This window comes from Streptococcus sp. 17.1, assembly GCF_016648655.1.
Classification (GTDB): domain Bacteria; phylum Bacillota; class Bacilli; order Lactobacillales; family Streptococcaceae; genus Streptococcus; species Streptococcus salivarius_E.
The window spans coordinates 114,756-171,616 of record NZ_JACLQM010000002.1; the positions used below are offsets into that span (position 1 = coordinate 114,756).

General features: G+C 39.9%; 62 protein-coding genes and 1 riboswitch (2 of these 63 cut by a window edge). Of the genes, 45 read left to right on the forward strand and 17 right to left on the reverse strand.

The features are described from left to right. Both H7T99_RS02300 and trkA read right to left on the reverse strand, forming a co-directional pair. Nucleotides 1-445: the 5' portion of a TrkH family potassium uptake protein gene (locus tag H7T99_RS02300; protein ID WP_002886535.1), read on the reverse strand. It extends 995 nt beyond the left edge of the window; only the first 445 of its 1,440 coding nucleotides appear in the window; it begins with the start codon at nt 443-445; its stop codon lies beyond the left edge, outside the window. Nucleotides 446-451: 6 nt separating this feature from the next. Next, complete coding sequence (trkA, locus tag H7T99_RS02305; protein ID WP_037598979.1) at nt 452-1,801, reverse strand: Trk system potassium transporter TrkA; 1,350 nt, start codon at nt 1,799-1,801, stop codon at nt 452-454. A gap of 277 nt (nt 1,802-2,078) precedes the next feature. Between trkA and H7T99_RS02310 the strand changes: the two genes are divergently transcribed. The 6 genes from H7T99_RS02310 (at nt 2,079) to H7T99_RS02335 (ending at nt 7,903) form a co-directional block, all read left to right on the forward strand. Next, nucleotides 2,079-2,588 (forward strand): tRNA (cytidine(34)-2'-O)-methyltransferase, encoded by a 510-nt coding sequence (locus tag H7T99_RS02310; protein ID WP_002886541.1) that lies wholly within the window; start codon nt 2,079-2,081, stop codon nt 2,586-2,588. Nucleotides 2,589-2,694: 106 nt separating this feature from the next. Further along, a riboswitch (FMN riboswitch) is annotated at nt 2,695-2,817 on the forward strand. Nucleotides 2,818-2,898: 81 nt separating this feature from the next. Further along, nucleotides 2,899-3,456 carry an ECF transporter S component gene (locus H7T99_RS02315; RefSeq protein WP_037598980.1) on the forward strand — a complete coding sequence of 186 codons (558 nt, stop codon included), beginning with the start codon at nt 2,899-2,901 and terminating at the stop codon, nt 3,454-3,456. Nucleotides 3,457-3,458: 2 nt separating this feature from the next. Continuing rightward, the gene (locus tag H7T99_RS02320) at nt 3,459-4,109 is read left to right on the forward strand and encodes a phosphatase PAP2 family protein (RefSeq protein ID WP_037598982.1); all 651 of its coding nucleotides are present in this window, start codon (nt 3,459-3,461) and stop codon (nt 4,107-4,109) included. A gap of 178 nt (nt 4,110-4,287) precedes the next feature. After that, the gene (locus tag H7T99_RS02325) at nt 4,288-5,187 is read left to right on the forward strand and encodes a helix-turn-helix transcriptional regulator (protein ID WP_037600269.1); all 900 of its coding nucleotides are present in this window, start codon (nt 4,288-4,290) and stop codon (nt 5,185-5,187) included. A 174-nt stretch (nt 5,188-5,361) separates the two neighbouring features. Further along, complete coding sequence (locus H7T99_RS02330; RefSeq protein ID WP_037600272.1) at nt 5,362-7,458, forward strand: peptide cleavage/export ABC transporter; 2,097 nt, start codon at nt 5,362-5,364, stop codon at nt 7,456-7,458. Nucleotides 7,459-7,570: 112 nt separating this feature from the next. Beyond that, nucleotides 7,571-7,903: a DUF805 domain-containing protein gene (locus tag H7T99_RS02335; protein WP_002886546.1), complete on the forward strand. Its 333-nt coding sequence runs from the start codon at nt 7,571-7,573 to the stop codon at nt 7,901-7,903. A 50-nt stretch (nt 7,904-7,953) separates the two neighbouring features. On the opposite strand, the gene H7T99_RS10545 is transcribed toward H7T99_RS02335, so the two are convergent. Both H7T99_RS10545 and H7T99_RS10550 read right to left on the reverse strand, forming a co-directional pair. Next, nucleotides 7,954-8,685 (reverse strand): DUF4153 domain-containing protein, encoded by a 732-nt coding sequence (locus tag H7T99_RS10545; RefSeq protein ID WP_229103931.1) that lies wholly within the window; start codon nt 8,683-8,685, stop codon nt 7,954-7,956. Nucleotides 8,686-8,688: 3 nt separating this feature from the next. Beyond that, on the reverse strand, nt 8,689-9,348 hold the full coding sequence (locus tag H7T99_RS10550) for an urease cluster protein (protein ID WP_229103932.1): 660 nt from the start codon (nt 9,346-9,348) through the stop codon (nt 8,689-8,691). 404 nt (nt 9,349-9,752) lie between these two features. Here H7T99_RS10550 and H7T99_RS02345 point away from each other — a divergent pair, with 404 nt between their 5' ends. The 21 genes from H7T99_RS02345 (at nt 9,753) to H7T99_RS02445 (ending at nt 28,621) form a co-directional block, all read left to right on the forward strand. Continuing rightward, nucleotides 9,753-10,268, forward strand: coding sequence for an AmiS/UreI family transporter (locus H7T99_RS02345; RefSeq protein WP_002886548.1), 516 nt, complete (start codon nt 9,753-9,755; stop codon nt 10,266-10,268). A 24-nt stretch (nt 10,269-10,292) separates the two neighbouring features. Beyond that, a complete protein-coding gene (locus H7T99_RS02350) occupies nt 10,293-10,595 on the forward strand; it encodes an urease subunit gamma (RefSeq protein WP_002886558.1) in 303 nt (100 codons plus the stop codon). Nucleotides 10,596-10,606: 11 nt separating this feature from the next. After that, nucleotides 10,607-10,918 carry an urease subunit beta gene (locus H7T99_RS02355; protein ID WP_002886559.1) on the forward strand — a complete coding sequence of 104 codons (312 nt, stop codon included), beginning with the start codon at nt 10,607-10,609 and terminating at the stop codon, nt 10,916-10,918. A 15-nt stretch (nt 10,919-10,933) separates the two neighbouring features. Then, complete coding sequence (gene ureC / locus H7T99_RS02360) at nt 10,934-12,652, forward strand: urease subunit alpha (RefSeq protein ID WP_037600274.1); 1,719 nt, start codon at nt 10,934-10,936, stop codon at nt 12,650-12,652. A 140-nt stretch (nt 12,653-12,792) separates the two neighbouring features. Continuing rightward, nucleotides 12,793-13,245: an urease accessory protein UreE gene (gene ureE / locus H7T99_RS02365; RefSeq protein ID WP_002949549.1), complete on the forward strand. Its 453-nt coding sequence runs from the start codon at nt 12,793-12,795 to the stop codon at nt 13,243-13,245. Then, on the forward strand, nt 13,235-13,948 hold the full coding sequence (locus H7T99_RS02370; protein WP_002889927.1) for an urease accessory protein UreF: 714 nt from the start codon (nt 13,235-13,237) through the stop codon (nt 13,946-13,948). The genes ureE and H7T99_RS02370 overlap by 11 nt, the downstream gene beginning before the upstream one ends. A gap of 29 nt (nt 13,949-13,977) precedes the next feature. Next, the gene (ureG, locus tag H7T99_RS02375; protein ID WP_002889928.1) at nt 13,978-14,592 is read left to right on the forward strand and encodes an urease accessory protein UreG; all 615 of its coding nucleotides are present in this window, start codon (nt 13,978-13,980) and stop codon (nt 14,590-14,592) included. A gap of 1 nt (nt 14,593) precedes the next feature. After that, nucleotides 14,594-15,433, forward strand: coding sequence for an urease accessory protein UreD (locus H7T99_RS02380; RefSeq protein WP_037600277.1), 840 nt, complete (start codon nt 14,594-14,596; stop codon nt 15,431-15,433). A 3-nt stretch (nt 15,434-15,436) separates the two neighbouring features. Next, complete coding sequence (cbiM, locus tag H7T99_RS02385; protein ID WP_013990045.1) at nt 15,437-16,414, forward strand: cobalt transporter CbiM; 978 nt, start codon at nt 15,437-15,439, stop codon at nt 16,412-16,414. Continuing rightward, nucleotides 16,411-17,190 carry an energy-coupling factor transporter transmembrane component T gene (locus tag H7T99_RS02390; RefSeq protein WP_013990046.1) on the forward strand — a complete coding sequence of 260 codons (780 nt, stop codon included), beginning with the start codon at nt 16,411-16,413 and terminating at the stop codon, nt 17,188-17,190. The genes cbiM and H7T99_RS02390 overlap by 4 nt, the downstream gene beginning before the upstream one ends. A 1-nt stretch (nt 17,191) precedes the next feature. Beyond that, nucleotides 17,192-17,908, forward strand: coding sequence for an energy-coupling factor ABC transporter ATP-binding protein (locus H7T99_RS02395; RefSeq protein WP_037600280.1), 717 nt, complete (start codon nt 17,192-17,194; stop codon nt 17,906-17,908). Between the two features lie 166 nt (nt 17,909-18,074). Beyond that, nucleotides 18,075-18,923, forward strand: a complete 849-nt coding sequence (locus H7T99_RS02400; protein ID WP_002889937.1) for an amino acid ABC transporter substrate-binding protein — start codon at nt 18,075-18,077, stop codon at nt 18,921-18,923. 159 nt (nt 18,924-19,082) lie between these two features. Further along, the gene (locus H7T99_RS02405; protein ID WP_013990049.1) at nt 19,083-19,985 is read left to right on the forward strand and encodes a MetQ/NlpA family ABC transporter substrate-binding protein; all 903 of its coding nucleotides are present in this window, start codon (nt 19,083-19,085) and stop codon (nt 19,983-19,985) included. A 60-nt stretch (nt 19,986-20,045) separates the two neighbouring features. Beyond that, nucleotides 20,046-21,419 carry a M20/M25/M40 family metallo-hydrolase gene (locus tag H7T99_RS02410; RefSeq protein ID WP_037600284.1) on the forward strand — a complete coding sequence of 458 codons (1,374 nt, stop codon included), beginning with the start codon at nt 20,046-20,048 and terminating at the stop codon, nt 21,417-21,419. Next, the gene (locus tag H7T99_RS02415; protein ID WP_037600287.1) at nt 21,412-22,479 is read left to right on the forward strand and encodes a methionine ABC transporter ATP-binding protein; all 1,068 of its coding nucleotides are present in this window, start codon (nt 21,412-21,414) and stop codon (nt 22,477-22,479) included. Before H7T99_RS02410 ends, H7T99_RS02415 begins: the two co-directional genes overlap by 8 nt. Beyond that, a complete protein-coding gene (locus tag H7T99_RS02420) occupies nt 22,479-23,171 on the forward strand; it encodes a methionine ABC transporter permease (RefSeq protein ID WP_002883771.1) in 693 nt (230 codons plus the stop codon). The genes H7T99_RS02415 and H7T99_RS02420 overlap by 1 nt, the downstream gene beginning before the upstream one ends. Nucleotides 23,172-23,293: 122 nt before the next feature. Beyond that, entirely contained in the window at nt 23,294-24,502 is a 1,209-nt protein-coding gene (gene sstT, locus H7T99_RS02425; RefSeq protein ID WP_037600290.1) for a serine/threonine transporter SstT, read from the forward strand. Nucleotides 24,503-24,652: 150 nt separating this feature from the next. Next, nucleotides 24,653-25,501, forward strand: a complete 849-nt coding sequence (locus tag H7T99_RS02430) for an S-adenosyl-l-methionine hydroxide adenosyltransferase family protein (protein WP_037600294.1) — start codon at nt 24,653-24,655, stop codon at nt 25,499-25,501. Between the two features lie 9 nt (nt 25,502-25,510). Then, complete coding sequence (locus H7T99_RS02435; protein WP_002889953.1) at nt 25,511-26,056, forward strand: ECF-type riboflavin transporter substrate-binding protein; 546 nt, start codon at nt 25,511-25,513, stop codon at nt 26,054-26,056. A gap of 65 nt (nt 26,057-26,121) precedes the next feature. After that, the gene (locus tag H7T99_RS02440; protein WP_037600297.1) at nt 26,122-27,798 is read left to right on the forward strand and encodes an ABC transporter ATP-binding protein; all 1,677 of its coding nucleotides are present in this window, start codon (nt 26,122-26,124) and stop codon (nt 27,796-27,798) included. After that, a complete protein-coding gene (locus tag H7T99_RS02445) occupies nt 27,791-28,621 on the forward strand; it encodes an energy-coupling factor transporter transmembrane component T family protein (RefSeq protein ID WP_037600301.1) in 831 nt (276 codons plus the stop codon). Before H7T99_RS02440 ends, H7T99_RS02445 begins: the two co-directional genes overlap by 8 nt. A gap of 89 nt (nt 28,622-28,710) precedes the next feature. Here H7T99_RS02445 and H7T99_RS02450 read toward each other — a convergent pair whose 3' ends face one another. The 3 genes from H7T99_RS02450 to rsmG form a co-directional block, all read right to left on the reverse strand. Continuing rightward, nucleotides 28,711-29,382 carry a potassium channel family protein gene (locus H7T99_RS02450; protein WP_022496217.1) on the reverse strand — a complete coding sequence of 224 codons (672 nt, stop codon included), beginning with the start codon at nt 29,380-29,382 and terminating at the stop codon, nt 28,711-28,713. A gap of 39 nt (nt 29,383-29,421) precedes the next feature. Further along, the gene (locus H7T99_RS02455) at nt 29,422-30,786 is read right to left on the reverse strand and encodes a TrkH family potassium uptake protein (RefSeq protein WP_080702550.1); all 1,365 of its coding nucleotides are present in this window, start codon (nt 30,784-30,786) and stop codon (nt 29,422-29,424) included. A 68-nt stretch (nt 30,787-30,854) separates the two neighbouring features. Continuing rightward, nucleotides 30,855-31,568 (reverse strand): 16S rRNA (guanine(527)-N(7))-methyltransferase RsmG, encoded by a 714-nt coding sequence (rsmG, locus tag H7T99_RS02460; RefSeq protein WP_037600311.1) that lies wholly within the window; start codon nt 31,566-31,568, stop codon nt 30,855-30,857. A gap of 298 nt (nt 31,569-31,866) precedes the next feature. On the opposite strand from rsmG, the gene H7T99_RS02465 reads away from it, so the two are divergent. The 8 genes from H7T99_RS02465 (at nt 31,867) to H7T99_RS02500 (ending at nt 39,561) form a co-directional block, all read left to right on the forward strand. Then, a complete protein-coding gene (locus tag H7T99_RS02465) occupies nt 31,867-32,403 on the forward strand; it encodes a DUF177 domain-containing protein (RefSeq protein ID WP_037600313.1) in 537 nt (178 codons plus the stop codon). Nucleotides 32,404-32,558: 155 nt separating this feature from the next. Next, nucleotides 32,559-33,248 carry a response regulator transcription factor gene (locus H7T99_RS02470; RefSeq protein WP_002883757.1) on the forward strand — a complete coding sequence of 230 codons (690 nt, stop codon included), beginning with the start codon at nt 32,559-32,561 and terminating at the stop codon, nt 33,246-33,248. Further along, nucleotides 33,245-34,774 carry a HAMP domain-containing histidine kinase gene (locus tag H7T99_RS02475; RefSeq protein WP_037600314.1) on the forward strand — a complete coding sequence of 510 codons (1,530 nt, stop codon included), beginning with the start codon at nt 33,245-33,247 and terminating at the stop codon, nt 34,772-34,774. The genes H7T99_RS02470 and H7T99_RS02475 overlap by 4 nt, the downstream gene beginning before the upstream one ends. Nucleotides 34,775-34,895: 121 nt before the next feature. Next, nucleotides 34,896-35,375: a transcriptional regulator NrdR gene (gene nrdR, locus H7T99_RS02480; protein ID WP_002883820.1), complete on the forward strand. Its 480-nt coding sequence runs from the start codon at nt 34,896-34,898 to the stop codon at nt 35,373-35,375. After that, complete coding sequence (locus H7T99_RS02485) at nt 35,372-36,547, forward strand: DnaD domain protein (protein WP_037600315.1); 1,176 nt, start codon at nt 35,372-35,374, stop codon at nt 36,545-36,547. The genes nrdR and H7T99_RS02485 overlap by 4 nt, the downstream gene beginning before the upstream one ends. A gap of 3 nt (nt 36,548-36,550) precedes the next feature. Beyond that, nucleotides 36,551-37,453 (forward strand): primosomal protein DnaI, encoded by a 903-nt coding sequence (gene dnaI / locus H7T99_RS02490; protein ID WP_002883792.1) that lies wholly within the window; start codon nt 36,551-36,553, stop codon nt 37,451-37,453. Between the two features lie 104 nt (nt 37,454-37,557). Beyond that, nucleotides 37,558-38,868 (forward strand): ribosome biogenesis GTPase Der, encoded by a 1,311-nt coding sequence (gene der / locus H7T99_RS02495; RefSeq protein ID WP_037600316.1) that lies wholly within the window; start codon nt 37,558-37,560, stop codon nt 38,866-38,868. 63 nt (nt 38,869-38,931) lie between these two features. After that, complete coding sequence (locus tag H7T99_RS02500) at nt 38,932-39,561, forward strand: hypothetical protein (protein ID WP_037600318.1); 630 nt, start codon at nt 38,932-38,934, stop codon at nt 39,559-39,561. A 34-nt stretch (nt 39,562-39,595) separates the two neighbouring features. Here the strand turns inward: H7T99_RS02500 and serS are convergent, their stop codons facing one another. The 9 genes from serS to H7T99_RS02545 all read right to left on the reverse strand — a co-directional run bounded on the left by serS (nt 39,596) and on the right by H7T99_RS02545 (nt 47,713). Then, complete coding sequence (gene serS, locus H7T99_RS02505; protein ID WP_037597435.1) at nt 39,596-40,873, reverse strand: serine--tRNA ligase; 1,278 nt, start codon at nt 40,871-40,873, stop codon at nt 39,596-39,598. Between the two features lie 209 nt (nt 40,874-41,082). Beyond that, a complete protein-coding gene (locus tag H7T99_RS02510) occupies nt 41,083-41,457 on the reverse strand; it encodes a DUF956 family protein (RefSeq protein ID WP_037600321.1) in 375 nt (124 codons plus the stop codon). A 79-nt stretch (nt 41,458-41,536) separates the two neighbouring features. Next, nucleotides 41,537-42,448, reverse strand: coding sequence for a PTS system mannose/fructose/sorbose family transporter subunit IID (locus H7T99_RS02515; RefSeq protein WP_037600324.1), 912 nt, complete (start codon nt 42,446-42,448; stop codon nt 41,537-41,539). A gap of 18 nt (nt 42,449-42,466) precedes the next feature. Next, on the reverse strand, nt 42,467-43,273 hold the full coding sequence (locus tag H7T99_RS02520) for a PTS mannose/fructose/sorbose transporter subunit IIC (RefSeq protein WP_037600328.1): 807 nt from the start codon (nt 43,271-43,273) through the stop codon (nt 42,467-42,469). A 27-nt stretch (nt 43,274-43,300) separates the two neighbouring features. Further along, complete coding sequence (locus H7T99_RS02525; RefSeq protein ID WP_037600330.1) at nt 43,301-44,293, reverse strand: PTS sugar transporter subunit IIB; 993 nt, start codon at nt 44,291-44,293, stop codon at nt 43,301-43,303. Nucleotides 44,294-44,558: 265 nt separating this feature from the next. Next, complete coding sequence (locus H7T99_RS02530; RefSeq protein ID WP_014633902.1) at nt 44,559-44,945, reverse strand: DUF956 family protein; 387 nt, start codon at nt 44,943-44,945, stop codon at nt 44,559-44,561. 12 nt (nt 44,946-44,957) lie between these two features. Beyond that, nucleotides 44,958-45,872 (reverse strand): PTS system mannose/fructose/sorbose family transporter subunit IID, encoded by a 915-nt coding sequence (locus H7T99_RS02535; RefSeq protein ID WP_002889984.1) that lies wholly within the window; start codon nt 45,870-45,872, stop codon nt 44,958-44,960. A 15-nt stretch (nt 45,873-45,887) separates the two neighbouring features. After that, complete coding sequence (locus H7T99_RS02540) at nt 45,888-46,688, reverse strand: PTS mannose/fructose/sorbose transporter subunit IIC (protein WP_002886606.1); 801 nt, start codon at nt 46,686-46,688, stop codon at nt 45,888-45,890. Between the two features lie 17 nt (nt 46,689-46,705). Further along, on the reverse strand, nt 46,706-47,713 hold the full coding sequence (locus tag H7T99_RS02545) for a PTS sugar transporter subunit IIB (RefSeq protein WP_021143568.1): 1,008 nt from the start codon (nt 47,711-47,713) through the stop codon (nt 46,706-46,708). Nucleotides 47,714-48,090: 377 nt separating this feature from the next. On the opposite strand from H7T99_RS02545, the gene H7T99_RS02550 reads away from it, so the two are divergent. Beyond that, entirely contained in the window at nt 48,091-48,822 is a 732-nt protein-coding gene (locus tag H7T99_RS02550; protein ID WP_002889986.1) for a cyclase family protein, read from the forward strand. Between the two features lie 44 nt (nt 48,823-48,866). Here H7T99_RS02550 and H7T99_RS02555 read toward each other — a convergent pair whose 3' ends face one another. Further along, nucleotides 48,867-49,679 (reverse strand): Cof-type HAD-IIB family hydrolase, encoded by an 813-nt coding sequence (locus tag H7T99_RS02555; protein WP_037600339.1) that lies wholly within the window; start codon nt 49,677-49,679, stop codon nt 48,867-48,869. Nucleotides 49,680-49,887: 208 nt separating this feature from the next. Between H7T99_RS02555 and H7T99_RS02560 the strand changes: the two genes are divergently transcribed. From H7T99_RS02560 to infB, 9 genes are all read left to right on the forward strand, one after another. Continuing rightward, complete coding sequence (locus H7T99_RS02560) at nt 49,888-51,309, forward strand: NCS2 family permease (protein ID WP_002883789.1); 1,422 nt, start codon at nt 49,888-49,890, stop codon at nt 51,307-51,309. Nucleotides 51,310-51,590: 281 nt separating this feature from the next. Next, entirely contained in the window at nt 51,591-52,034 is a 444-nt protein-coding gene (gene tsaE / locus H7T99_RS02565) for a tRNA (adenosine(37)-N6)-threonylcarbamoyltransferase complex ATPase subunit type 1 TsaE (protein WP_037600343.1), read from the forward strand. Beyond that, nucleotides 52,027-52,548, forward strand: coding sequence for a GNAT family N-acetyltransferase (locus H7T99_RS02570; RefSeq protein ID WP_037600346.1), 522 nt, complete (start codon nt 52,027-52,029; stop codon nt 52,546-52,548). The genes tsaE and H7T99_RS02570 overlap by 8 nt, the downstream gene beginning before the upstream one ends. Before the next feature lie 8 nt (nt 52,549-52,556). Next, nucleotides 52,557-53,810: a biofilm formation/cell division transcriptional regulator BrpA gene (gene brpA, locus H7T99_RS02575; RefSeq protein ID WP_037600348.1), complete on the forward strand. Its 1,254-nt coding sequence runs from the start codon at nt 52,557-52,559 to the stop codon at nt 53,808-53,810. A 152-nt stretch (nt 53,811-53,962) separates the two neighbouring features. Beyond that, nucleotides 53,963-54,436, forward strand: a complete 474-nt coding sequence (rimP, locus tag H7T99_RS02580; protein WP_002883745.1) for a ribosome maturation factor RimP — start codon at nt 53,963-53,965, stop codon at nt 54,434-54,436. Nucleotides 54,437-54,501: 65 nt separating this feature from the next. Beyond that, the gene (gene nusA / locus H7T99_RS02585; protein ID WP_002883755.1) at nt 54,502-55,701 is read left to right on the forward strand and encodes a transcription termination factor NusA; all 1,200 of its coding nucleotides are present in this window, start codon (nt 54,502-54,504) and stop codon (nt 55,699-55,701) included. A 20-nt stretch (nt 55,702-55,721) separates the two neighbouring features. Continuing rightward, on the forward strand, nt 55,722-56,018 hold the full coding sequence (gene rnpM / locus H7T99_RS02590; protein ID WP_014633911.1) for an RNase P modulator RnpM: 297 nt from the start codon (nt 55,722-55,724) through the stop codon (nt 56,016-56,018). Continuing rightward, nucleotides 56,011-56,313, forward strand: coding sequence for a YlxQ-related RNA-binding protein (locus tag H7T99_RS02595; RefSeq protein ID WP_002947460.1), 303 nt, complete (start codon nt 56,011-56,013; stop codon nt 56,311-56,313). Before rnpM ends, H7T99_RS02595 begins: the two co-directional genes overlap by 8 nt. 18 nt (nt 56,314-56,331) lie before the next feature. Further along, nucleotides 56,332-56,861, forward strand: the start of a protein-coding gene (gene infB, locus H7T99_RS02600) for a translation initiation factor IF-2 (protein ID WP_037600353.1). Its footprint extends 2,305 nt past the window's final position; 530 of the gene's 2,835 nt are visible here — the first part of the coding sequence; it begins with the start codon at nt 56,332-56,334; the stop codon falls past the right edge of the window.

A 56,861-nucleotide genomic window follows, 5' to 3' on the forward strand; every position in this document is an offset into this window, starting at 1 on the left:
TGGCTAGGGCAAAGACCAATACCCCCATCCCTCCAATCAAGTGGGCGAAGCTTCGCCAGAAAAGTAGGGAGTGGGTAAGTACTCCAGTATCTGTGAGAATAGTAGCCCCCGAGGTTGTGAAACCAGAGCTCATCTCGAAAAAGGCATCAATGACACTTGGGATCTGACCAGCAAAGACGAAGGGCAATCCTCCAAAGAAGGACCAGAGCACCCAACAGAGGGCTACAATAAGCATTCCTTCTTTGGTGTAAATATGGTAGTTCTTTGGTTTAAAGAGAGTACCAAGCATCCCGAGAAAGAGGAGAATCCCCATCGTACCCAAGATGCTGGCAAATACTTTAGCATCTTCTTGATAAATAAGAGCGACGATAAGTGGTACAACCAAGAGAGCAGCCTCAATCAGTAGGAGCTTGGCAATAAGAAAACGGACAATAGATCGATTCATGGCAACTTACCTCTTCAACAAGTCGTAAATGTGAGTTACATTTTGTAAGAGTGTAACGACCACGATTTTATCCCCAATAGCGAGTCTGTCTTCTCCCGTTGGGAAAATAGATTTTCCATTGCGGATAATAGCAGCGATAAGGACACCGTTAGCAAATTCAAGCTCAGAAAGTTTCTTTCCGGCGATTTTGTTATTTTCCTTAATTTGGAATTGCAAGGTTTCGATACGACCATTAGCCACATGGTGAAGGGCATCAAGACTAGAGTCTTTGGCATTAAAACGCCCACGTACAAAGTGCATTACAGTGTCAACAGCGATACTCTTAGGAGTGACAATTGTTGTTGTCTCACGTGGATCGATAATCTCTAAGAGACTAGTACGGTTAACCTTAGTAATATTCTTGTGAATACCAAGGCTTTCGAGGAACATAGAGGTAATGATATTTTCCTCATCTACTCCGGTTAGGGTAGCTACGGCATCATAACTGGCTGCACTTTCCTCGAGAAGAAGGTCTTTAGCAGTACCGTCACCTAAGATAACAGAAACTTCAGGGAAGACCTGACTAAAGGTTTGCGCACGGTCCATTTTTTGCTCAATCAATTTGACCTTAATACGATTGTTTTTCAAGATATTGAGCAAGTAGTAGGAGATGCGCCCAGCACCAATCAACAAAAGTTTTTTGATGCTTTTTGGCTTGATGTAACTGTGGAAAAGTGCCATATCAACACGTTTACCAGTGACATAAATCTTATCCCCAATTTGCATGGTAGCATTTCCATCTGGAATGATGAGTTCACCCTGACGGTGAATCGTACAAACTAGAATATTGCCGAATTTCCTACGGAATTGTTCCATTGTCATACCAGATAATTGGCTATTTTCAGTAACTTTAAATGCCATAAGAATAACGCGTCCATTAGCAAAAGTTTCAACTGATAGGGCGTTTGGAAATTCAACTGTATTGGCAATATAGCGAGCTGTTAAAAGTTCAGGGTTAACTACTAATGAGAATCCAAGAAAGTTCTTGTCTTTGAAATAAGCATTAGAGTATTCTGGGTTACGTACGCGAACAACAGTTTCTTTGGCACCCATTTGTTTAGCCAGAACTGCTGAAATCATGTTCACTTCATCTTTATCAGTCATCGCGATAAAGACGTCACAGTTGCTAACTTCGGCTTGTTCCAAAATTTTAAAATTAGCTCCATTTCCAGCAAAGCCCATAACATCATAGCGTTTGCTGAGGCGTTTGAGGACCTCTTCCTTTTCTTCAATTAAAATAACATCGTGCTTCTCTTCAACAAGAGAACGACAGAGTGCGGTACCGACTTTACCGGCACCTACGACAATAATACGCATGAGTTACCTCCAAATAATCATTACTATGATACTCTATTTTAGCGGAAAAATCATCCTTTTCAGCTAGCTTTATCAACTATTCCTATTTAAGTAAATAAAGGTGAAATTTTTCTTTAAATTGTCTTGACTTTTAGACCAGAAGTGCTAAAATATATTCAAAGATTCGTTATTTTAAATCTAACCTGTCATGATTTAAGCTAATGAACGTCCACAACCATGTCGTCTGCTGAGCTTGACTCCGGGCGACATGGTATTTTTTATGTCTAGGAGAATTGAGATGTCACGTAATCATATTGTCTTGTTTGAACCTCGTATTCCACAAAACACCGGAAATATTGCACGTACCTGTGCAGCGACTAATAGCCCTCTTCATATCATCCGTCCTATGGGCTTTCCAATTGATGACAAGAAAATGAAACGTGCAGGTTTAGACTACTGGGATAAGCTTGACATCACTTATTATGACAATTTGGCAGATTTCATGTCTAAAAATCGAGAGGGGCGTTTGCATTTAGTCACGAAATTTGCGGATAAGACTTATTCAGAAGAGGCCTATGCCGATGGTGAGGACCACTATTTTATGTTTGGTCGTGAGGATACAGGCCTACCTGAAGATTTTATGCGTGAGCATCCTGAAAAAGCTATTCGTATTCCGATGAATGATGAACATGTGCGTAGTCTAAATGTGTCCAATACTGTTTGTATGATTGTTTACGAAGCGCTTCGTCAGCAACAATTTGAGGGGCTAGAGCTGAGTCACCGTTATCAGCATGATAAGTTAAAATAGATACTTTATTTTGTCTTAAAAGAATAATTATAGTCATTGACTATCAACAGATTAGAAATCCATAATTTGAAAACCTTGTCACCAAGGTTTTTTTATGTTATCCTTAAAAGGTCTTCAGGGCAGGGTGAAACTCCCGACCGGCGGTGATTCTTTGGATAAGTCCGCGAGCGCAAGCTGATGAGGTGTGATTCCTCAACCGACAGTATAGTCTGGATGGAAGAAGACCAGTCTTTTTGCGTAGGCTTTTTTTGGCATGGGCAAATCCATTGGGAACTTCTTTCAAATTGTTAAAATTTGGAGGAATTTTTTTATGACAAACACACGTAAATTGGCTTACATTGCCATTTTATCCGCAGTTTCATTCTTGTTGCTTTATTTTTCATTTCCATTGATTCCAGCAGCAGATTTTTTGAAGGTTGATTTTTCAATCCTTCCTGTTCTTATTGCCTTGGTTATCTTTGATTTTAAGAGTGCCATTGGTGTTCTCTTGCTTCGTTCATTGTTGAAGCTCTTGCTAAACAATGGTGGACCAGGATCAATGATTGGACTTCCTATGAATTTTGTTGCTCTAGGCGTCTTTGTTTGGGGCCTAAGCTATTTTTGGAAGAAAAATCAAACAAGCAAGAATTATATTCTTGGTTCTGTTGTAGGAACTGTCTTGCTTACAGTTGTTATGGTTATTCTTAACTATATTTATGCAGTACCACTCTATGCTAAATTTGCCAACTTTGATATTGCGCAATTTATAGGTCTCTATAAATACCTTTTCGCTATGGTAGTACCTTTCAATTTACTTGAAGGTTTGATTTTTGCGCTAGCCTTTGCTTTGATTTATGCTCCACTTAAGTCTATTCTAGTAAAATTATAAATATGAAACACAAACACACACATTATACTTATGCTTCTTTTGCCTTATTGTTATTTGTTGCTCTCGGTTATATGGTTAAGTTCTATCCTGAAGCCTTGACAGGATTTGATAGCAACATTCAAACTTGGGTTCGAGGAGGATTACCAGCAGGATTGACACGCTTTTTTAAAACTATTACCATGCTTGGGAATACGCCTGTACAGGCTATTATTGCAATCGTAGCAGTCATCTGGCTTTATCTACGTCAGTATAAATCAGAAGCTATCTTTGTGGGAGCTAGTGGGCTTCTCGCTAGTATCTTGATTGTAAGTTTGAAGTATATTTATCAGCGTCAGCGTCCATCAATTACGCATTTAGTGCATGCTAGTGGTTATTCTTTCCCTAGTGGTCATTCTTTGGGAACTTTTATGATTCTTGGAGCAATTGCCATTGTCCTTGCTCAGCGTTTGGAGAAAAAAGAATCTAAAATAGTAGTTTATGCTATTACTGGGCTTCTGATTTTCCTTGTTGGACTTTCGCGTATTTATGTAGGTGTTCATTATCCAACAGATGTTTTAGCTGGCTTTACCTTAGCCTTTGGGTTGCTTAATGCGATTTATCCAACTTATGATCGTATTCGCTTTGAATGGCGATTCCAAAGTAAACAGAAATAAAAAAACATGTAGTTTTGAACTGCATGTTTTTTTGATACAAAGGAAGGTCTTTCCTATATAAAATGTATAAAAATAGCTTATTTTGACTATTGTTCTGTTAAAAATGCATTAACTGTATATTAATTATATTATAATTATGATATAATGTTTTTAAAATTTCGAAATAAAGGAGTGTCTCTTGAACATAAAAGACAGCATTGGACTAAGAATCAAAACTGAGCGTGAACGCCAGCAGATGTCACGTGAAGTGCTATGTTTAGATGGTGCGGAATTGACTGTTCGTCAGTTAATTCGCATTGAAAAAGGGGAGTCGCTCCCGTCTTTGGATAAATTATCTTATATTGCAAAACGTCTAGGAAAAAATATGACCGATTTATTGGATCATGATAATATTACTATCCCTGACGAATACTACGAGATGAAGAATCGTCTGATTAAGTTTCCAACGTATAGAAATCCAGAAAGAATAAAGGCTAAACTTGCCTTAATTGAGGAGGTCTATGAGAAATTCTTTGAACTTCTCCCAGAAGAAGAATTGTTAACTCTAGATATTTTGGAAAATATTTTGAGTTTTACTAGTTGGGAAGAGAGTCCTAAAGTTGAGGAAATATATGAAGACTTGTTTGAACAAGTCAAAAGGAAGAAGAAATTCTCAACTAACGATTTATTAGTTATTGACTATTATTTCTTCCATCTTTATGGAAGAAAGCAGTATGATAAAAAACTTTTTGAAAGAATCGTAAAGAGAGTATTAAATCAGGAAATTTGGACAGATGATGTCTATAATATTGTTTTATTTAACGATTTGATGGCTATCGCTGCTTTGAAGATTTTTCACAATTCCTTCTCAGACTTCTTAACAGTTGTGGATAAAGCCTTAGCTGTTATAGAAAAATCACAATTCTATAGCTATAAACCTAATGTTTTTGTTCTCAAAGCCAAATATGAACTTCTGCATAAAGGAAACAAGAAAGAGGCTGCAGAAAATTACGATAAGGCCATAATGTTTGCTTCCGTTTTAGAAGACTCGGTGCTAGAAGAAAGTATAAAGGCAGGTAAAGCGGCAGATGGTTTATAGAAATGGTGGTGACATAAATGTCACTACTTTTTTAATGGTTAAATGTTTACTATAGAAACATAAATAACAGTTAAAAGGAGTTTTATTTTGAAAAAACTAAAATTATTTACACTATTCTCACTACTTATTACTATCTTGCCTTATTTTGCAGGTTGTCTTTAATAAGGAGTCACCATGTCAAAATATCCATATATTTCACAGGTTGATCAGCGTGATTGTGGAGTCGCTGCCTTGGCTATGATTCTTAAACACTATGGTTCATCTTATAGTTTAGCTTATTTGCGAGAGTTGGCTCAGACTTCTCGTGAAGGTACTTCTGCGCTTGGTTTGGTGGAAGCGGCCAAGCAGTTGGGTCTTGAAACTCAGGCTATTCGTGCGGATTTAGACTTGTTTAAACAAGAAAACCTATCTTATCCTTTTATTGTACATGTGGTTAAAGAAGGTGGGCTGCAACATTATTATACGGTGTTTGGTCAAATCAAGGGGCAGCTTGTTATTGGTGATCCAGATCCTAGCAAGAAGGTCATTAAAATGCCCTTAGAGGAATTTGCCAAAGAGTGGACGGGAGTTACTCTCTTTTTTGTTCCAGGAGAAACCTACACTAAATACAAAGAAGATGTACCTGGACTTCTTTCATTTTTACCAATTTTGTTTCGTCGTAAGGGTTTGATTGCAGTTATTGTCTTATTAAGTTTTCTAGTGACCCTTGTTAATATTATTGGTTCTTATTATTTGCAAGCTATTATCGACCGTTTGATTCCTCAGGGGGCCTATAATCTTCTGACCATGATTTCGCTAGGCTTATGCATCTCTTATCTTGCTCAACAAGTTTTTACTTTTTTCAAAGATTATCTTCTACATCGATTGGGTAATTACCTGTCCATTGCTGTCATTCTTCCTTATATCAAGCATGTCCTTTCCTTGCCTATTAGTTTCTTTAGTTCACGTCGTACTGGTGAAATCACGTCACGTTTTGGAGATGCTAACACTATTATCGAAGCTCTAGCTTCAACGATTTTATCGATTTTCCTAGATGTGACCATTGTGATGACTCTAGCTGTGGCTCTTATTGTACAAAATCAGTCACTTTTTGTGATGACTCTCACGGTAGTTCCTCTTTATGTTTTAATCATTGTGGTATTCTATAAGCTTTTTGAAAAGGAAAATTATCAATTGATGGAGGCAAATAGTCAGGTCAATACCGCTGTTATTGATGATTTGCGAGGTATTGAAACCTTAAAATCCTTGAGAGTTGAGGATAGACGTTATCGGGAAATTGAGGTGAAATTCCATGACTATTTGAAGAAGTCCTTGTCTAAGGCCAAGTGGCAATTAACGCAGGATGGGTTAAAGACAGGGGTTCAGTTAGTTTCTAATGTCTTTATCCTCTGGTATGGGGCACAATTGGTTATGGAAGGGCAACTATCTGCAGGTCAGTTGATTACCTATAATATGTTGTTGAATTATTTTACAACTCCTTTAATTAATATCATCAATCTCCAATCTAAAATTCAGCAAGCCAAAGTCGCCAATAATCGTCTTCAAGAAGTATATGTTGTGGACAAGGAAGAAAAAGGAAAACTTAAAGAGTTATCTTTTAAACAACTTGCTTTTAAAGGAGTTAGTCACCGTTTTAGTTATCAGCAAGAGACTCTTAGTAAGATTGATTTAACGATTCATAAGGGTGAGAAAATCGCCCTCATGGGTCAGAGTGGTTCTGGAAAAACGACCTTAGCTAAAATGTTGTCAGGTTATTATACGAAATCTAGTGGTCATGTAACCCTAGATAAAGATGCTATTAGCCATGCGGAGTTGCGTCAAATGGTGACTTACGTTCCCCAGCAGACCTATGTGTTTACGGGAACCATTTTAGAAAATCTGCTATTAGGATTTGAAGGAGAAGTTGACGAGAAAAAGCTTATTAAAGTTTGCCAACAAGCTGATATCTTAGAGGATATTCAAAAAATGCCACTAGGCTTTCAGACCCAAGTATCTGAAGACGGTGGTTTGTCTGGCGGTCAAAAACAAAGATTAGCTATAGCAAGGGCTCTATTGTCCAAACAACCTATCTTGATTTTTGACGAAGCTACTAGTGGTCTCGATAGTGATACTGAAAGCAGGGTCATGGCTAATCTTGCTAAGATTAAACGAACAATGATTTTTATTGCTCATCGCAATAGTGTACGTCAACATGTCAGTCGTGTAGTGACCATGGTGAGTGGCCAGATTGAGTCAGACAGTGCTAATTTCAATCCATTCCAGTTTATTTAAAAAAGAATCTTCCTATTATATATGTAGAAAACTTAAGAAGTCTAAATTTTCACATCTTGCACCTATCTTATTAATATAGTATACTGGTAGCATACTATTAAGAGGTGTAAACATGTTAGAGGCATATAAAAATTTTTGGTTAGGCTATCTCGATTTTTATGGTCGTACAAAACGATCAGACTATTGGTGGGTTGTCTTGATTAATGGAATTATCGGTAGTTTGATTTTCCTACTGATGGACTTACTTGGGGAAACAAGAGCTGCTGGCTTTACATTGACAGCTTTCATTCTATTTATAGCAGCAACGGCGCTTCCTACCATTTCTATGCAGATTCGTCGTCTACGTGATGCCAATTTCAATGTTGCTTGGATTGTATTAAAAGCGACACCACTACTAGTAGTACTTTGGGTGATGTATGCCTTTCCTACAAGAGATTCAAAATAACTCCAATATAAAAAGGGTGAAACTAGTTAATCTAGTTCCACTCTTTTTTCTTATAAAATAAAGCTACCTAAGAGGCTAATCAAGGTGAAGCTGATAGTTGCATAAAATACAGCGAGACGGGTTGCCTGGATAGGCTTATAAAGTCTAATAAGTGTTAGGACACACCAAATAAAGAGTACTGTGACAAACCAACCTGATAGTAAGCGGCGTGGCGTTACACCATAGAGTGCGATATAAACGCCAAAGAGTTTCCAGCCGGCGATAAGGGCAAAGAGGCTAGCGAAAGTAAAGAGTAGGGTACTCAACAAACGAAGCCCCTTGTGGGTGAAGAAGTTTTCTTTAGAAAAAATGTAAAGTCCAGCTAGGATTCCCAAGTTAAGGGTAGAGACTCGAACCAATTGCCAGAAGCCCTGAACAGCAATATGTGAGGCTTGATGAGCTGGAATGTTGACTTGGTTGAGAGAAAGGAGTTCTCCCATTTGACTAGTGGCAGTTAATATGAATAGGGCATAAGTAAGGCAGAGGCTTCCGAGTACGATATAAGCTGCTACTTTTGGAAACTGACGGGTTGTTTTAAGACGGCCTTCAAATCGTTTTCGACTAAGTGGCTTTTCTTTTGCCAAATAGGTTGCAACGAGTTGAGCAAAAAGTCCTAGAGCCAGAGGGATACTGGTTATTAAACGAGAGAACAATAATCCGTTATCCTTGAAGGAGATAGTGAAATCAAGTAGAGAAGCAAGTGTCTGGAAGAACTGTTGCCAAAGTTGTCCGAAAGCAGGCAAGACCTAACTAAGCTGACTAGCAGCGAATACAGTCAGTAGCAAGGCAATCACGATACTAATGAGAATCATCCATTTGTGGTTCTGAACTGCGTGTTTTTCTTCTTCAGAGAGCTCTTGTTTAGGTGCTGTTTTATAGAGTAGTGTCCAGGCTCCGATAAAGAAATATTTCAGTGGGAAGATGCAGCTAGTGTATATGAGGTCTAGCCAAACCATAATTCCCAAACGGTCTTGACTACTTTGTCCAGTACGTGCCATTAAGTAAAGGAGGATACTCGCATGAAGGCAAAGAATTTGAGCGCTCCCCCAGTTGTCGTGCAGACCCCAAAGACTAATTTGTAAACCTTGTAGTAGGCTAGTGCCCATAAATATTGCCGATTCAAGTCGCATTCCCTTTGCTTTTCCACCTAATAGACGACAGCCCAGTTCAATCGTACTTATCAAGACAAGGGTTGCTGGAAAGGCAAAGGAAAAATGGGTCAAGTAAGTGACATATAGGAAGCAGGCCACGAGACAGGCGACAATCAGTCCCTTAATTTTCCAAATGTCTTTTGGTGAAAAATATTCCAAGAGTTTCTTGGTTTTGGTTTGAAGACTAGTCTTTTCGTCGGAATATTCCTGGGAGACTAGCTGTAAATTAGTAGTATAGTTATTTGTTTCCATCATAATTCTCCTTTTGGATGTTAGTCCAAAAAAGACTTTATCATAAAAAATGTTCGATTTTGTCACCCAACTGTAAAATTACTAAAAATAGGTCTATGGACTTAGGTCTGAAGAATGAGTTGGAAAAATAGGTGAGTAAAAAATATTATGCTCACATTGAATGATAGATTGTACGGGCTATATTGTTAGAAACTGTCAAATGCTAAAGATAGTTTTTTAGAGATTAACTGTTTGTTTATCTGGGATTGAGCAAAGGACTTCTATCGAGGATCACTAAAGGTGATGTCATTTTTTAACACTATATGTTAGATTGACTACCATCTAAATGTTGCAAAATTTCTGAAAATTCGTTGACATGTGTTTTCAAAGTAGTATGATAATAACATAAAAAAACTTAGGAGGTTCTTATGTTAGGTGTCATCCTACTCTATGTTGGTATGGTTTTGATGAGTAATGGACTCCATCGTTTAGAGGGGATTCCTGATAAATCCAATGTTGTCATGAATATCTTTACGGGTGGTTTGGGTTTGATTCTCAACATTATTGTCATTGCTTACGGAGCTTGTACGGGGCAAGGCGCTGAATGGTTTTATGGTAGCGCCACTGGTCTTTTATTTGCCTTCACCTACCTTTACTCAGCGATCAATACGATTTTCGATTTTGATCAACGTTTGTATGGGTGGTTTAGCTTATTTGTGGCAATTAATACGCTACCAGCAGGGATTCTTTGCTTAACATCTGGATACGGTGGTAATGCTTGGTATGGTATTATTTGGTTCTTGTGGGGTATCCTATGGCTAACTGCCTTTATTGAAATTAATCTTAAGAAGAATCTAGGAAAATTTGTCCCTTACCTAGCTATTTTTGAAGGAATTGTAACAGCTTGGATTCCAGGGCTTTTGATGCTTTGGGGCAAGTGGTAAGCATTGATTTAAGGAGGAAAAACGATGCAATTGACAATGCGCGAGCAGGAAAAAATGATGATTAGCCTTGCGGCTATGATTGCTCAACGACGTAAAGACAAAGGAATCAAATTGAATCATCCAGAAGCAGTTGCTTTAATCACTGACTATGTGCTTGAAGGTGCAAGAGAAGGTAAAACTGTTGCCCAACTGATGGATGAAGCTCGCAATCTCTTAACACGTGAAGATGTTATGGAAGGTATTGCAGAAATGATTCCAATGATTCAAGTTGAAGCTACTTTTACGGACAGTACAAAACTGGTTACTGTTCATGATCCTATTCAGTAAGGAGAAGTGTAATGATTCCAGGTGAATACCATGTGGCGAGTGAGCCAATTGATTATAACGGTGGTTACGAAGCCATTAGTCTTGAAGTGAAAAATGTGGGTGACCGTGCTGCTCAAGTGGGTTCTCACTACCATTTTTATGAAGCAAACGAAGCTGGTCTTCAATTTGATCGTGAAAAGGCGCGAGGCAAACGTCTAGATATTCCAGCAGGTACAGCCATTCGTTTTGAGCCAGGTGAAACGAAAACAGTACAACTTATTGACTTTGGAGGGAAACGTCGTATTTTTGGTTTCAATAACAAGGTCAATGGTTTCTTAGACTAGAAAGAGGACAAATCGATGAGTTTTAAAATGGATCGTGAAGAGTATGCTCAACACTATGGACCAACTGTAGGGGATAGCGTACGTCTTGGAGATACCAATCTTTTTGCAGCCATTGAAAAAGACTTTACTGTTTATGGACAGGAATCTAAGTTCGGTGGCGGTAAAGTTTTGCGTGATGGTATGGGTGTTAGTGCTACGGAAACACGTGACAATCCATCAGTTGTTGATACCATTATTACAGGTGCAACCATTATTGACTATACAGGTATTATTAAAGCAGATATCGGTATTCGTGATGGTAAGATTGTTGCTATTGGTCGCGGTGGTAACCCAGATACAATGGACAATGTGGACTTTGTTGTGGGTGCTAGTACAGAAGCCATTGCTGCAGAAGGTTTGATTGTGACTGCTGGTGGTATTGACCTCCACGTACATTATATTTCTGCTGACCTTCCTGAATTTGGTTTGGATAATGGAATTACGACCCTCTTTGGTGGTGGTACTGGTCCCGCCGACGGTAGTAATGCAACAACATGTACACCAGGTAAATTTCATATTACTCGTATGTTGCAAGCTGTTGATGATATGCCTGCTAACTTTGGTTTCCTTGCCAAAGGTGTTGGTTCTGAGACTGAAGTGGTTGAAGAGCAAATTAAAGCTGGTGCAGCAGGAATTAAGACACACGAGGACTGGGGTGCGACTTACGCAGGAATTGATAATTCCCTTAAAGTTGCGGATAAATACGATGTTTCTTTTGCGGTCCACACCGACTCTTTGAATGAGGGTGGATTTATGGAAAATACTTTGGAATCTTTCCAAGGTCGTACCGTTCATACCTTCCATACCGAAGGTTCTGGTGGTGGGCACGCTCCAGATATTATGGTTTTTGCAGGTAAGGAAAATATTTTGCCATCATCAACTAACCCAACTAACCCATATACTACAAATGCTATTGGTGAGTTGTTAGATATGGTTATGGTTTGTCACCACTTGGATCCAAAAATCCCAGAAGACGTATCTTTTGCCGAATCACGTGTTCGTAAACAAACTGTGGCTGCAGAAGATGTTCTTCACGATATGGGAGCCCTTAGTATCATGACTTCAGATGCCATGGCAATGGGACGTGTCGGTGAAGTAGCAATGCGTTGTTGGCAACTAGCTGATAAGATGAAGGCTCAGCGTGGTCCACTTGAAGGGGATTCAGAGTTTAACGATAATAACCGTATTAAACGTTACGTGGCTAAATATACAATTAACCCTGCCATCACCAATGGTATTGCAGACTATATCGGTTCTGTAGAAGTTGGTAAATTTGCAGATTTGGTTATCTGGGAACCAGCACAATTTGGTGCAAAACCTAAGTTGGTGCTTAAGGGTGGTATGTTAACTTATGGTGTTATGGGTGACGCTGGTTCAAGTCTTCCAACACCTCAACCACGTATCATGCGTAAATTATATGGTGCTTACGGTCAAGCGGTTCATGAAACAAATCTTACATTTGTCTCTCAATATGCTTATGATCACGGTATCAAAGAAGAAAATGGTTTGAATAAGATTGTTCTTCCTGTTAAGAATACGCGTAACTTGACTAAGCGTGATATGAAGCTTAATGACTACGCTCCAAAAACAATCCGTATCGATCCACAGACCTTTGATGTCTTTATTGATGATGAGTTGGTTACTTGTGAGCCAATCCATACGACATCATTGTCTCAACGTTATTTCTTGTTCTAAGGAAAACGCTATATACATGAGGCTGGAATTTTTCCTCCAACCTCTTTTGTATTTTACAGCCATAACGTTTTTAGCACTTTATTAGGTTGCTATATGAGTCTGATGCTAGACTTTTAAAATGTAATAGAAAAGGAAAAAGTATGATTTTTACAAAAGTAGATGCTCTTGTTAAGGATATCGATGTGGACAAATACCATATTGAAACAGTCATTCTTTCGAGTGACGATCTTAACAAAAAAATTATTCGTGTGAAGAGTGATCATGGGAATGAATTTGGTATTCGTCTTGATAAGGGACAAAAATTGCAAAATGGCTCTGCCTTTTTTATCGATGATCACCATGTTCTAGCTATTGGTGTTGAGTCACAGGATTTGATTGTCATCTCACCTAAAGATATGGATGAAATGGGAATCACAGCTCACATTCTTGGGAATACTCATAAACCAATTGAGGTGAAAGATGCCAAGATTTATTTAGAGGTTGACCCAGTAGTAGAGCAAGTCTTGACTCAAAAAGAGATTGCCTACACGATTGAAGAAGTGGTCCTTGATAAACCCCTACGCCATGTGAATTTAACTGCCCATGAACATTAATCCCTTTGCTAATGTGTCTTTGCAAGATTATCTTGAAATTGTGCAAATTGTCGATTCCACCTTTCCAATTGGATCATTTAACCACTCATTTGGGATGGAAAATTATCTGCGTGAAGACACTGTAACAGATGATAAAGGTTACGAAGAGTGGCAAGAAGCCTATTTAGCTAGTCAGTTTAAATATGGTGAAGGTCTTGTAATCAAACTGGTTTATGATGCTATGGTTACAGATAACATAGAGCAGGTTTGGCATTATGATAAGGTCTTGACAGTTTCGACGCAAGCGCGTGAAACAAGACAGGGAACTAAGATGATTGCTAAGCAAATGCTTCGACTCATTCAAAGGCTTCATGCTATTCCGGTATTGGATGACTATCAGTCTAAAATACGTAAGGGTGTGGTCTTCGGCAATCCAGCTATTGTCTTTGCGCTCTATGTGTTTAACAAGGGCTTGGGATGTAATGAAGCCATAGCACTTTATGGCTATAGCGTGATTTCGACGATGGTTCAAAATGCTGTGCGTGCCATTCCCCTTGGACAGTTTGCTGGACAGGAGATTGTTTTACGTAGCTTTTCACAATTAGAAAAAATGACACAAGAAATTCAAGAATTGGATGCGTCCTACCTTGGGGCCAATACGCCTGGTCTTGAATTAGCTCAGATGAAACATGAAACACAGGTATTCCGCCTATTCATGTCCTAAAATATCAACAAGGTTGAGAGGAAAAAACAATGACAAAACGTACTGTAATTATTGGAGTTGGTGGACCTGTTGGTTCAGGTAAAACCCTTTTGCTTGAGCGTCTTACACGACGTATGTCCGACTTAAATTTAGCAGTTATTACTAACGATATCTATACAAAAGAAGATGCCCTTTTCTTGGCTAAAAATTCAAGCTTAGACGAAGACCGTATCATTGGTGTAGAAACTGGTGGATGTCCTCATACTGCGATTCGTGAGGATGCCTCTATGAACTTTGAAGCGATTGAAACTCTTCAAGAGCGCTTTAACCATGATTTGGATGTTATTTTCCTTGAAAGTGGTGGAGACAACTTGGCTGCGACCTTCAGCCCTGATTTGGTTGATTTTACCATTTATATTATTGACGTTGCTCAGGGTGAAAAAATCCCACGTAAAGCTGGTCAAGGGATGATTAAGAGTGATTTGTTCTTGATTAATAAGACTGATCTTGCACCTTATGTTGGAGCCAACCTAGACCGTATGCGTGAAGATACCCTTCATTTCCGTAACGAAGATTCTTTCATTTTCACAAATTTGAATAATGATGACAATGTTAAGGAAGTGGAAGAATGGATTCGTAAGAATTTCCTACTAGAGGACTTGTAAGATGACACAAGCATATGATGGTTTTGTCCATCTTGGATTTTCAAACAGAAATGGTCGTACAATTTCCCACAAGAAATACCAAGAAGGCAACTCTCGAGTGTCGGCAGATAATTCAGATGCCAATGGCGTTCCTTACTATTTCCTAATTAATATGGGTGGGGGCTTTGTCGAGGGTGAGCAGTATCAAGTAACCATTGATGTTAATAAAGATGCTCATGCCTTGGTGACAACTCAGACACCTACCTATGTTTACAAGTGTGAGAAAGGACAGTTGACACAACAGAATACGTCTATCACACTTGAAGAAAATAGTTATTTGGAGTACATGGCTGATGAAGTTATTCCCTATTTAAAATCACGCTATTTTCAAACAAGTCGTATTGATATGGATAAGTCTGCCCACTTGATTTATTCAGATGGTGTAACGGCAGGTTGGTCTCATGAGGATTTACCGTTTCAATACCATTATTTTCGTAATTTGACACAAATCTACCAAGATAATGAGCTTGTTTATAGCGATCAGACCCTCTTAGAGCCTCAGAAACAAGATATGTTTAAACTTGGTTATTTTGAAGGCTGGCGTAATTATAATAGTTTGGTAATGGTGTCACCAAATATTGACGAGGCTTTTGTTAAGGCTTTGCAGAAGCACTTAGAAGATCTGAATTTAGAGTCTGATTTTGCTATTTCATCCATAGATATCCCGGGTCTGGTGTTACGTATCTTAGGAAAAACTGCTGAGGATAATCGTCGCGTCATTTATTCTTGTGCAGACTATTTTAGACAAGAAATACATGGATTAACCCCTTTGAATTTGAGAAAAAATGATATGAGGAGATAAGAAATGCATATTCCTGAAAATTACTTAAGCCCTATGACTTGTGCGGCAATGGGGGCAGTTATGTTGCCTATTTGGTATAAGGCTGTCAAGGAAGTGAAGGTAAAGGTTGACACTGATAAAAAAACGATTCCTATGTTGGGAATCGGGACTTCCTTGTCCTTCCTTATCATGATGTTTAATCTTCCAGCCCCAGGTGGAACGAGTGCCCATGCTGTTGGGGCAGTGCTAATTGCCATATTGTTAGGACCTTGGGCCTCCTGTTTAGCAGTTAGTGTGGCTCTAGCTATGCAGGCTTTGCTATTTGGTGATGGTGGGATTTTGGCCTTTGGTGCGAATGCCTTTTGTATGGCTGTTGTCATGCCATTTGTGGGTTATGCTGTTTATAAACTCTTGAATAAGTGGACAAAGAACAGGATAATTGCTAGCTTTTTTGGAGGTTATATTGGAATTGTAGTTGCGGCCCTGACTGTTGCGGTTTTACTAGGAATTCAACCGATTCTCTTTAAAGATAGCAGTGGTAATCCGCTTTATAATCCATACCCTTTGAGAGTGACACTTCCAGTAATGGGCTTGACTCACCTGCTTATAGGCTTGGTAGAAGGATTTTTCACAGCCGGTGTTCAAGAATTCATTGAACGTTTGAATATTGATAATACTCAGGAAATAACGACTAAAAAACTACGTCCTTTATTGCTCTTTATCCTAGCCTTAATTATCCTAACGCCACTTGGTTTATTGGCGACGGGAACAGCTTTTGCAGAATGGGATGTCAAAGAGTTGGTAGAAAAATTGTCTCATTACCATGTGGAAGCCCAAGCGCCAAAAGGAATGTTGAATGGTTTTTCATTCAATGCCCTCTTCCCAGATTATAGTATCGCAGGCATCCCAGAAGTTTTGGGTTATATCCTGAGCGCTGCCTCTGCTGTTTTGATTTTCTTCATCCTCTATCGCTTGATTTTCGGTAGAAAGGTTGAAAAATGATTCTTCCAGATTGGATGTCGGAAGAGCGCCCAGTAGTCACTAAAGTCGGTAGAAATAACTTTCTTATCCGGAATCGTCACCATCTGGAAGCTCTTCTTCAAAAGTTTGAAACGCATCCTTTAAAAGTAGCATCAGTCTTTCATCCAACAGCTAAGGTTTTACTTCTCTTTTTCTTACTTGTTTCAGTGGGAATTAGCCGAAATCTCACAGTTTTGTGGATTGTAGCCTTGTTTTTAGGAGCTGGCGTGGCTTTTTTACCGCATTCTGTTTTAGTAAGAACTTTGAAAAAAACTGTAGTGTTGTTGATCTTCCCTTTAGTTCTTTATCTACCGCATCTCTTACTTAGCGGAGGTCAATCGCTCTTTCTTTTTAGACTTCCTTTGATTGCCGTAGCCATTGCTTATTATTCAGAGACAAGTACAATAAGTGAGATGCTAGTGGCATTAAAAGGGTTGCATTTTCCTGATCTTGTTCTGCTCCAGTTAGATATCACCATAAAATATATCGATGTCTTTGGAAAACAATTAATGGATTTGCTCAAAGGGATTGAAGCACGAAGCTTTGGCGGCAACCATCGTTTCCGGATTGGAAGTAATATCTGGGGAATTTTATACCTTAAAGCTATACGCTATGGTGAGGAACTAACTCAAGCCATGGAAGCACGTTGCTTTGTCGGTGAGTATGTCAAGTCATCACAGTCATTCACATGGAAGGACTGGCTGGCCTTGATAGGTCTAGTAGCAGTGATTTTAGGACAGATTCTGTTAGGAGGATGAGATGTTTCAATTGAAACAAGTGGCCTGTGCCTATGAACAAAAAAAGGTCTTTACTGGTCTTGATTTGGAGATTAGACAAGGACAATATGTGATGTTGATGGGGGAAAATGGGACTGGGAAATCAAGTCTTATCAGTTTATTAACTGGCTTCAAGCAGGAAGAATCTGGTCGCATTCTTTTCTTAGGGAAGGACCTCAAAGAATGCCTGAAGGACAAACGTCAAAAACGAGATTTTTATAGTCGCCTCGGAATCCTCTTCCAGGATGTGGATAGTCAGTTATTTAATAGTACTGTCTATGATGAGATTGCTTTTGGTCCTCGCCAGCTAGGTCTAACCGAAGAAAAAGTCTCACAGCGCGTTCAAGACACGCTATCCCTGCTTAAAATTGAAGATTTAAGAGATCGCGTTCCCTATCAACTGTCTGGTGGAGAAAAGAAGAAAGTGGCTTTTGCCAGTATCATGGTAACGAATCCAGATGTGTATATTCTTGATGAACCCTTCAATAATCTTTCTAAAGAATATGAAGAATTTTTTAGGGAACTTCTACATGAGCTTCATTCAGCTGGGAAAACCATTATCATGTCTGCTCATCACTTTAAGCATCTTCATCATGAAAAGGCTGATGTTCTTCTTTTCGAAGATGGTAAGGCTGATTTCTTTCCTGCCCAGGAAGTGCTCAATAACCAGCAAGTAATTGAGCGTTTGTCGCATTATTAATTAGGAATAAGGTAGAAAATCGTTATTGGTTTTCTGCTTTTTTCTTGTCAAACAATTGATATTTTTAGGTGATAGTATTTTCTTATCACCTTGATTATGTTTAAGTATTAGTTAAGCTTAGTGAATTCTGTTACAATAAAAACAATCAATCTCAAAGGAGAATATTATGAAACTTAAAAAAATTCTTGGAATCACGGGTGTAGCCATTGCTTCAGTAGCTTTGCTTGCTGCATGTTCATCTAAATCATCAAAAGAAGCCTCTAAATCTTCAGGTGCTAAAGAAACAATTAACTTTGCCACTGTTGGGACAACAGCACCATTCTCATATGAAGAAAACGGTGAATTGACTGGTTACGATGTGGAAGTGGCTAAAGCAGTCTTCAAAGACTCTGACAAATATGAAGTGAAATTCCAAAAAACAGAATGGTCTTCAGTCTTCACAGGTCTTGACTCAGCTAAATACCAAATGGCAGGGAACAATATCTCTTATTCAGAAGAACGTGACCAAAAATATCTCTTCTCATATCCAATTGGTACCACACCAGCTGTTTTGACTGTTCCAAAAGATAGTAATATTAAGAAATATGATGATATTGCTGGACACTCAACGCAGGTTGTTCAAGGAACATCGACAGCTACTCAATTGACAGAGTTTAATGAGAAACATTCAGACAAGCCAGTTGAACTTAACTACACAAATGAAAATATTACACAAATGTTGACAAGTTTGAATGAAGGTAAGTACGACTTCAAGATTTTTGATGCACCAACTGTTAATTCAATTATCAAAAATAATAAGTTGAGCAACTTGAAGACGATTGAACTTAAATCTGATCAACAACCATATATCTACTTCTTGTTCGCAGATAACCAAAAAGATCTTCAAAAATTTGTAAACAAACGTTTGGAAGAACTCCAAAAAGATGGTACTTTGGCTAAGTTGGCTGAAAAATTCCTTGGAAACAAAGATTATATTCCAACTAAAGACGCTTTGAAAGTTCCAAGCAAAAAATAAGAAAGGAGCTGGGAATGATTCTCAGCTTTTTCATATAATTAAAATCTAGGGCAGGATATAGTTAAAAACTATAGAGATATACAATTATAAACAATTTGCTACAATTCTTATCCTATGGGATAATAATTTTACACTTAAAACAATTAAAGGGAGTTCGTTATGAAACTTAAAAAAATTCTTGGAATTACAGGATTGGCAGTCGCTTCAACAGTAGCTTTGGCTGCTTGTGGTGCTGGCGGTAACAAATCAGCTAAGGATGATAAAACGTTGACAGTTGGTGTCATGACTTTGGATGACACTACTGAGCCGTTGTGGGATAAAGTCAAAGAATTGGCTAAAGACAAGGGTGTTACTATCGAGTTGAAAGAGTTCACAGACTACAACCAACCAAATGAAGCCCTTAAAAACGGCGAAATCGATGTTAATGCTTTTCAACACATTTATTTCTTGAACAACTGGAACAAAGAAAATAAGGGTGATGTTGTTGCGGCAGCTGACACACTTCTTAGCCCAATCCACCTTTTCTCAGGTACTGAAAACGGAAAAGCTAAGTATAAAGATGTTAAAGAGCTTCCAGATGGAGCTACTATCTCAGTACCTAACGATGGTACAAACGAAAGCCGTGCGTTGACACTTCTTCAAACAGCTGGTTTGATTAAGTTGGATGTTAAAGATGGTGAATTGGCAACTATCAAGAACATTTCTGAAAATCCAAAGAAATTGGATATCAAAGAAATCGCAGCTGAACAAGCTGCCCAAACTCTTTCATCTGTAGATGCAGCAGTTGTTAACAACTCATACGCACAACAACAAAACGTTGACTATGACACAACCCTCTTCCAAGAAGATCCAAGCCAAGATTTAAAAGATTGGGTCAATATCATTGCAGCTAATAAAGATTGGGAAAAATCAAATAAAGCTGATGCTATCAAGACTTTGATTAAAGCCTACCAAAATGATGAAGTAGCGCAAATCATCTATGATGCATCTAACAAGGTTGACCTTCCAGCATGGAAAGGTGCCCCAACACAAGATCAATTGAAAGCTAATTCAAAGAAATAAGCTAAGGACAGAGGGCGTGTGAGAGCACGCCGTTTTGTCGTGTATGAAGGAGACGATTTGATGGCATTTTCAAGTGAAGAAGAGCAGTTACGAAAATTTCGTAACGATGAAATTGCTCAGCACTATTTTGAAGTTTTGCGGACTTTGATTTCTAAAAAATCTATTTTTGCTCAAAATATTGGTCTCTATGATGTAGCTGCTTACCTTGGTGAGATTTTCTCTGGTGTTGGCGCAGAGGTGACAATTGACGAGACCCATACGGCACCTTTTGTCTTGGCGAAATTCAAGAGTCCAAATCCAGATGCGAAAACAATTATTTTCTATCAACACTATGACACTGTTCCTGCGGACAATGATCAGCCATGGACCGATGAACCTTTCCGTCTGACTGTTCGAAAGGGATATATGTATGGTCGTGGTGTCGACGATGATAAGGGCCATATCACAGCTCGGTTGACAGCTCTTCGTAAGTACATTCGTGAGGTCGGAGATCTTCCTGTAAATATTACGTTTATGATGGAAGGTGCTGAAGAATCAGCATCAACAGACCTTGAAAAATATTTAGAAAAATACCGAGATGATCTTCTTCCAGCAGACCTATTGGTTTGGGAGCAAGGGAACCGAAATAGTAAAGGTCAATTGGAAATCACAGGTGGCAACAAGGGGATTATTACCTTTGACTTGTCTGTCGAGAGTGCTGATGTTGATATCCACTCTAAATTTGGTGCAGTGATTGAATCGGCGTCATGGTACTTGCTTAATGCTATCTCAAGCATGAGAGATGATCAGGGACGTATCCTTATCGACGGCATCTATGAAAAGATTGTCCAACCAAACGAACGAGAGATGAATCTTATCGAAACTTATGCCATTGAAAATGCAGACAGTCTTCGTAGGATTTACGGCTTAAAACTACCCATTTTAGAAAGTGACCGCCGAGCGTTCTTAAAAACTTACTATTTTGAGCCTGCTCTTTCTATTGAGGGAATTTCAACAGGTTATCAGGGGCAAGGGGTTAAGACCATCTTACCAGCTCAAGCCAGAGCTAAGATGGAGATACGTTTGGTCCCTGGCTTGACACCTGAGTACGTTTTGGAGTGTATTAAGGCTCACCTCAAAAAAGAAGGATTTGACCGTATCAAGGTAACCTTCACTCTTGGTGAAGAAAGTTATCGAAGTGATATGTCTGATCCAGCTATTGTCAATGTTATTGAGTTAGCAAAAGGTTTTTATGAAGAAGGTGTCGCTGTCCTTCCAACAGCAGCAGGTACGGGGCCTATGCATATGATTTATCAGGCTTTGGGTGTTCCTATGGCAGCCTTTGGTATAGGGAATGCTAACAGTCGTGACCATGGTGGGGATGAAAATGTTAGTCTAGCAGATTACTACACCCACATTGAACTAATTAAGGAGTTAATTGCAAGTTATGAGTAATGTCATTATTGATTTGAAAAATATTGATATCACCTTTACGCAGAAACGCCGCACTATTCAAGCGGTTAAGGATGTGTCTATCCAGATTGAGAAAGGTGATATTTACGGAATTGTTGGTTATTCAGGGGCTGGTAAATCTACCCTTGTGCGTGCGATCAATCTTTTGCAAGTGCCTACAGCTGGTAAAATCACTATCGGTAAAGATGTGACTTTTGCAGATGGTAAGGTCCAATTGTCGACAAAAGAATTGCGCCAGAAACGTCAAACGATTGGGATGATTTTCCAACACTTTAACCTTATGGCTCAAAAGACGGCTTATGAAAATGTAGCTTTTGCTCTTCGTCATTCTAAACTAAGCAATGAAGAGAAAGACAAAAAAATTCGTGGTCTTTTGGAATTGGTTGATTTGGCTGATCGTGCCGAAAACTATCCTGCACAGTTGTCCGGTGGTCAAAAACAACGTGTAGCGATTGCCCGTGCCTTGGCTAATGATCCTGAAATCTTGATTTCAGATGAGTCTACCTCAGCTCTTGACCCAAAAACAACTAAGCAGATCCTTTCACTTTTGCAGGATTTGAATAAAAAGCTTGGTTTGACAGTGGTTATGATCACCCACGAAATGCAAATTGTTAAAGACATTTGTAACCGTGTGGCTGTTATGCAAAATGGTCAACTTTTGGAAGAGGGCAGTGTTCTTGACATCTTCTCAAATCCACAAGAAGATTTGACACAAGAATTTATTGAAACTGCTGCAGGGATTGAAGATGCCTTGGCTAAGATTAATGCACAACCCGTAGTGAAAAACTTACCAGGCTCAGCCCTTCTTGTTCAACTTAAATATGCTGGTTCTTCAACAGATGAGCCACTCTTGACTGAAATTTTCAAAGATTACGGAGTTTCAAGTAACATCCTTTACGGGAACCTTGAGATTCTAGGTGATACTCCTGTTGGTGAATTGGTCGTTGTCTTGAATGGTGAGGCAGATAAGGTTCTTGCTGCTCAAAAAGCGATTGAAAATGCAGGTGTCAGCTTGCAAGTACTTAAGAAAGGAGCCCAATAATGGCAGATTGGATTCAACAAAACTTTCCAGATATTTATCGTATTGGTATGCAGGGGGTTAACTCTTGGCCAGACGCCATCTATGCGACTCTCTATATGACGGTTATTTCCTTCATCATTGGGGGGCTTCTTGGTCTTGTTATGGGGCTCTTCTTGGTATTGACAGGTCCTCGTGGAGTCATTGAAAATAAATTTGTTTTCCAAATCTTGGATAAAATCACTTCAATCTTCCGTGCCATTCCTTTCATCATCCTCTTGGCAATTTTGAAAGGCTTCACTTACTTTATCGTGGGGACTAACCTTGGAATGACAGCGGCCTTGGTTCCATTGTCAGCTGCGACTTTCCCATTCTTTGCACGTCAAGTACAGGTGGTACTTGCAGATCTTGACCGTGGCGTTATTGAAGCAGCACAAGCTAGTGGCGCAACACTTTGGGATACGATTAAGGTTTACCTTGGTGAAGGGCTCCCAGAATTGGTTCGTGTATCAACCGTAACTCTGATTTCCCTTGTGGGTGAAACTGCCATGGCTGGTGCTATCGGTGCCGGTGGTCTTGGTTACATCGCTATCTACTATGGATATAACCGTTCTAGTACCTCAGTTACCATTTTGGCAACTTTCTTGATTTTGATTTTGATTTTCCTTATCCAATTCTTGGGTGATTTCTTGACCCGTAAATTGAGTCATAAATAGGATTTGAGAGCCTGTTTGCCACAGGCTTTTTTCATGTCTTGACGATTTCAGATATTTATCATAGTATGGAAATTATCGAATACTTTATGGTTGAGCTAACCATAAAAAGGAGTTAATGAGTTATGAAACGATTTATTTCAACTTGGAATAGGACCAGTCTAATCAAGCGTATTGCCATTGGTGTGGTAATTGGTGCTGTACTTGGTTTGCTTGTTCCTAAGTTTACGGTTATTGGTCTCTTAGGGGATATGTTTGTTGGTGGCTTGAAGGCAATTGCTCCACTCTTGGTCTTTGCCTTGGTTGCCAATGCCCTTTCTCAAACGCGAGAAGGGCAACAAAGCAACATGAAGACAGTTATTATTCTTTATCTCTTTGGGACCTTTGCGGCAGCATTGACGGCTGTTATTTCTCACTATATTTTTCCAATTTCTCTGAAGTTGGGAGCAGCGGCAGCGACTAAATCGACGGCACCTCAAGGTGTGGGAGAAGTCTTTAAAGATTTGTTGCTTAAGATGGTGGATAACCCTGTCAATGCCTTGGCTCAAGCCAACTACATTGGTGTTTTAGTATGGGCGGTTGTCTTTGGTTTCGCCATGCGAACAGCTAGCACTCACACGAAAGATTTGCTACATACCTTGGCAGAAGTGACTTCACAAATCGTTCGTTGGATTATTAACTTGGCACCATTTGGTATCCTTGGTCTTGTCTTTAATACTATTTCTGAGAATGGTGTTGGTGTTTTGGCGGATTATGGTGTCCTAATCCTTGTTTTAGTGGGAACAATGGCCTTTGTTGCCTTGGTTGTTAATCCTATTATTGCCTTTGTGATGATGGGCAAAAATCCTTTCCCACTGGTTTTCCGTTGTTTGAAAGACTCTGGGATTACAGCCTTCTTTACTCGCTCGTCAGCAGCTAATATTCCTGTTAACCTTCAGCTTTGTAAAGATCTTGGTTTAAATCCTGATACCTATTCAGTTTCTATTCCTTTGGGGTCAACTATTAATATGGCTGGGGCAGCCGTGACAATCAATGTCTTAACTCTTGCTGCAGTAACGACTTTGGGAATTCAGGTCGATTTTGCGACAGCACTCATTCTTAGTGTGGTTGCAGCTATTTCTGCCTGTGGTGCCTCAGGTATTGCTGGAGGATCCCTTCTATTAGTGCCAGTAGCATGTAGCCTCTTTGGTATCTCAAATGATTTGGCCATGCAAGTTGTTGGTGTTGGCTTTATCGTAGGTGTCATCCAAGACTCTTGTGAAACAGCCCTTAACTCTTCAACAGACGTGCTTTTTACAGCAGTAGCAGAAAAGAGCCGTTGGAAGAAAGTATAGATAATTGTATAAGGTCGGCCTATTTGGCTGGCTTTTTGATTTTGGAGAAAACATAGTCAAAGACTATAGCTAGCTCAAGAATCTATCATCTTTAAAAAGCCCATAAAATATGGTAAAATAAACCGTTCAAAGAGAAAAGGTGAAACATTTATGACTAATAATTTATTGGTGCTTCAATCAGACTTTGGTTTGGTTGACGGTGCTGTTTCGGCCATGATTGGTGTAGCTCTTCAAGAAGAACCAAGTTTGGGAGTTCATCACCTTACACATGATATTACTCCCTACAACACTTTTGAAGCTTCCTATCGTCTGTTTCAGACTGTCGAGTACTGGCCAAAGGGAACAACCTTTGTTTCCGTAGTTGATCCGGGTGTCGGCTCATCACGTAAAAGTGTGGTTGCCTTAACAAAGACGGGGCAATATATCGTCACACCAGATAACGGAACACTTTCTTATATCAAGAAGGATGTCGGTATCGTTGCTGTCCGTGAAATTTCAGAAGTTGAGAATCGTCGTAGTAATACGGAGCTGTCTTATACCTTCCATGGTCGTGATGTTTATGCCTATACAGGTGCCAAATTAGCTTCTGGTCATATCAGTTTTGATGAAGTAGGTCCTGAGTTACCTGTGGACAAAATTCTAGAGCTTCCAGTGGTTGAAACCATCATAGAGGATAATTTGGTTCGTGGTGCAATTGATATTTTGGACGTCCGTTTCGGCTCTCTTTGGACCTCTATCACACGTGATGACTTTTATGCCTTGGAACCAAACTTTGGTGATCGATTCGAGGTGACCATCTTTAACAATGATATGTTGGTCTACCAAAATCAAGTTACCTATGGGAAATCTTTTGCGGATGTTCGTATCGGTCAGCCAATTATTTATATCAATTCCCTCTATCGTGTTGGCTTAGCCATAAACCAGGGGTCTTTTGCCAAGGCCTATAATGTTGGTGTGGGGTCTAACTGGCACATTGAAATCAAACATTTAGGAGATTAAAGTAAGATTATGAAAAATAATTCAATTCGTACAGTAGTTGCGACAGGTATTGGTGCAGCACTCTTTATTATCATTGGTATGTTTGTTAATATTCCTATTTTTGGGAATACCAGCATCCAACTTCAGTATGCTGTTCAAGCACTATTTTCAGTGATTTTTGGGCCTATTACAGGTTTCTTTATGGGCTTTATTGGGCATGCGCTTAAAGATGGTATTCAATACGGAAATATCTCATGGGCTTGGGTGTTTGCAAGTGCCATTACAGGTCTTGTAATTGGTCTATTCAACAAAAAATATGATGTGACAACTGGCAAGTTTTCTTTGATGAGTATGATTTGGTTTAACTTAGCACAAGCATTGGCCCTCCTTATTGCCTATGGTATCGTTACTCCTATTGGTGATAGACTCCAATTCGCACAAGCCTGGTCATATCTTTATGCACAAAGTTTTGTAGCTGGCGTAGCTAACTTTATTACAATTGCAATCGGAGGAACCCTCCTTCTTGCAATCTATGCTGGCTCACGTACACAATCTGGTAGTCTTACCAAAGACTAGCATGAATCATAGGAGAGTGGGACTGTCAGTTTGCTTTGATACCTCCTCTCTTTTTTAGTAGAAACATGGATAAATACATTAGTTTTAATCAGTTTACATTTCAATATGATGCGCAAGCAGAAGCGACGCTTAAAGATATCAGCTTTGATATTGTCAAAGGCGAGAAAGTGCTCATTTTAGGCCCTTCTGGTAGCGGAAAGTCGACCCTGGCTCAGTGTCTCAATGGTATCATACCTAATATTCATAAAGGTCAGGCAAAAGGCCAGGTAAGGATAGATGGTCAGGATATTTTCAAGCAATCTATCTATGATAAGTCACAGTTGGTATCTACGGTATTGCAGGATCCAGATGGTCAGTTTATTGGCCTAACAGTAGCCGAGGATTTGGCTTTTGCCTTGGAGAATGATTGTGCTGATCAAAGTGAGATGAAGGATAAGGTAGCTCTCTGGGCTGAACGTCTAGACTTGACTTCTCTTTTGAATCACCGCCCTCAAGACTTATCAGGTGGCCAAAAACAACGAGTTAGTTTGGCTGGAGTCTTGATTGATGAGAGTCCTATTCTTTTATTTGATGAGCCTCTAGCAAATTTAGATCCTAAATCAGGACAGGAAACCATTGACCTCATTGATAAAATCCACAAAGAGGTGGGAGCTACAACAATTATTATTGAGCATCGTCTAGAAGATGTTCTTTATCGTCCTGTTGACCGGATTTTACTGGTCAATGATGGTACCCTCCTCTTTAACGGTAGCCCAGATGAGCTTTTATCAAGTACTCTCTTACTGGAAAATGGGATTCGCGAACCTCTATATGTGACGGTTTTACGTCAGTTGGGATTTGACACAAGAGATGCACAAAATCTTAGTCAATTGGATGCTTTAGACTTATCTGACCTTGTTCTGCCAGATAGAGTTTTGAAAGATAAAAGAGACAGTTCAAGTGATTCTATTTTGAAGGTTGAGGGGCTTAGCGTTTCCTATGGGGATAATCCAGCGATTATAGAGGATATGTCTTTTAGCTTGAAAAAAGGTGAGCGACTAGCGATTGTCGGTAAAAATGGAGCTGGAAAGTCGACGCTTGCCAAAGCTCTATGCGGTTTTGTCCCTAGTCAAGGGAAATTAACTTACAAGGGTCAGAATATCAGTCAGGATAGCATCGCCGAGCGTTCAGAACGTATAGGCTTTGTTTTGCAAAACCCAAATCAGATGATTAGCCAAACTATGATTTTTGATGAGGTCGCTCTTGGTTTGCGTTTGCGAGGTATTGAAGAGGCTGAGGTTGAAGCGCGTGTTCATGAGGTCTTGAAGACTTGTGGTCTCTATAGTTTTCGTAAATGGCCCATTTCTGCGCTTTCCTTTGGTCAGAAAAAGCGCGTGACCATTGCGTCTATCTTAGTTTTGAAACCTGAAATCATTATCTTGGATGAGCCAACGGCTGGTCAAGATTACAAGACTTACACAGATATCATGAATTTCTTGGACAGTCTTCAGAAGCAAGGTCATACGATTGTGATGATTACCCATGACATGCAGCTCATGTTGGAATATAGCGATCGTTGTCTCGTTGTGGTTGAGGGTAAAATCATTGCAGACGACAACCCTGTTACAATTCTTAATCAGAAGGATTTACTAGAGTCAGCCAATCTCAAGCAGACCTCTCTTTATACTTTGGGTCAGAAATTGTCAAGTGATCCAGTAGAAGTAACCCAGTATTATATTGAAAAAGGAGGCCCTAATGTCTAATCGTTTAATTGGTTATCAGTCCGGTCAAGGTTTCCTCTATGATTTGTCTGGGGCAAGTAAGATGCTTTTCTTTATCTTGGTTTCAGTTGCCTGTATGGCAACCTATGATCCACGCTTTATCCTAGCAGTAGGCTTACTTTCCATTTATCTCTTTTATTTGGCTAAGATTCGTTGGCGAGATATTTCTTTTGTTGTTAAGATTATTGGATCCATTGCCCTCTTTAATTTACTTATGGTCTACCTTTTCGCACCTGGTTATGGTGAAGAAATTTACGGAGCAAAGACAGTTCTTATTGAAGGCTGGGGGCGTTTCTATCTAACCAGTCAGGAGCTTTTTTACCTTGCAAATCTATTGCTTAAGTATTTTTCAACGGTCCCTCTTGCCATTCTTTTTCTTATGACCACTCATCCGAGTCAGTTTGCGGCTAGTCTTAATCAGATTGGAATTCCTTATAAATTTGCCTATTCCGTTAGTTTAACCTTGCGTTATATTCCAGATGTCCAAGAAGAATTCTTTACGATTCGTAAGGCTCAAGGGGCTCGTGGTTTGGATTTGTCGCAAAAGTCGGGATTGGTCAAACGTATTCGCGGGAATCTCCAAATTGTTCTTCCACTAATTTTTTCATCTCTCGAACGAATTGATACCATATCGACAGCTATGGAGCTACGTCGATTTGGTCGCTATAAAAAACGTACCTGGTATGTGCATAAATCTTTGATGAAACAAGATTACCTTGTCATCGTGTCAGCTATTCTTTTATTGGGGATTAGTATAGGCTTAATCTTCCTCAATCATGGTCGTTTTTACAATCCATGGGGATGATATTCTTGGCTTTTAGTAAAAGTATGCTATTAAGCACAACTAAAAACGTTCCAGTCTTGTCTAGATGAACGAGATTGGAACGTTTTTTGTTATTTTAAATATCCTAAATAATCAAATTTTTCTAGTGTTCGATTGTCAGCGACAACTAGTATGATCCCTTCATCAGGTAGTTTCTTACTTGGGTCAAAGTGGGTGTTTAACTTGCCACTTTTCTCATCTCTAAAACCAATAACATTGACGTTATAATTTTGTCTTAGATTTAAAGTATGCAAGGACTTTCCAGCCCATTCACTAGGAATTTTAAGTTCAATTAAAGCTACGTCATCCTCTAAATGAAAAACATTTGATATGTTATAGCGGAGGATATTTGAAGCCAATTCTTTTGCTGTGCTACGTTCAGGAGTGATGACCCAGTTAGCACCCATTCCGTAAAGGACTTCCTCATAATTGTTATTCATAGCTTTGGCAATAATATTCTTAATACCAAGTTTTTTGCACTGCAAGAGCGCTAGCGCAGACGATTCTAGGTGTTCTCCAGTTGCAATAATGACCGTATCGCAAGTATCAATACCAGCAGAACGTAGAAAGTCAATGTCAGTAATGTCACCAACAGCGGCCTTAGTCACCTGATCAGCAAGGGAATCAATTGTTGTAGAGTTATTATCTAAGGCGATAACGTCTTGTCCAAAAGAGGAGAGTTCGGTTGCAATGGTTTGTCCAAAGATTCCCAAACCGAGGACCCCAATAATTTGTGTTTTCATATAAAATCCTTTCAGAATATTGTCAATGAATAAAATTGTTTAGCCAACTGAAATATCAGTTGGGGCATAAGAGACATGCTTTTCTTTTTTGGTCATCAAGCTCAAGAGAACAGTGATAGGTCCAACACGGCCAATGAACATCAGAGACATGATAACGAGTCGTCCTAGAGTATTTAGATTAGGGGTCAAATCCATTGAAACACCAACGGTAGCAATGGCTGACACACTCTCAAAAAGTAGGCCAAGGGGCGATAGTGTAGGATTAGTCTCCAGCAAAATAACATAGCCGACAAAGAGCATTGTTAGGAAAAAGAGTATAACTGTGAATGCTTGCAAAACAGTCTTATTAGATATAATACGATTTCGAAAAACAACGCTCGAGTTAACAGATAGTTCTGACTTAAAAAGCAGGAACATGATAGAGGCAGTTGTCACCTTGATACCACCCGCAGTTCCTCCAGGACCACCCCCAATAATCATTTGAATCATAAAAAGAAGATTTGTGGAGAAATCGGCATTGGTATAGGAAATAGTCGCAAAACCAGCGGTACGCATGGTTACAGTCTGAAAGAAACTTACCAGAAGTTGTTGCCAGACATTGAGAGTACCGATTGTCTTAGAGTTATCCATTTCCAGTAACCAAGCAAGTAGTGTTCCTCCTAAGAGGAGACAGCCTGTACTTATAAGAACAAGACGACTTTGATTGCTGAGAGGTCTACAAGCTAATTTCCAATTCCTTGGACGATCTTTAATATAACGTCGCAATAGTTGAATCAAATCAATCCAAACTGCAAATCCCAAACTTCCAGACATAATGAGAAAAGCTACAGCAAGGTTAATGGTTGGATTGGTTGCATAATCCTGTAAACTGTTAGAACCTAAGTTGTCAAATCCAGCATTACAAAAGGCAGAGACAGCTAGAAAGAGACTATTAAAAATGCCGTGACCAAGTCCAAAACGAGGAACGAAATCAGTCATGATCACAAGTGCTGCCAAAGCTTCAATAGAAAAAGTAATTTTATAGACCTTAAAAAAATAAGCTTTCAAATCTTTTTGGTTATCCCTGCTAAGTGCGGATTGAAGGAGATCTTGATCACTCAGTCCTAATTTATTTTTCAGGGTATAGGTGCTAAAGGCTATAAGAGAGACGAGCCCAAGTCCTCCCGTCTGCATGAGAAGCATAGAGAAAATTTGACCGAGACCATTGTAAGCCTTACTGACCGGGACAACAGAAAGTCCAGTTACACAGACCATTGACACAGTATTGAAGAGATGATCCAGGTAGCTTGTTTCTGGACTATTTGCATAGTGGCTTATGGGAAGGCTAAGTAAAATACTCCCCACTATAATGACAAAGACAAAGCTGAGCACAAGCTTTTGCGTGACAGAAAGACGATTGATCAATGAAAACCTCCGAGTTATCATAAGAGTAAATAATAATCCAAGGAGTAAGACACCTCCTTGGATAAACGTTATAGCGGCTTCTTGTTAGGAATTCCAGCACGACGTGGGTACTTATTTGGGGTTTCTTTTTTCTTATCGACAATAGTGACATTACGTCCATCCCCATTTGGCAGTCTGTAGTTCTCGTTGAGAATAGGCTTTGCAAAAAGCGAGTTCAAGGCATTTTTAGCATCGGCTAACTCTTCATCAGCTGCTGCAGCTTTAAGTGCAATAAGTTGTCCACCAACCTTTAAGAAAGGAATGGTCAATTCTGAGAGAACCTGCATGCGTGCGACGGCACGGGCAGTAACAATATCAAACTGAGCACGGAAGGCCTTGTCTTGTCCAAAATCCTCTGCACGTCCGTGATAGAAGTGAACACCGCTGAGCTCAAGTTCATCAGCCAAGAGATTGAGGAAATTGATGCGTTTATTAAGTGAGTCGATGATAGTCACATCAAGCTCAGGGCAAAGGATTTTCATAGGGAGACTTGGAAATCCAGCTCCAGCTCCGATATCCAGAAGTCGAATACTTTGATTTTTAATATGCCCTTGAAGAACAGGAGCCAAAGAATCAAAGAAATGTTTGAGGTAGACCTCGTCTCTTTCTGTGATTGCAGTAAGGTTGATCTTTTCGTTCCATTCTACCAAAAGCTCAAAGTAGCGTTGGAATTGGTCTTTTTGTTTTTGGCTGAGATCGAACCCCAGTTCTTTCAAAGCCTTGTAAAAATCTTCAGGTGTCATTATATATTCCTTTTATCTAGTTTCAATGCTCTTATTTTACCATAATTAAGAGCTTTCATCTAACTCTATAGGACAGATGGAAACTGGGTCTGAGTAAGTTTCTCATTAGCTGTGAAAAAAGTTCTAAGTTTAAGAAATATGTAATATTAAAGGTGTTATTTTTTCTTAAAAATTTGATATAATACTAATTAAGTCTAAAATCATAATCATGCTCTCTAATGAAAAGTGAATGTAGGGGATTATGGTCTTGTGGATTGAAAATAGATCCCTATGGGGAAATTTAATTTGAGGATTAAGAATGATTTATCTTTCAGAAGTTAGAAAGTCTCCAGAGGGGCTCGCCTTTACCGAAGCACCTTCTTTGTTGGAGTCTATTAAAGAACGCTATGATCAAGTTTTAAATCTTGAACAGATTCAAGCAAGTGGTCAGGTAGCCTATGATAATGGCTTGTACCTTTTGGACTATCAACTTAGCTATGATATTACCTTGCCATCTAGCCGTTCACTTGAACCTGTGACACTTAGCTTTAACTATCCGGTTTCAGAAACCTTTATACAAGAGGCAGATGCAGCTCTTCAAAAGGAATTAGTCGAAGAAAATCTAGTTCTTATCTTGGATGGGGATACCATTAATCTTGATGAGAGTATTTTAGATAATATTCTTCTTAATATTCCTTTGAGAGTATTAACACCTGAGGAAGAATCAGGACAAATTTCGCTCTCAGGTAATGACTGGGAAGTCTTGTCAGAAGAGGATTTTGCCGCACTTCAACAGGAGAAAAAAGAGGCAAGTAATCCCTTTGCCCAATTGAACGGTCTATTTGACGAAAATTAATTCAAAAAAATAAACTAAAAATGTTTGACAATTTTAAAAATCTGTATTATTATATCATTAGAAGTTAATTTTCGGATTTATTTATAGGGTAAATCTACAGACTTTTTAAGGGAAATAGAAGTCAAAAAATTTTAAGAAAGTGGTAAATACTTATTATGAGCAAACGCATTTTGATTGTTGAAGATGAGAAAAACCTTGCTCGTTTTGTCTCTCTTGAACTTCAACACGAAGGATACGACGTTGTGACAGCAGACAACGGACGTGAAGGACTTGAAATGGCACTCGAGAAAGATTTCGATCTTATTCTCTTGGACCTTATGTTGCCTGAGATGGACGGTTTTGAAGTAACACGTCGTCTCCAACAAGAAAAAGATACTTATATTATGATGATGACAGCCCGCGATTCAATCATGGACATTGTTGCTGGTTTGGACCGTGGTGCTGATGACTATATTGTAAAACCTTTTGCGATTGAAGAACTATTGGCACGTATTCGTGCAACCTTCCGTCGTCAAGATATCGAAGCTGCTAAGAATGCACCAGCTAAAGCGTCAACTTATCGTGATTTGAAATTGGATGTTCAAAACCGTACAGTTGTTCGTGGTGATGAAGCAATTCCATTGACAAAACGTGAGTTTGATTTGTTGAACACACTTTTGAGCAATATGAACCAAGTGATGACCCGTGAGGAACTCTTGCTTCAAGTTTGGAAATATGATGATGCAATCGAAACAAACGTTGTAGATGTTTATATTCGTTACTTGCGTGGAAAAATCGATGTTCCAGGTAAGGAATCATACATTCAAACAGTGCGAGGAATGGGTTACGTTATCCGTGAAAAATGAGTAAATTACAAGATAGATTATTTGGTAAAGTAACCATTAGAAAAAAGTTGACCATGACAACTGCTGTGGTCTTCTTTCTTGTATTGTCGATGTTCACTCTGGTTGTTGTTTTCTCGGCCAATACGCTTCTTTTGCAACGTGAACGTCAAAATGTAAATAATACAATTTCGAAAGTTGTTACTTATATCGAAAAGGACTGGGATTCTGATGAAGAGTTGAGTCCAGAACCGCTTTTAGCGGCCCTTTATTCGCCTAAAAATATCTATGCATCAATCATTAATGGTGTGCTTTCTGAAAAGCACTCTTTGGATGGTCAAGTTGCAATTTCTAATAAATTATTTTCTAACCAATCTGTTTTTGTTTATGACAAAAAGGGAACGTTTATCTTTACTTCTGAGGAAAACACAGACTCTCCTCCAGGCATGTCTGAAGTAAACAAACTGAAGTCAGTGTCCTATAAAGGAAAGCGTGGTTTCTTACTACAAGTTCCAATTTACGGTAAGGATAAAAAGACCATCGTTGGTTATGCCCAGATTTTCCATGATTTGGAATTCTACTATGCTCTGAAAGAGCGTTTGATTTTCTTATTGATTTTCCTAGAAGTGGGGATGACGGTCCTAGTTATCGCAGCAACTGTGGTTGTCTTGACATCTATTCTTCGTCCGATGAGACAGTTGCACGAAACGATGGGAGTTATCACCGATTCGCCAAGTGATTTGGAACTTCGTTCTAAGATTGAAAGTCACGATGAAATTGGTGATTTGGCGGTTAACTTTAACCGTATGATGGATAAAATCCAAGAAAATAATCAGATGCAGATGCGTTTCTTGAGTGACGTCAGTCATGAATTACGTACGCCGATTGCGGTTATCAAGGGCCATATGGACCTCTTGCAACGTTGGGGTAAAAATGACCCTGAGATTCTTGAGGAGAGTCTTGAGGCTGCAAGTCACGAGGCCAACCGTATGACGATTATGATTAATGATATGTTGGACTCTATCCGTGTCAAAGGATCATTTGAAAATCATAGAAATGATACGTGTGATTTGAATTCTTCAATCCGTACGGTTATTGGTAACTTCCGTGTCTTGCATGAAGATTACCAATTCTATCTCAATGATTTTGAGAGCTCAGAGCGTCTAGCACAGATTTACAGCCAACACTTTGAACAGGCGATTACTATTTTGATTGATAATGCGGTCAAGTATTCTCCTGTTAACAAGGAAATCCAGGTTACAATTAAGGCTCTGGAAGATGAAATGTTGGTACAAGTACAAGATAATGGTGAAGGGATATCTGATGAAGATATTGAGCATATCTTTGAACGCTTCTATCGTTCAGATAAGGCACGTAACCGTACATCCACTCAATCTGGTGTAGGTATTGGTTTATCAATTCTTTACCAGATTGTGGAGGCCTACCGATGTCGTATTGAGGTTAGTTCAGAGCTTGGTGTAGGGACATGTTTCGATTTTTACATTCCATTTGCGGATGGAGAAACGACGACACCTCAACTTGAGCTTTAAATCAATTTATAAGAGTCTTAGAGTGATTCTTGGTCGTGAGCACGCCTCGTTTAGAGCGTGCTTTTTATGTGTTTTTATGGTAAAATAGAGTACCGAATTTCAAAGATTGGTGGTGAAGTGCATGCGTTGTCCAAAATGTCAACATAATAAATCTAGTGTTATCGATAGCCGTCAGGCAGAGGATGGGAATACCATTCGTCGTCGTCGTGAGTGTGATTCTTGTCATGCTCGTTTTACAACTTTTGAGCGTGTGGAAGAAGTTCCACTTTTGGTTGTCAAAAAAGACGGTACTCGTGAACAATTCTCTCGCGATAAGATTTTCAATGGTATCTTGATGAGTGCTCAGAAGCGTCCGGTTTCTAGTGAGGATATCGAAAATGCCATCACCCGTATTGAGCAAAATATTCGCCGTAACCATGATGGAGAGGTTGATAGTGATGTCATTGGGAATTTAGTGATGAAAGAACTCGCTGATCTTGATGAAATTACTTATGTACGTTTTGCCAGTGTCTACCGTTCTTTCAAAGATGTTGATGAGATTGAAGAGTTGCTTCAAGAAATCACCAAAACTGTACGTGCGAAAAAAGAGTCTAAAAAATGAGACCTATTGAAGAATTTGTCTATGTTGGCAATCAGGTTATCGTTCCCGATCAGGCAAGTTTGATGCGTTGCTATTATCCCATTATTGGGGGTGAGGGCTACGCTCTCTACCAGTATTTCGTGGCTTTTTATGACAATGGTAATCACCGCCATAAGTTTGCGGCTATTCTGAACCATCTTAACTTTGGAATGCAGCCCCTTCAGGAAGCACTGGCGGTTCTGACAGCAGTAGATCTCTTGGCCTTTTACCACTCACCTCAAGGGTTTTATGTTATAGAGCTTAAGTCTCCCTTATCAATTGAGCAGTTTCTAAAACATGCTGTTTATAGTTCACTTCTCGAGCAAAAGATTAGTGAACCAGCAGTAGATGCTTTGAAACCGGCAGGTCTACAAGGCTTGCAAGATTTATCTAAACGTTTTTCGGATGTCTTTACCGATGAGCGTTTGGCTCAAAAATCTGTGTCTGAAATCAAGCCCAAAAATTCGTTTGATTTAAGCAGTTTCAGGAATCGTATGCAGGCTGACGGACTTGTATTTACAGATGAAAAGACAGATGTGCCAGAAATCTATAAATTGTCTGAAACTCATGGCATGAATTGGTATGATACCTATCTCTTAGCGAAAAAGACAGCCGTGAACCACCAGATTATTGTCAAGCGTATGCAGGTGCAATTAGAACAGGCTCAAGCTCAAACATTGGGTGGTGATTCTGCTTTGACGGAGACGGAGAAAAAGATTCTTAAAGCGGTTAGGTCCGAAAAGCCTATATATTACTTGCAAAGTGCTAAAGGCCCAAGCGGGACTGTGACTAATTCTGAGAAGCAGATTCTCACGGATTTGGCACAAAGAGGCTTTATGGATGAGGTAATTAACCTCATGGTTGCCTACAGTTTGGGACGGACACGTTCAACGAATGTAAATCGAGAGTATATCTCTAAACTTGCCAACGATTTTGCCTTTAAGAATATCGTCACTGCTGAACAGGGGCTTTTAGCTTTGCGTAGTGGTTACGATAAGAAATCACAGCAAGCAAAAGCTGATTCTAAGAAGAAAACAAATGTGCCGAGCTGGAGTAATCCAGATTATGATAATCAAACCAGTCAGGCTGATCAGGCCAAGTTGGATGAAATTAGACGTCGAGCTTTGGCAAAACTAGAAAAAGGAAAGGAGTAGCCTATGGAAAGAGTTGGACAAACCCTAAACCGAACAGGGCATCATGGGTCTGGCAATGCAACAGATTTAACGAAGCAAATTTTAGCGGATCCAAGAGTGGCTAGCTTTATTCAAGAGCATAGCCTAAGCCAGGATGAAATCAAGCGTAGTCTTCCTAAGTTTAATCAATTCCTGGTGGAATGCCGTAAGGTAAAGGAAGGTGATGCCTCGTATATTGCCAAAGGGTATGAACCGATTCTGACCATGAATGAAGGCTACGCTGATGTCACCTATAAGGAGACGCGTCAGCTCAAAGAGCAACAAGAACAACAGGCTATCGCTAAACGGATTAATTTGGTGAGTCTGCCACAGTCTTATCGTAAGATTACCTTTGCGGATATTGCTCTAGATGATGTGGCACGTGTGGATACCTTTGAGAGTCTCGTGGATTTTGTGGCGAATTACCCTAGTCCAGACCAGAAAGGCCTATACATCTACGGAGACATGGGGGTTGGAAAATCCTTCATGTTGGCTGCTATGGCTCATGAACTTTCCGAAACCAAGAAGGTTGCGACGACCATTATTCATTACCCATCTTTTACCATTGATGTTAAAAATGGAATTAAGGACGGTTCTGTCAAGGAACAAATAGACGCTGTCAAACAAGCAGAAGTTTTGGTTCTAGATGATATTGGTGCAGAGCAATTCTCTTCTTGGATTAGGGATGATGTTTTGCAAGTCATCCTCCAGCATCGTATGATTGAAGAGCTGCCTACTTTCTTTACGTCTAACTATAGTTTTGCGGATTTAGAAGCTAAGTTATCCAATGGACGTCAAGGAGACGAGACTTGGCAGGCCAAACGTGTGATGGAGCGTATTCGTTTTCTTGCCAAAGAGGTTCACTTGAAGGGTGTTAATCGCCGCTAAGTTGAATCTCATAATGATAAAGAATAAGAGAGTTTGCTTCCCTTGGTGGAAGTGAGACTGCTAAATGAAGAAAGGAATCCCTATTTAATCAGGGACTTAAACATATGACATTACCTACAGTTGCTATCGTGGGTCGCCCAAATATTGGGAAATCGACCCTATTTAACCGAATTGCGGGTGAACGTATCTCTATCGTCGAAGACGTTGAAGGGGTAACACGTGACCGTATTTATACCTCTGCTGAATGGCTTAATCGCCAGTTTAGCTTGATTGATACTGGTGGTATCGATGATGTTGATGCACCATTTATGGAACAAATTAAGCACCAAGCCGACATCGCCATGACTGAAGCTGATGTTATTGTCTTTGTCGTTTCAGGTAAGGAAGGCGTGACAGATGCGGACGAGTACGTTGCCCGTATTCTTTATAAGACCAACAAGCCAGTTATCTTGGCGGTAAATAAAGTGGATAACCCTGAGATGCGTGCAGATATCTATGATTTCTATTCTCTTGGTCTTGGTGATCCCTATCCAGTTTCATCTGTTCACGGTATCGGTACAGGGGATGTTCTCGACGCTATCGTTGAAAACCTCCCAACAGAAGTTGAAGAAGAAAATCCAGATATCATCCGTTTCAGTTTGATTGGACGTCCAAACGTCGGAAAATCAAGTTTGATTAATGCCATTTTGGGGGAGGACCGTGTAATTGCTAGCCCAATTGCTGGTACGACTCGCGATGCCATTGATACAAACTTTGTGGACAGTGAAGGTCAAGAGTATACCATGATTGACACCGCTGGTATGCGTAAATCTGGTAAGGTTTATGAAAATACAGAGAAATACTCTGTCATGCGTTCTATGCGTGCAATTGACCGTTCTGATGTTGTCCTTATGGTTATCAATGCCGAGGAAGGTATCCGTGAGTATGACAAGCGTATTGCTGGTTTTGCCCATGAAGCCGGTAAAGGGATTATCATCGTAGTTAACAAATGGGATACGATTAAGAAGGACAACCATACTGTTGCTAACTGGGAAGCGGATATCCGTGAGCAGTTCCAATTTTTGAGCTATGCACCAATTATCTTTGTATCGGCTGAAACTAAACAACGTCTTAACAAGTTGCCAGAGATGATTAAACGCATCAGTGAGAGTCAAAATCGTCGTATTTCATCGGCTGTCTTGAATGATGTTATCATGGATGCCATTGCCATCAACCCAACACCAACTGACAAAGGAAAACGCCTTAAGATTTTCTACGGCACACAAGTTTCGGTTAAACCACCAACATTTGTTATCTTTGTCAATGAAGAAGAGCTTATGCACTTCTCATACATGCGTTTCTTGGAAAATCAAATTCGTCAGGCCTTTGGTTTTGAAGGAACACCAATCCACTTGATTGCTCGTAAACGTAAATAAAAAAGAGACCAACCAGAATAGAATCTTTATGGGTTGGTCTTTTGTCATTGTAAGGAGAAAATGATGTTAGAAAATATTAAAGCTTATTTATCTAAACAAGGGGTTAAGTATATCAAACCTGAAAAAGCGGGTCCGCATCAAGAAGAGATGGAAGTGCTCAAGGCACTTGGTCAAGCAGCTCGTAAGGAAATGCAGACTTTGTCAAAAGTTTTAGAGGAGCGTTTGGCACCCCTTAAGATGGATCGTGTCAGTAATTGGGCCAATCAGGCACAAATATGTCGCCCACACTTTTGGTGCTATTATAGGGCCCCTGAGGACAGTTTAGACGATGTTGCCATGGCGATTCGCCTTTATGGTCAGCCTAAAAAATGGGGGATTTCAGTTGAGGTTAGCTTTGTCGAACGGAAAAAATCAGATACCACACTAGCGAAGCAACATAAGGTCCTAGACTTACCGATTGCCCCCTCTCTATACTATTTTGCCCAGGAAGATGGTGTCAGTCATCGTGTAGAAGGAACTGAAGAGAATCGTCAGATGCTTAAAGCAGCAGTTAGAGATGGTCGTATCCGCAAGGTATTGGTTAAGTATGATGTGGTAGTGACTACTAGTAAAACTATGGAAGAGTTAGTAGAAGAGCTTGCTGATGGATTTGATAAGTTGAAACCCTATTTCGAGAAAGCTAATAAAAACTAAAAAATCTCCAGGTTCTTTCTGGAGATTTTCCTTGTTATTTTGGTGCGATTACTTCAGCACCGCCCATATAAGGACGAAGAACTTCAGGGATAGTTACTGAACCATCTTCGTTTTGGTAGTTTTCAAGGATAGCAGCTACTGTACGTCCAACAGCAAGTCCTGAACCGTTGAGGGTGTGAAGAAGTTTTACTTTACCATCAGCTTCGTCACGATAGCGGATTTGTGCACGACGAGCTTGGAAATCTTCTGTGTTTGAACATGAAGAAATTTCGCGGTAAGTGTTTTGTGCTGGAATCCAAACTTCCAAGTCGTAGGTTTTAGCAGCTGAGAATCCCATATCGCCAGTACATAAAGTGATGACACGGTATGGCAAGTTAAGTTTTTGAAGGATATTTTCAGCGTTAACTACCATTTTTTCCAATTCATCGTATGAGCTTTCTGGTTTTGAGAATTTGACCATTTCAACCTTGTGGAATTGGTGAAGACGGATCAATCCACGTGTATCACGACCAGCTGAACCAGCTTCTGAACGGAATGAAGGGCTCATGGCTGTGAAGTAGATTGGCAATTCTTTACCATCAAGGATTTCACCGCGGTAGTAGTTTGTCAAAGGAACTTCAGCGGTTGGGATAAGGACGTAGTCAGTACCGTCAAGCTCGAAAGTATCTTCCTTGAATTTTGGATATTGACCAGTACCGAACATTGAGTCGTGGTTAACCATGTAAGGTGTGATCATTTCAGTGTAGCCTTCTTTAGCGTGCTCATCCAACATAAAGTTGTAAATCGCACGTTCCAATTTTGCTCCAAGTCCTTTGTAGAAAAGGAAGCGGGAACCAGTGACTTTAGCACCACGTTCCCAATCTAGGATACCAAGGTCTTCCCCAAGATCCCAGTGAGCTTTAACTTCAAAATCAAAGTCACGAGGTGTTCCCCAACGGCGAACTTCTACGTTTTCGTCTTCGTCAGCACCTACTGGAACAGAGTCGTTTGGTGTATTTGGGAGTGTCACAACGATGGCATTAAGCTTTTCATCGATAGCAGCAAGTTCGGCATCAATTTCCTTAATTTCTGCAGAAACTTTTTGCATGGCTGCAATTTGTTCTGAAGCATCTTCTTTGTTACGTTTAGCTTGAGCGATACCATCTGAAGCGATATTACGTTGAGCTTTGAGTTCTTCAGATTTGATAAGAAGCTCACGGCGTTTAACATCAAGCTCTTTAAGTTCATTTAAAGTTTCAGCAGCAACCCCACGTGTAGCCAATTTTTCGGCAAGGGCATCGAAGTCGTTACGAATACGTTTTACATCTAACATAAGTTCCTCCAAAAAGTAAAACACTCCAGTGAAAGTGTTGGAGTGACATGAGCCACGGTTCCATCCAACTTCACAGGAGTGCACTTGTTTATGTTTTTAATTATTAGAAACGGTAGAATTTCGTAGGTTAACCCTACCTGCTCGCAGCAACCGCAGGCTTTCTGAAAGGATCTAGCTAGTACTTATCCGTCTGTTATATTATACAAAAATTATGATTTTTTGGCAAATAAACCTTTGATACGAGCACCAATGGTTTGGATGAGAGTAGGTAATTTAACAACTTTTTCATTGCCAAGATGTTCCCTAGCAATCTTTAGAATCTTCCCAGAATCTTTAGAGGCAAAGAGGAATTTGCTCTTGTCGGTTAAAATTTCAAAATGACGGCTAACTTTACGCCCGGAGACATTGGCTCCAATTTGTTCAATTTCTTTCCATGGAATTTGGACGTAGTCTTCAACATTGGCATCTGCATAAAATTCGAAAGCAACATCCCCAACTAAAATTTTTCCAACCTTACCTCCAACACCTAGATAAGAGACTCCAGTGGTATGGAACTCAACGGTTTTATTCTGCGATTGTGCCATGCTCTCCTCCTGTAACAATATTCATTTCATTATACCATAATAAAAAGAAGGTTTCGGCCTTCTTTTTATTGATCTTTACTTACATCAAGCCCGTAACGTGTGCCAAGACACCGATGACAAATAAAGCAATAATGATTAGGATTGGAGATACTTTCTTCTTAAGCAACCACATACAAGCAAAAGTAAGAAGCAATCCCATCAAACCAGGAATTAATGAATCCAAGTTATCTTGGAAAGTTGTTACTTTTGTAGGTGTTTGAGAAAGTCCTTGACCAACTTGAGCGAAGGCTTCTTGAATTCCTTTAAATCCATCAGGAAGTTTATCCCAGTGGATATAGGCTTTTTCGTCTAATTTGACAGAAGAAACATTGAAGACAAATTTAATAGATACCCAACGTTCTACCAAGACAGCAAGGATAAACATCCCGAGGATAGAAGCTCCTTTAGTGATGTCTTGCAAGATTCCACCAGACATATCTTTGGTAATTTCAGAACCTGCTTTGTATCCGAGTTCTTGAGTATACCATAAGAAGGCCATACGAATTGCATTCCATGCGAAGAAGAAGATAATTGGACCTAGGATATTACCTGACAAAGCAAGGGAAGCTCCAAGTGCTCCAAGGATTGGACGAACTGTGAACCAGAAGACTGGATCTCCGATACCAGCCAAAGGTCCCATCATACCAATTTTAACCCCTTGGATAGCAGCATCATCAATAGCAGCACCGTTTGCTTTTTCTTCTTCCAAAGCAAGGGTTACTCCAAGGATTGGTGCAGCAACATATGGATGAGTGTTGAAGAACTCCATGTGACGCTCAAGAGCAGCCGCTTGGTCTTCTTTGTTAGTATAAAGTTTTTTGATAGCAGGAATGAGTGAGTAAGCCCAACCCAAGTTTTGCATCCGTTCATAGTTCCAAGAACCTTGCAAGAAGGTTGAACGCCACCAAACTTTTTGACGATCTGATTTAGATAGTTGTAATTTTTCAGTCATGATAGTGTCACACCTTTCTTAATAGTCTTCGAGAATATCGCCGATTGGGTCGCCTGAACCAGATGAATTTCCGCCACCATTTCCGCCACCTTGTTTAGAAAGGTTGAGGTAGATGAAGGCAATAGCGACGCCGATAGCACCAAGAGCGATAAGTGTCAAATTACTAATAGCTGCAAGTGCAAAACCAATAGCGAAGAATGGCCAAACTTCACGGCTTGCCATCATGTTGATAACCATGGCATAACCAACAGCTACAACCATACCCCCACCGATTTGCATACCATCAGAGAGCCATTTTGGCATTGTTTCAAGAGCAGTTTTAACGGTATCAGCAGGGATCATCAACAAGAGAGCTGCAGGAATCGCGATACGAAGGCCTTGAAGAAGAAGTGCTACAAAGTGCGCACGTTCAACTCCTTTGATATCCCCTTTTTTAGCAGCGGCATCAGCAGTGTGAACCAAACCAACAGAGAGGGTACGCACGATCATTGTCAAGAAAAGACCGGCAACGGCAAGGGGGATGGCGACCCCTTGTGCAACAGCAATCCCTTTGGCAGTGAAGTCACCACCAAGAACCATGATAATTGCAGCAGCAACAGAGGCAAGAGCAGCATCCGGCGCAACTGCAGCACCGATGTTAGCCCATCCTAGTGCGATTAATTGAAGTGATCCACCAAGCATGATACCTGCAGTGAGGTTACCTGTAGCAGCACCGATAAGGGTACATGCAACAAGTGGTTGGTGGAATTGGAATTGGTCAAGGATACCTTCAAGACCTGCTAAGAAGGCAACAACAACCACTAATATCATAGAAATAATAGACATGTTAAAAATCCTTTCGTAAGTAATCGATTATTGAACGTTAGCTTTCTTGATAAGGTCAAACAAGTCTTTCTTAGAATCGTTTGGAACCTTACGGACGTCAAATTCAACGCCAAGGTCACGTAATTTTTCGAAGCAAGCAACATCGTCTTTATCCATAGACAAAACGTTGTTAACCATTGTTTTACCAGTTGAGTGAGCCATAGAACCAACGTTAAGTTCTTTGATTGGTACGCCACCTTCGATAGCACGAAGTGCGTCTTGAACAGTTTCGAACAAGATAAGCGCATGTGTGTTACCAAAACGTGGGTCTTTAGAAGCATCAATCAATTTTTGAATTGGGACAACATTTGCTTTCACACTATTTGGTGCCGCTTGCTTAATCAACTCTTTGCGAAGTTCATCTTTAGCAACTGAGTCTGAAGCAACGATAATTCGATTTGCTTTTGAATCAGGAGTCCAAGCAGTAGCGACTTGTCCATGAAGTAGACGAGTATCGAGACGAGCAAGGTTAATCTTGAGTTTACCATCTCCGATGACTGTTCCTTCTGGAATAGCTCCTTGAGGTGCAGCAGCTTCCGCAGGAGCTGCAGTTGTTTCCTCAACTGGATTTAGCTCCTCTGGAAGTGCCTTGATACCACCCTTAGCTTCCTTGATGATATTAGCAGCAACTTGCTCTGCAGTAGCGTTAGCATCCATCATACGTTCAGTGTATGCTTGGATTAGCATTGGCAAGTTTAGTCCTGTGATGATAGCAATCTTGCGATCTGGATTTTCTCCAGCAATTCGGCTGGCTTGGTTAAATGGTGAACCAGACCAAAGGTCAGCCAAAACAAGAATTTCATCATCAGCATCGAATTGTGCAATGGCGTCGTTGAAGTGAGCGTACAAATCATCAGGACCTTCACTTGGCATGAAAGTTACGACTTGAACTTTCTCTTGGTCTCCAAAAATCATAGAGCCTGATTGGTGGATTCCTTCAGCGAACTTACCATGGCTGGCAATAATAATACCGATACCCATTCGTGTTCTCCTCCTTATAAATTATTTTTTCCTAGGCTTAAAAAGACTATCTCCGATTTTTTTCAAGACGCTAAAAAAAGCGTCTCTCAATCTTTTTAAACATAAGAAATCAAGAACAATTATATTGTAAAACGCTTTCACGTAAATGTCAATAGCTAGTGAGATAAAATTTCAAAAGAAGTCAATTTCTTTCAAAAATGAGCAAAATATTATAAAAAGATTGCCCAACCATTAGATTGGGCAATCTTTTTATAATATTCGGAGATTATTTCTTCTTGACAATGAGTCGGAAAAGATTCTTAAAGCCTTGTTTGAGAACAACGATGAAGCTAGGTGCTTTTCTTAAACTTTCTCGAGGAATTCTTTTTTGAATTTCTTTCAAAGTTATTCGGCTTTTTCGACTGGCAAAACGGAAACGTCCATTTTGCTTAGTACGGATTTCAAAGCGTGGGATGAATTTACCACCGAAGTAGACATCGGCAATCACATAAGTGATTTCATCCCAAGGAATTTGAACGTAGTCTTGTAACTTCGTATCATTGTAAAATTCGAAAGCCTTATCTCCGACCATGATATTTCCGTAAATAGGCCCTTCACGAAACCAAGTTCCCTTAGTTGTGTGAGCCATTTCGGTATTGAGCGATTTAACCATACCTTGCTCCGATTAGAGTACACCAATAATGTGGAGCACAATAGCTAGAACAAAGATACCCAAAATGATAACGATTGGAGAAACTTTTCTCTTAAGAAGGTACATACAGAGGAAAGTCAAACCAAGGGCAGCAAGACCAGGAATCAATTGGTTCAAGTTATCTTGCAAGGTTGTCACCTTGTTGGCTTCGAGTGATTTACCAGCAGCTTGTTCTAGGAAGGCTGCTTTAACACCGGCAATACCTTTTGGAAGTTTATCCCAATCGATATAAGCACCTTCTTGTTGTTTAACAACAGAGACAACTGGTGTGAAGGTAATGCTTACCCAACGTTGGATAAGAGAACCGATAACGAACATCCCCATCATTGATGCGCCACGAGTTACTTGTTGAAGAAGGTTACCTGACAAGTCGTCTGTAATCGCAGTACCAGCACGGTAACCGAATTCTTGAGTATACCATTTAACGGCAGCTACCATAACGTTCCAGAGAACGAAGAAGACGATTGGGCCTAGGACGTTACCTGAAACAGCCAAACCTGCTCCTAGTGAAAGGAAGATTGGACGAAGGGTAAACCAGAAGAGAGGGTCACCGGCACCTGCAAGAGGTCCCATCATACCGACCTTAACCCCTGAGATAGCAGCATCATCGATCTCAGCACCGTTGGCACGTTCTTCTTCCAAGGCAAGTGTAACCCCAAAGATTGGGTTAGCCATGAAAGGTTGTGTATTAAAGAATTCCAAGTGACGCTTAAGCGCAGCAGCACGTTCTTCTTTAGTTTGATAAAGTTTTTTGATTGCAGGAATAAGGGTGTAAGCCACACCACCGTTTTGCATACGTTCATAGTTGAATGAAGCTAAAAGGAAGTATGAGCGCAAGAAAGCTTTGAAACGATCTGCTTTTGTTAATTTAATTTTTGAATCAGCCATTTTCTTTCCTCCTAATTAAAAGTCTTCCAGAATTTCACCGAGGGGATCACCTGATCCTCCATCATTTGAAGAACCATTTGAACCACTAGCTTCAAGTGCAAGGTACATAACGGCAAGACAGAGACCGATGATACCCAAGCTAATCAAGGTCAACTCTTTGAGGGCAGCCAAAGCAAAACCAAGGAAGAAGAATGGCCAAACTTCGCGACTAGACATCATGTTGATAACCATGGCATAACCAACGGCTACAACCATACCACCACCGATTGTCATACCTGATTTTAACCATTCAGGCATAGCTTCAAGACCAGATTGTACGAGGTGTGCAGGAATCAAGAGCAAGAGGAGGGCAGGGATAGCAACACGGAGACCTTGAAGGGCCATACCGATAAAGTGCCATCTTTCAACACCAGCGATATCAGCAGCTTCTGCACGGCTATCCATAATATGAGCGATGAAGACAGTTGCTGTACGGACAACCATTGTCAAGGCAAGACCGGCAACAGCCAAAGGCACCGCAAGGGCGATGGCAGGACCAATCCCTTTAGTTCCTTGACCACCCAAGATAAGGATGATTGTAGAAGCTACAGCGGCAAGTGAGGCATCTGGTGCCATGGCAGCACCAACGTTAGCCCATCCCATAGTGATCAACTGTAAGCTACCACCCAACATTACGCCGAGTTCGAGATGACCAGTAACAAGACCGATAAGGGAACAAGCCACAACTGGTTGGTATGTTTCAATTTGGTCGTTAACTGAGCTACAACCGATGATGAAAGCAACAATTACGACTAAAATAATTTGTACTAAACTCATTTATGCATCCTCCAAAATTATTTCTTCTCTGCTAATTTAGTTTCAGCTGACTTAATCAAGGCATCAACGTTTGCTGGGCTATCACTTGGTACCCCACGAACGTCAAATTTGACACCCAATGATTGCAACTCTTTGATAGCATCCACATCTGTTTGGTCAAATGAAAGAGCCTTAGTAACGTTGACTTTTCCTTCTTTATAAGCTGAAGAACCAAGGTTGATTTCTTTAACATCAACACCTGCTTTAACAGCAGCAAGAGCATCTTCAACAGATTCAAAGAGAAGCATAGCACGTGTATCTCCAAAACGTGGGTCATTGTTTGCTTTAACCATGTTTTTAATTGGGATAACGTGAACTTGAACACCAGATGGAGCGGCTTGTTTAATCATGTTTGTACGAAGTTTATCATGACAAACAGTGTCTGAAACAACGATGATACGGTCTGGGTGAGTTGAGTGAGTCCAACCAGTCGCAACCTGACCGTGGAGGAGACGTGTGTCAACACGAGCCAAAACGTATTTGATTTTTCCATCACCAAGTACTGTTCCTTCAGGAATGGTACCTTTAGGAACAGAAGGCTTAGCGTCGGCTGGTTTAGTGTCTTCTTTAGGAATAAGGCCTTCTGGAAGGACTTTAACGCCTTCTTTTGTTTCCTTATAAATGTTAGCGACAATCTCTTCAACCCCAGCATCAGGAGCTACCATACGTTCCGTATATGCTTGGATAAGCATTGGCAAGTTGAGTCCTGTCACGATAACCATCTTGCGATCAGGATTTTCTTCCTTGATACGGCTTGCCTGGTTAAATGGTGACCCAGACCAAAGGTCTGCAAGGACAAGAATTTCGTCGTCAGCGTCAAATTGAGCGATGGCATCTTTGAAGTGAGCGTACAAGTCGTCAGGACCTTCATTTGGCATGAAAGTAACCACTTGAACTTTCTCTTGTTCACCAAAAATCATAGAACCTGATTGGTGAATACCTTCAGCGAATTTACCATGGCTAGCAATAATAATACCGATACCCATTAGTGTTCTTCCTCCTTTTATATATTGCTTCTTAGGAATAGAAAAATGATTATTGGTATTATCATTCATGACATGAAAATGACAACAATATTTTTTTAGTCCCTCGAAAATTAGAACAATCTAATTGTAAAACGTTATCATAGATTTGTCAATGTTTTTCGTAACAAAAGTGTCATAAAATTGAAAAAATATCAAATTATCGCAAATATACTTTCTTTTCAGACAAAAAGAGTTAGATATAGTTTGAAGCTATATCTAACTAGAAGAAATGGGATTAAGAAAAAATGAGATAAATGCTTGTAATAGCTATTAATGGCTGCTATAATTTCTTCAATTAGCTATTTAAGGTTAAATCTATAAGAAAAGAGGACCTCCTTATGTCAGATTTACTAAGTATTTATAATGAATTGCAATCTAAGAAATGGGTTGACTTGACCCACAAAATTAATGCAGAAAGTCCACACTTTCCAGCTCTCCCAGCTTTGAAACAAGAAGACCTTTTCACATTAAAAGATGGTTTCCATGTTCAAAAATTTACAGTAGTTGGTCAATACGGAACGCATATTGATGCACCGATTCACTTTGTAGAAGGTGGTCGTTGGTTGGATGAGATTGCTCTCAAAGATCTTCTTTTACCACTCTATGTTATCGACAAGTCTAAAGAAGTTGCTGCGAATCCAAACTTTATCTTGAGCAAACAAGATATCTTAGACTTTGAAGCAGAACATGGACAAATTACTGAAGGGGCCTTTGTCGCTTTTCGTAGTGATTGGTCGAAGCGTTGGCCAGATCAAGATGCTATGCGCAACCTTGATGAAAATGGGGTTCAACAAAGTCCAGGGTGGAGCCGTGAAGCTCTAGAATTCTTGATTCATGAACGCCATGTTAAGGCTGTGGGTCATGAGACTTTTGATACAGATGCTGGTATTCCAGCAGCAGAACATGGCTTGGTTAACGAATACTACCTCTTGGAACAAAACATTTATCAGGTAGAAGTCTTGAATCAATTGGATCAAGTTCCAGCTGTTGGTGCTTTGATTTCGATTGCATTTCCTCACTGGGACAAGGCGACAGGTTCCCCAGTGCGTGCAGTGGCTATTTTACCTTAATCATAAGAAAAAACACCGAAGAAATTTTCGGTGTCTTTTCTTATTTATAAAAAGAGTTCCTGGAGTTTGCGAGCAACGCCATCCTCTTCATTAGTCCACTCAATTTGTTCGTTAGCGTGGGGGAGAAGAACAGAGCTAGCATTTTTCATGGCATAACCAGTTTTAGCAAGTTCCAACATCTCTGTGTCGTTGTGTTCGTCTCCAAAAGCAATCAAATCATCCGTTGATTTGCGCATGGCCTTAAGTAAGTAGTTTAGGGCGTAGGCCTTGTTTATGCCTTTAGGCGAAAATTCCAAAATATTAAGCGGTCCACCCCAAGAATCAACTTCAATTTCTTCCTTGAAGTCCTTCTTGATGTCATCGGCTAGCTGGTACTTATCTTCGTGACGAGTTTGCATAAGAAGAGCATTTGGGTTGCGTGTAATTTTTGCTGGTTCCAAACGCATAGCCTCAATAATTTTATCAACACCAAAGAGTTGTGGTTGAATACGCTCTGGGTGATTCATAGTGATATAGAAGTGTTTTCGATATTCACTAGCCAGAAAATCCATCTCTAATTCATCATGGCGTTGTAAGAGGCTAATCAGATATTTCTTATCTAATTTAACCGAATGCTCATAAGCCCAGTCTTGGTCTGGAAGATTGGTCAAAGAGCCGTTAAAGGTGATGAGGGGTGTTTCTAACCCTAGTGTTTTGTAATGGTCAATAGCCATACGATAAGGACGACCTGTAGCAATAACGACTTGGTGTCCTTTGTTTTGTACGTCTTTAATCGTTTTTTGTGTAAATTCTGAAATAGTTCCATCTGGGCGCAAGAGCGTTCCATCAAGATCTAGTGCAATCAATTTTTTTGTCATGTTCCTATTATAGCAAAAATCTGTCCTTTGTTGGTGATTAAGAAAGAGCTTTCTAAGAACGTTCGGTTTTTCATAAGAAAAGTCTCAGGAAATAAACCTTGCACCGTCAAATAATTTCATGTAGAATAGTAATGTTGCATTCTACGTGAGAATGTTCCGAAATTATTCGGATTTTGACAATATTTTTTATTAAGGAGTCTAAACTTTCATGGAAAAGTTTTTCAAATTGAAAGAACATGGTACTGATGTCCGTACAGAAGTGACTGCCGGATTGACAACTTTCTTTGCCATGTCTTACATCCTCTTTGTTAACCCAGCGATGTTGGCCCAAACAGGAATGCCTGCACAAGGTGTTTTCTTAGCAACAATTATTGGTGCGGTTGCAGGGACATTGATGATGGCCTTTTATGCCAACCTACCATACGCTCAAGCGCCTGGTATGGGGCTTAATGCCTTCTTCACCTATACAGTGGTCTTTTCTTTGGGGTACACTTGGCAAGAGGCCTTAGCAATGGTCTTTCTATGTGGTGTTATTTCATTGATCATCACAGTAACTAAAGTACGTAAGATGATTATTGAGTCTATTCCAACAGCCCTCAAATCTGCTATTTCAGCAGGTATCGGTGTTTTCCTTGCCTATGTTGGGATTAAAAATGCTGGTTTCTTGAAATTCTCAATTAATCCACATACCTACACTGTAGCAGGTAAAGGTGCTGACATGGCTAAGGCGTCAATTACAGCTTCATCGTCAGCTACACCAGGTTTGGTTGCTTTCAATAATCCAACTGTAATTGTAGGTTTGATTGGTCTTGCGATTGCGATTTTCTTTATTGTTAAAGGTATTCGTGGTGGTGTTCTTCTTTCAATCCTTGTAACGACTATCATTGCTATCTTTGCTGGTGTCGTTGATCTTGGAAGCATTGACTGGCACGCAGCTAGCTTGACATCATCTATTAAAGATCTTGGTCAGGTCTTTGGTGCAGCGCTTGGATCTAAGGGATTGGGATCACTCTTTGCAGACGTTTCTCGTTTGCCTGGTGTCTTTATGGCTATTCTCGCCTTTTCATTGACTGATATCTTTGATACTATTGGTACCTTGATTGGTACTGGTGAGAAGGTTGGTATCATTGCTTCAACAGGTGATAACAACGAATCAAAAGCTCTTGACCGTGCTCTTTACTCTGACCTTGTTGGTACAAGTATTGGTGCCATTGCAGGGACTTCAAACGTTACAACTTACGTTGAATCTGCAGCAGGTATTGGTGCTGGTGGACGTACTGGTTTGACAGCTCTTGTGGTTGCTGTACTCTTTGCCATTTCTAGTTTCTTTAGTCCAGTGGTGTCAATCGTTCCAAATGCAGCCACAGCGCCTATTCTTATTATTGTAGGTGTTATGATGCTCTCTAACCTTAAGAGTGTGGATTGGGAAGACTTGTCTGAAGCTATTCCTGCCTTCTTCACTTCTATTTTCATGGGATTCTCATATAGCATTACTTACGGTATCGCAGCTGGTTTCCTTACTTATACTTTGGTCAAAATCGTCAAAGGTCAAGCTAAGGATGTCCACTTTATTATGTGGATTTTGGATATCTTGTTTATCCTTAACTTCATCAGTATGGCTGTATTCTAAAGCTTGAAAGTTAAAAGTTAAAAGTCTGTATATTTGTCAGGCTTTTTCTTTTGCGATTTTATCTGGGGAATGTGAGAGAGTTACTATTGGTTAACTTTTGAAACTATAGTAAGTTTTACAAAAACATTTCTAATCTATGAGTGGTTGATGTGGTTAAAATAAATTGAAAATTAAAATACACATCTTAACTTCTTACTTAAATGATTCAATATTTATAAGTTTCTACTGTATTTTTACAGTGGATTCTAGTCCATATTTTTATTTTTTGATATAATGAAAACATGATTTACAGTCAAAATGAAGAAGAATTGATTAGTATCGGCCAAAAGCTAGGTCGACTGCTCGATTTTGGAGATATAATTGTTCTCTCAGGTGATCTGGGAGCTGGTAAAACGACCTTAACTAAGGGAATTGCCAAAGGTTTGGATATTTCACAGATGATAAAGAGTCCAACCTATACTATTGTAAGGGAGTATGAGGGGCGACTGCCACTCTATCATTTAGATGTCTACCGCATTGGTGATGATCCTGATTCTATTGATTTGGATGATTTTCTGTATGGTGAAGGTGTGACAATCATCGAGTGGGGTGAGCTCCTAGACGAGAGTCTGTTAGGTGATTATCTCCTAATTTCGATATCTCATCATGGAGATGGACGTCAGTTACTTTTTGAATCTTTCGGTCCTAGAAGTAAGGAGATTCAGGAGGAAATGGTAAATGGCTGAGCAAGAATTAGTCATTGAGGAAGCTCAAAGAGAGGATGCTGCCTCTCTAGCTCGTTTACTAGAGACTGTAGCCTTGGAATCGGATTTTCTAGCACAAGATGATAGAAGTTCTATACTGAGTGCTGAACAGTTAGCCACTTATATTGAAGGTCATCAGCATAGGCTTAATGAGATTTGTTTGGTGGCGAAATTGGGTCATGAGGTCATTGGTGTTTGTAATGTTACCTCTGATCAAGATACTAAGACCAGTCATATTGGCGACGTATTTATTGCGGTTTCTAAACCCTACTGGGGGAATGGTGTTGGCCAGTTTCTTATGGAAACAATGATTGACTGGGCAGATCATACACCAACTATCCGCCGCTTAGAGTTGACGGTTCAAGCACGTAATGAACGGGCGGTTCATCTCTATCAAAAATTCGGATTTGACATTGAAGGCACTAAGAAACGTGGTGCAAGAACTAAAAATGGAGAATTTCTAGATGTTTACCTTATGGCTAAACTCATAGATTAGGAAAAAACATGAAACTTGGACGAAAAATTTTATTGATGTTGTTGGCGATTTTTGCAACGACAGTAGTAGCTGCTGGTATTTACCTAACGACAACTTATAATTACGCCACAGGCGAATTGTCAAAAACGTTTAGGGCTTCTAAAGCAACTTCAGGGAATAGTAAGGCTATTCAACAGACTAAGCCTATAACTATTCTCTTGATGGGGGTAGATACAGGATCTAAAGAACGTAAGGAAACCTGGGAAGGAAACTCTGATACCATGATTTTGGTAACAGTGAACCCTAAGACTAAGAAAACAACCATGACCAGTTTGGAACGTGACCTTTTGACAGATATTGAGGGGTCGGGTGAAGCAAAACTAAATTCAGCCTATGCTGAGGGTGGTGCTGACTTGGCTATTTCAACCATTCAAAAGGTTTTAGATATTGATATTGACTATTATGCACTGATTAATATGCAGGGTATGATTGATTTGGTAGATGCTGTTGGTGGTATTGAGGTAACGAATCATTTTGATTTTCCAATTTCGATTGCAGAAAATGAACCTGAATTTCAGGCAAAAGTTGAGCCTGGAACCCATAAAATCAATGGTGAGCAAGCTTTAGTCTATTCACGTATGCGTTATGATGACCCTGATGGTGACTATGGTCGCCAAAAACGTCAACGTGAGGTTATTCAAAAAGTTGTAGCTAAGCTCTTGAAGATGGATTCTATTGGTTCTTACAAGAAAATTTTGTCAGCTGTAAGTTCAAATGTTCAAACCAGTATCGATCTTGGTGATACCAATACTTTGCGTAGCTTGATGGGTTATAGTGATGCCCTTAAAAATATTAAGTCATACCAATTGGCCGGTTCGGATGCCATGATCAATGGTGGAAGCTACCAAGTAGCTTCAACTGAGGATATTCTTAAGGTACAAAACCGTATTAAGAAGGAAGTCGGTAAGAAGAAAGTTTCTGAATCTAATCTTAAGACTAGTTTGGTTCTCTATGGTTCTGGTAGCTCTAACTATGGCTCAGATGATTTCGTTAATTCTAAAGGAAGTGCGGCTTCGAGTGAGGCATCTTCAAATTATGAGGCTGGGCCATCTGAGGCAGCAGGTGGTGGATCGGTAAGTACCTACAATGGAGGCACTACCTATAGCAATAACTATAGTGAAAACACAGGTAATTATGTTCAGGAACAAGGTACGACAACCCCTACATACAATAATAATGGATCGGGTGTGACTACTTATAGCACTGTTCCAGCGGCGCAATAAATAAGGTTGGGTGATTCCCAACCTTTTTGCTTTGAAATGATAGCAATATGGTTATTCCTTGCAATGGCTTTTGAGCTATGCTATAATATAGGAAAATAACGAAAGAGAGGCGGAGTAGAAACTTCGTCTCTTGTGTGTGTAAGGAGGTCATAATGTCGCAAAAAATTATTGATCTCGTGACGGCAGTCGTAGCTCCAGCTATTCCTGAGCCATACGAACTGGTCGATATCGAGTACGAAAAGCTTGGCGGTGACTATGTCTTGTCAGTTTTGATTGATAAGCCAGGAGGTATTACTGTAGAAGATACTGCAGACTTGACTGAAATTATCAGTCCCCTCTTGGATACTATTCAGCCTGATCCTTTCCCGGATCAATACATGCTGGAAGTTTCTAGTCCAGGGTTAGAGCGTCCCTTAAAAACCAAAGAAGCTTTGACAAATGCTGTTGGTCAATATATCAATGTTAGTCTTTACAAGGCTATTGATAAGATCAAGATTTTCCAAGGTGACTTGGTGGCCTTTGATGGGGAAACCCTAACAATTGATTACCTTGATAAGACTCGCCATAAAACTGTTGAGATTCCCTATCAAACAGTTGCTAAAGCTCGTTTGGCAGTCAAACTCTAAAACTATTAGTGTAAATAAAGAAAGGATGCCAGTTTTGGCCTTTAGAGGTTAAAACAACAAAGAATATGAGCAAAGAAATGCTAGAAGCCTTCCGTGTCTTGGAAGAAGAAAAACACATTAACAAGGAAGACATCATTGATGCCGTGGTTGAATCGCTTAAGTCAGCCTACAAGCGTCGTTATGGTCAGTCAGAATCAGCTGTAGTTGAATTCAATGAAAAAACAGGTGATTTTCAAGTTTATACCGTTCGTGAAGTTGTAGACGAAGTCTTTGATAGTCGTTTGGAAATTAGCTTGAAAGATGCCCTTGCTATCAGCTCTGCTTACGAGCTTGGTGACAAGATTCGTTTTGAAGAGTCAGTCGATGAATTTGGCCGTGTTGCAGCGCAATCTGCCAAACAAACCATTATGGAAAAGATGCGCAAGCAGATGCGTGAAATCACTTATAATGACTATAAGCAACATGAAGGTGAAATCATGCAAGGAACAGTTGAACGCTTTGACCAACGTTTCATTTATGTCAATCTTGGAACGCTCGAAGCTCAATTGTCACGCCAAGACCAAATTCCTGGCGAAAGCTTTAAGTCACACGACGTCATCGATGTTTATGTTTATAAAGTTGAAAACAACCCTAAGGGTGTTAACGTCTTTGTAAGTCGTAGCCATCCAGAATTCATCAAACGTATCATGGAACAAGAAATTCCTGAAGTCTTTGATGGAACTGTAGAAATCATGAGCGTATCTCGTGAAGCTGGTGATCGTACCAAAGTTGCTGTTCGCAGTCATAACCCTAACGTTGATGCTATCGGTACAATCGTTGGTCGTGGTGGAAGCAACATCAAGAAAGTTGTCAGCCGTTTCCACCCAACACGTTTGGATGCTAAGACAGGTATTGAAGTTCCTGTTGAGGAAAATATTGATGTTATTCAATGGGTTGAAGATCCAGCTGAATTCATCTACAATGCTATTGCACCGGCTGAAGTGGACTATGTTCTCTTCGACGAAGATGATAGCAAACGTGCGACAGTAGTTGTACCAGATAACAAATTATCTCTTGCAATTGGTCGTCGTGGACAAAACGTTCGTTTGGCAGCTCATTTGACTGGTTACCGTATTGACATCAAGTCAGCTTCTGAATATGAAGCACTCGAAGCTGAAAAAGCTGAGGCTGCTACTGAGGAAGTTGTTGACGAGATTGTTGCAGAAGATGCTACACCTGTTGAAGTCACAACAGAAGAAGTAATTGAAACAACAGAAGCAGAATAAGAAGAACATAGAGGTGTTTGATGGCTAAAACACGAAAAATACCTTTACGCAAATCAGTTGTCTCAGGAGAAATCATTGATAAACGTGATTTGCTCCGCATCGTAAAAACTAAAGATGGTGAGATTTTCATTGATCCAACAGGAAAGCAAAATGGCAGAGGTGCTTACATTAAATTAGATAATGAAGAAGCTCTCCAAGCTAAAAAGAAACGTGCTTTTAACCATAGTTTCTCCATGGATGTTCCTGAAAGTTTTTATGATGAACTCATTGCTTATGTGGATCACAAGGTCAAAAGAAGAGAGTTAGGTCTTGAATAACACAGAAAAATTGTCAAATATGTTGGGACTAGCACAAAGAGCTGGAAAGCTTATTTCTGGCGAAGAACTTGTCATCAAGGCAGTTCAATCAGGACAGGCGAGACTAGTTTTTCTTGCCAATGATGCTGGTAGTAACGTGACTAAAAAGACGACTGATAAATGTAACTACTATAATATAGAAGTCTCCACAGTGTTTAACGCACTGGAATTAAGCATGGCTATTGGTAAACCAAGAAAAACGGTTGCTGTAGTTGATGCTGGATTTTCAAAGAAAATGAGGACTCTTATGGAATAAAGAATAGGAGGACATCACGTGTCAAAGAAACGATTATATGAAATCGCAAAAGAGGTTGGTGTAGAAAGCAAGGTTGTTGTTGCAAAAGCTCAAGAACTTGGTCTTTCTGTGAAGAGCCATTCCTCATCAGTTGAAGAAGCTGATGCTAATCGTATCACTTCAAGTTTAAAAGGGGTAACAGCTAAGGCTGAAAGCAAGCCAGCTCCTAAAGCGACACCAACTCCTAAAAAGGAAAAGGTAGCGCCTAAGGTTGATAAGGTACCTGTTGCCAAATCAGCTCCAGCTAAAGAAACATCAAAGGCTGAAGTCAAAGAAGCCCCTGCGACTCCGAAAAAACCACAAAGCCGTAATTTTAAGGCAGAACGTGAAGCACGTGCCAAGGCAGAAGCAGAGCGTCGTCAAAACGGCGGAGGCCGTGACAACCGTAATCGTAACCGAAATCAACAAGGGAACGATCAAGGTAAACGTCAGAATAATGATCGTCGCAACCAAAATGGAAATGGTCAAGGCAACCGTAATAATGGGAACCGCGGTAACAATAGTAATCG

Bases quoted from the DNA above. Each gene is read 5' to 3' on its own strand.
- H7T99_RS02395 (WP_037600280.1), top strand. From the start codon at position 17,192: ATGTTTCAATTGAAACAAGTGGCCTGTGCCTATGAACAAAAAAAGGTC.
- ureG (WP_002889928.1), top strand. From the start codon at position 13,978: ATGACAAAACGTACTGTAATTATTGGAGTTGGTGGACCTGTTGGTTCA.
- H7T99_RS02550 (WP_002889986.1), top strand. From the start codon at position 48,091: ATGTCAGATTTACTAAGTATTTATAATGAATTGCAATCTAAGAAATGG.
- H7T99_RS02470 (WP_002883757.1), top strand. From the start codon at position 32,559: ATGAGCAAACGCATTTTGATTGTTGAAGATGAGAAAAACCTTGCTCGT.
- H7T99_RS02405 (WP_013990049.1), top strand. From the start codon at position 19,083: ATGAAACTTAAAAAAATTCTTGGAATTACAGGATTGGCAGTCGCTTCA.
- brpA (WP_037600348.1), top strand. From the start codon at position 52,557: ATGAAACTTGGACGAAAAATTTTATTGATGTTGTTGGCGATTTTTGCA.
- H7T99_RS02440 (WP_037600297.1), top strand. From the start codon at position 26,122: ATGGATAAATACATTAGTTTTAATCAGTTTACATTTCAATATGATGCG.
- rimP (WP_002883745.1), top strand. From the start codon at position 53,963: ATGTCGCAAAAAATTATTGATCTCGTGACGGCAGTCGTAGCTCCAGCT.
- H7T99_RS02430 (WP_037600294.1), top strand. From the start codon at position 24,653: ATGACTAATAATTTATTGGTGCTTCAATCAGACTTTGGTTTGGTTGAC.
- serS (WP_037597435.1), bottom strand. From the start codon at position 40,873: ATGTTAGATGTAAAACGTATTCGTAACGACTTCGATGCCCTTGCCGAA.
- H7T99_RS02545 (WP_021143568.1), bottom strand. From the start codon at position 47,713: ATGGGTATCGGTATTATTATTGCTAGCCATGGTAAATTCGCTGAAGGT.
- H7T99_RS02415 (WP_037600287.1), top strand. From the start codon at position 21,412: ATGAGTAATGTCATTATTGATTTGAAAAATATTGATATCACCTTTACG.
- H7T99_RS02315 (WP_037598980.1), top strand. From the start codon at position 2,899: ATGACAAACACACGTAAATTGGCTTACATTGCCATTTTATCCGCAGTT.
- H7T99_RS02330 (WP_037600272.1), top strand. From the start codon at position 5,362: ATGTCAAAATATCCATATATTTCACAGGTTGATCAGCGTGATTGTGGA.
- H7T99_RS02530 (WP_014633902.1), bottom strand. From the start codon at position 44,945: ATGGTTAAATCGCTCAATACCGAAATGGCTCACACAACTAAGGGAACT.
- H7T99_RS02500 (WP_037600318.1), top strand. From the start codon at position 38,932: ATGTTAGAAAATATTAAAGCTTATTTATCTAAACAAGGGGTTAAGTAT.
- H7T99_RS02475 (WP_037600314.1), top strand. From the start codon at position 33,245: ATGAGTAAATTACAAGATAGATTATTTGGTAAAGTAACCATTAGAAAA.
- H7T99_RS02355 (WP_002886559.1), top strand. From the start codon at position 10,607: ATGATTCCAGGTGAATACCATGTGGCGAGTGAGCCAATTGATTATAAC.
- H7T99_RS02435 (WP_002889953.1), top strand. From the start codon at position 25,511: ATGAAAAATAATTCAATTCGTACAGTAGTTGCGACAGGTATTGGTGCA.
- H7T99_RS02515 (WP_037600324.1), bottom strand. From the start codon at position 42,448: ATGACTGAAAAATTACAACTATCTAAATCAGATCGTCAAAAAGTTTGG.
- H7T99_RS02520 (WP_037600328.1), bottom strand. From the start codon at position 43,273: ATGTCTATTATTTCTATGATATTAGTGGTTGTTGTTGCCTTCTTAGCA.
- ureE (WP_002949549.1), top strand. From the start codon at position 12,793: ATGATTTTTACAAAAGTAGATGCTCTTGTTAAGGATATCGATGTGGAC.
- dnaI (WP_002883792.1), top strand. From the start codon at position 36,551: ATGGAAAGAGTTGGACAAACCCTAAACCGAACAGGGCATCATGGGTCT.
- H7T99_RS02320 (WP_037598982.1), top strand. From the start codon at position 3,459: ATGAAACACAAACACACACATTATACTTATGCTTCTTTTGCCTTATTG.
- H7T99_RS02380 (WP_037600277.1), top strand. From the start codon at position 14,594: ATGACACAAGCATATGATGGTTTTGTCCATCTTGGATTTTCAAACAGA.
- H7T99_RS02535 (WP_002889984.1), bottom strand. From the start codon at position 45,872: ATGGCTGATTCAAAAATTAAATTAACAAAAGCAGATCGTTTCAAAGCT.
- H7T99_RS02510 (WP_037600321.1), bottom strand. From the start codon at position 41,457: ATGGCACAATCGCAGAATAAAACCGTTGAGTTCCATACCACTGGAGTC.
- H7T99_RS02420 (WP_002883771.1), top strand. From the start codon at position 22,479: ATGGCAGATTGGATTCAACAAAACTTTCCAGATATTTATCGTATTGGT.
- H7T99_RS10550 (WP_229103932.1), bottom strand. From the start codon at position 9,348: ATGATGGAAACAAATAACTATACTACTAATTTACAGCTAGTCTCCCAG.
- H7T99_RS02410 (WP_037600284.1), top strand. From the start codon at position 20,046: ATGGCATTTTCAAGTGAAGAAGAGCAGTTACGAAAATTTCGTAACGAT.
- H7T99_RS02310 (WP_002886541.1), top strand. From the start codon at position 2,079: ATGTCACGTAATCATATTGTCTTGTTTGAACCTCGTATTCCACAAAAC.
- H7T99_RS02390 (WP_013990046.1), top strand. From the start codon at position 16,411: ATGATTCTTCCAGATTGGATGTCGGAAGAGCGCCCAGTAGTCACTAAA.
- ureC (WP_037600274.1), top strand. From the start codon at position 10,934: ATGAGTTTTAAAATGGATCGTGAAGAGTATGCTCAACACTATGGACCA.
- H7T99_RS02485 (WP_037600315.1), top strand. From the start codon at position 35,372: ATGAGACCTATTGAAGAATTTGTCTATGTTGGCAATCAGGTTATCGTT.
- nrdR (WP_002883820.1), top strand. From the start codon at position 34,896: ATGCGTTGTCCAAAATGTCAACATAATAAATCTAGTGTTATCGATAGC.
- H7T99_RS02570 (WP_037600346.1), top strand. From the start codon at position 52,027: ATGGCTGAGCAAGAATTAGTCATTGAGGAAGCTCAAAGAGAGGATGCT.
- H7T99_RS02450 (WP_022496217.1), bottom strand. From the start codon at position 29,382: ATGAAAACACAAATTATTGGGGTCCTCGGTTTGGGAATCTTTGGACAA.
- rnpM (WP_014633911.1), top strand. From the start codon at position 55,722: ATGGCTAAAACACGAAAAATACCTTTACGCAAATCAGTTGTCTCAGGA.
- H7T99_RS02445 (WP_037600301.1), top strand. From the start codon at position 27,791: ATGTCTAATCGTTTAATTGGTTATCAGTCCGGTCAAGGTTTCCTCTAT.
- H7T99_RS02555 (WP_037600339.1), bottom strand. From the start codon at position 49,679: ATGACAAAAAAATTGATTGCACTAGATCTTGATGGAACGCTCTTGCGC.
- cbiM (WP_013990045.1), top strand. From the start codon at position 15,437: ATGCATATTCCTGAAAATTACTTAAGCCCTATGACTTGTGCGGCAATG.
- H7T99_RS02465 (WP_037600313.1), top strand. From the start codon at position 31,867: ATGATTTATCTTTCAGAAGTTAGAAAGTCTCCAGAGGGGCTCGCCTTT.
- H7T99_RS02540 (WP_002886606.1), bottom strand. From the start codon at position 46,688: ATGAGTTTAGTACAAATTATTTTAGTCGTAATTGTTGCTTTCATCATC.
- H7T99_RS02345 (WP_002886548.1), top strand. From the start codon at position 9,753: ATGTTAGGTGTCATCCTACTCTATGTTGGTATGGTTTTGATGAGTAAT.
- H7T99_RS02335 (WP_002886546.1), top strand. From the start codon at position 7,571: ATGTTAGAGGCATATAAAAATTTTTGGTTAGGCTATCTCGATTTTTAT.
- rsmG (WP_037600311.1), bottom strand. From the start codon at position 31,568: ATGACACCTGAAGATTTTTACAAGGCTTTGAAAGAACTGGGGTTCGAT.
- H7T99_RS02560 (WP_002883789.1), top strand. From the start codon at position 49,888: ATGGAAAAGTTTTTCAAATTGAAAGAACATGGTACTGATGTCCGTACA.
- sstT (WP_037600290.1), top strand. From the start codon at position 23,294: ATGAAACGATTTATTTCAACTTGGAATAGGACCAGTCTAATCAAGCGT.
- H7T99_RS02370 (WP_002889927.1), top strand. From the start codon at position 13,235: ATGAACATTAATCCCTTTGCTAATGTGTCTTTGCAAGATTATCTTGAA.
- H7T99_RS02400 (WP_002889937.1), top strand. From the start codon at position 18,075: ATGAAACTTAAAAAAATTCTTGGAATCACGGGTGTAGCCATTGCTTCA.
- nusA (WP_002883755.1), top strand. From the start codon at position 54,502: ATGAGCAAAGAAATGCTAGAAGCCTTCCGTGTCTTGGAAGAAGAAAAA.
- der (WP_037600316.1), top strand. From the start codon at position 37,558: ATGACATTACCTACAGTTGCTATCGTGGGTCGCCCAAATATTGGGAAA.
- H7T99_RS02525 (WP_037600330.1), bottom strand. From the start codon at position 44,293: ATGGGTATCGGTATTATTATTGCCAGCCATGGTAAGTTCGCTGAAGGA.
- tsaE (WP_037600343.1), top strand. From the start codon at position 51,591: ATGATTTACAGTCAAAATGAAGAAGAATTGATTAGTATCGGCCAAAAG.
- trkA (WP_037598979.1), bottom strand. From the start codon at position 1,801: ATGCGTATTATTGTCGTAGGTGCCGGTAAAGTCGGTACCGCACTCTGT.
- H7T99_RS02350 (WP_002886558.1), top strand. From the start codon at position 10,293: ATGCAATTGACAATGCGCGAGCAGGAAAAAATGATGATTAGCCTTGCG.